The organism is Streptomyces sp. NPDC002851, assembly GCF_053591935.1.
Genome location: NZ_JBSFUT010000003.1, coordinates 112,814 through 170,484 on the forward strand (window position 1 = coordinate 112,814; position 57,671 = coordinate 170,484).

Annotated in this window: 58 protein-coding genes and 1 pseudogene (2 of these 59 running past the window's edge); 9 read left to right on the plus strand and 50 right to left on the minus strand. The window is 66.6% G+C overall.

From position 1 onward, the window contains the following. On the minus strand, nt 1-96 hold the 5' portion of the coding sequence (locus ACWD10_RS04070) for a hypothetical protein (RefSeq protein ID WP_451086742.1). It extends 240 nt beyond the left edge of the window; the window shows 96 of its 336 coding nt (coding positions 1-96); its start codon is at nt 94-96; its stop codon lies beyond the left edge, outside the window. A gap of 160 nt (nt 97-256) precedes the next feature. Next, complete coding sequence (locus ACWD10_RS04075) at nt 257-823, minus strand: hypothetical protein (protein ID WP_451086744.1); 567 nt, start codon at nt 821-823, stop codon at nt 257-259. Between the two features lie 298 nt (nt 824-1,121). Between ACWD10_RS04075 and ACWD10_RS04080 the strand changes: the two genes are divergently transcribed. Beyond that, the gene (locus tag ACWD10_RS04080) at nt 1,122-2,006 is read left to right on the plus strand and encodes a GNAT family N-acetyltransferase (RefSeq protein WP_451086745.1); all 885 of its coding nucleotides are present in this window, start codon (nt 1,122-1,124) and stop codon (nt 2,004-2,006) included. Nucleotides 2,007-2,114: 108 nt separating this feature from the next. Here the strand turns inward: ACWD10_RS04080 and ACWD10_RS04085 are convergent, their stop codons facing one another. The 6 genes from ACWD10_RS04085 to ACWD10_RS04110 all read right to left on the minus strand — a co-directional run bounded on the left by ACWD10_RS04085 (nt 2,115) and on the right by ACWD10_RS04110 (nt 6,395). Further along, the gene (locus tag ACWD10_RS04085) at nt 2,115-2,675 is read right to left on the minus strand and encodes an ATP-binding protein (protein ID WP_451086747.1); all 561 of its coding nucleotides are present in this window, start codon (nt 2,673-2,675) and stop codon (nt 2,115-2,117) included. A 313-nt stretch (nt 2,676-2,988) separates the two neighbouring features. After that, nucleotides 2,989-3,300, minus strand: coding sequence for a hypothetical protein (locus ACWD10_RS04090; RefSeq protein ID WP_451086749.1), 312 nt, complete (start codon nt 3,298-3,300; stop codon nt 2,989-2,991). Continuing rightward, the gene (locus ACWD10_RS04095; protein ID WP_451086751.1) at nt 3,297-3,845 is read right to left on the minus strand and encodes an NUDIX domain-containing protein; all 549 of its coding nucleotides are present in this window, start codon (nt 3,843-3,845) and stop codon (nt 3,297-3,299) included. The genes ACWD10_RS04090 and ACWD10_RS04095 overlap by 4 nt, the downstream gene beginning before the upstream one ends. Before the next feature lie 851 nt (nt 3,846-4,696). Then, nucleotides 4,697-4,912 (minus strand): hypothetical protein, encoded by a 216-nt coding sequence (locus ACWD10_RS04100; RefSeq protein ID WP_451086753.1) that lies wholly within the window; start codon nt 4,910-4,912, stop codon nt 4,697-4,699. A gap of 4 nt (nt 4,913-4,916) precedes the next feature. Further along, nucleotides 4,917-5,972, minus strand: coding sequence for an N-acetylmuramoyl-L-alanine amidase (locus ACWD10_RS04105; RefSeq protein ID WP_451086755.1), 1,056 nt, complete (start codon nt 5,970-5,972; stop codon nt 4,917-4,919). Between the two features lie 63 nt (nt 5,973-6,035). Further along, on the minus strand, nt 6,036-6,395 hold the full coding sequence (locus ACWD10_RS04110) for a hypothetical protein (RefSeq protein ID WP_451086757.1): 360 nt from the start codon (nt 6,393-6,395) through the stop codon (nt 6,036-6,038). Nucleotides 6,396-7,010: 615 nt separating this feature from the next. Here ACWD10_RS04110 and ACWD10_RS04115 point away from each other — a divergent pair. Then, entirely contained in the window at nt 7,011-7,250 is a 240-nt protein-coding gene (locus tag ACWD10_RS04115) for a DUF397 domain-containing protein (protein ID WP_451086759.1), read from the plus strand. A gap of 86 nt (nt 7,251-7,336) precedes the next feature. Then, nucleotides 7,337-8,257 carry a helix-turn-helix domain-containing protein gene (locus ACWD10_RS04120; RefSeq protein WP_451086761.1) on the plus strand — a complete coding sequence of 307 codons (921 nt, stop codon included), beginning with the start codon at nt 7,337-7,339 and terminating at the stop codon, nt 8,255-8,257. 15 nt (nt 8,258-8,272) lie between these two features. Here ACWD10_RS04120 and ACWD10_RS04125 read toward each other — a convergent pair whose 3' ends face one another. From ACWD10_RS04125 to ACWD10_RS04185, 13 genes are all read right to left on the minus strand, one after another. Next, a complete protein-coding gene (locus ACWD10_RS04125; protein ID WP_451086763.1) occupies nt 8,273-9,082 on the minus strand; it encodes an SAM-dependent methyltransferase in 810 nt (269 codons plus the stop codon). 208 nt (nt 9,083-9,290) lie between these two features. After that, nucleotides 9,291-9,836 carry a hypothetical protein gene (locus tag ACWD10_RS04130; protein ID WP_451086765.1) on the minus strand — a complete coding sequence of 182 codons (546 nt, stop codon included), beginning with the start codon at nt 9,834-9,836 and terminating at the stop codon, nt 9,291-9,293. A gap of 987 nt (nt 9,837-10,823) precedes the next feature. Next, nucleotides 10,824-12,245 carry a DUF6177 family protein gene (locus tag ACWD10_RS04135; RefSeq protein ID WP_451086767.1) on the minus strand — a complete coding sequence of 474 codons (1,422 nt, stop codon included), beginning with the start codon at nt 12,243-12,245 and terminating at the stop codon, nt 10,824-10,826. Beyond that, nucleotides 12,242-16,261, minus strand: coding sequence for a type VII secretion protein EccCb (eccCb, locus tag ACWD10_RS04140; RefSeq protein ID WP_451086769.1), 4,020 nt, complete (start codon nt 16,259-16,261; stop codon nt 12,242-12,244). Before eccCb ends, ACWD10_RS04135 begins: the two co-directional genes overlap by 4 nt. Before the next feature lie 7 nt (nt 16,262-16,268). Next, the gene (locus ACWD10_RS04145; RefSeq protein WP_451086771.1) at nt 16,269-17,057 is read right to left on the minus strand and encodes a type VII secretion protein; all 789 of its coding nucleotides are present in this window, start codon (nt 17,055-17,057) and stop codon (nt 16,269-16,271) included. A gap of 587 nt (nt 17,058-17,644) precedes the next feature. Further along, nucleotides 17,645-19,006: a type VII secretion integral membrane protein EccD gene (eccD, locus tag ACWD10_RS04150; protein WP_451087199.1), complete on the minus strand. Its 1,362-nt coding sequence runs from the start codon at nt 19,004-19,006 to the stop codon at nt 17,645-17,647. A gap of 329 nt (nt 19,007-19,335) precedes the next feature. Beyond that, nucleotides 19,336-20,196 carry an immunity 49 family protein gene (locus ACWD10_RS04155; protein WP_451086773.1) on the minus strand — a complete coding sequence of 287 codons (861 nt, stop codon included), beginning with the start codon at nt 20,194-20,196 and terminating at the stop codon, nt 19,336-19,338. Continuing rightward, nucleotides 20,193-22,673 carry a hypothetical protein gene (locus ACWD10_RS04160; RefSeq protein WP_451086775.1) on the minus strand — a complete coding sequence of 827 codons (2,481 nt, stop codon included), beginning with the start codon at nt 22,671-22,673 and terminating at the stop codon, nt 20,193-20,195. Before ACWD10_RS04160 ends, ACWD10_RS04155 begins: the two co-directional genes overlap by 4 nt. Next, on the minus strand, nt 22,673-23,116 hold the full coding sequence (locus ACWD10_RS04165; protein ID WP_451086777.1) for a DUF6507 family protein: 444 nt from the start codon (nt 23,114-23,116) through the stop codon (nt 22,673-22,675). The genes ACWD10_RS04160 and ACWD10_RS04165 overlap by 1 nt, the downstream gene beginning before the upstream one ends. Before the next feature lie 58 nt (nt 23,117-23,174). Then, nucleotides 23,175-23,483 carry a pore-forming ESAT-6 family protein gene (locus tag ACWD10_RS04170; RefSeq protein WP_451086779.1) on the minus strand — a complete coding sequence of 103 codons (309 nt, stop codon included), beginning with the start codon at nt 23,481-23,483 and terminating at the stop codon, nt 23,175-23,177. Between the two features lie 19 nt (nt 23,484-23,502). Next, nucleotides 23,503-23,835, minus strand: coding sequence for a hypothetical protein (locus ACWD10_RS04175; protein ID WP_451086781.1), 333 nt, complete (start codon nt 23,833-23,835; stop codon nt 23,503-23,505). A 509-nt stretch (nt 23,836-24,344) separates the two neighbouring features. After that, nucleotides 24,345-24,908: a class IV adenylate cyclase gene (locus ACWD10_RS04180; protein WP_451086783.1), complete on the minus strand. Its 564-nt coding sequence runs from the start codon at nt 24,906-24,908 to the stop codon at nt 24,345-24,347. Then, nucleotides 24,905-25,093, minus strand: a complete 189-nt coding sequence (locus ACWD10_RS04185; protein ID WP_451086785.1) for a hypothetical protein — start codon at nt 25,091-25,093, stop codon at nt 24,905-24,907. Before ACWD10_RS04185 ends, ACWD10_RS04180 begins: the two co-directional genes overlap by 4 nt. A gap of 409 nt (nt 25,094-25,502) precedes the next feature. Between ACWD10_RS04185 and ACWD10_RS04190 the strand changes: the two genes are divergently transcribed. Next, nucleotides 25,503-26,162 (plus strand): HNH endonuclease family protein, encoded by a 660-nt coding sequence (locus ACWD10_RS04190; RefSeq protein ID WP_451086787.1) that lies wholly within the window; start codon nt 25,503-25,505, stop codon nt 26,160-26,162. Between the two features lie 152 nt (nt 26,163-26,314). On the opposite strand, the gene ACWD10_RS04195 is transcribed toward ACWD10_RS04190, so the two are convergent. Then, a complete protein-coding gene (locus ACWD10_RS04195; RefSeq protein ID WP_451086789.1) occupies nt 26,315-26,689 on the minus strand; it encodes a hypothetical protein in 375 nt (124 codons plus the stop codon). A 36-nt stretch (nt 26,690-26,725) separates the two neighbouring features. Between ACWD10_RS04195 and ACWD10_RS04200 the strand changes: the two genes are divergently transcribed. Further along, nucleotides 26,726-26,887, plus strand: a complete 162-nt coding sequence (locus ACWD10_RS04200) for a hypothetical protein (protein ID WP_451087235.1) — start codon at nt 26,726-26,728, stop codon at nt 26,885-26,887. Between the two features lie 250 nt (nt 26,888-27,137). On the opposite strand, the gene ACWD10_RS04205 is transcribed toward ACWD10_RS04200, so the two are convergent. From ACWD10_RS04205 to ACWD10_RS04270, 14 genes and pseudogenes are all read right to left on the minus strand, one after another. Next, nucleotides 27,138-27,740 (minus strand): hypothetical protein, encoded by a 603-nt coding sequence (locus tag ACWD10_RS04205; RefSeq protein WP_451086791.1) that lies wholly within the window; start codon nt 27,738-27,740, stop codon nt 27,138-27,140. A 287-nt stretch (nt 27,741-28,027) separates the two neighbouring features. Further along, nucleotides 28,028-28,264, minus strand: a complete 237-nt coding sequence (locus ACWD10_RS04210) for a hypothetical protein (RefSeq protein WP_451086793.1) — start codon at nt 28,262-28,264, stop codon at nt 28,028-28,030. 55 nt (nt 28,265-28,319) lie between these two features. Then, the gene (locus ACWD10_RS04215; protein ID WP_451086795.1) at nt 28,320-29,141 is read right to left on the minus strand and encodes a hypothetical protein; all 822 of its coding nucleotides are present in this window, start codon (nt 29,139-29,141) and stop codon (nt 28,320-28,322) included. A 594-nt stretch (nt 29,142-29,735) separates the two neighbouring features. Continuing rightward, a pseudogene (locus ACWD10_RS04220) lies at nt 29,736-29,954 on the minus strand (transposase); the annotation flags it as partial. Between the two features lie 390 nt (nt 29,955-30,344). Further along, nucleotides 30,345-31,487 (minus strand): hypothetical protein, encoded by a 1,143-nt coding sequence (locus ACWD10_RS04225; protein WP_451086797.1) that lies wholly within the window; start codon nt 31,485-31,487, stop codon nt 30,345-30,347. Beyond that, on the minus strand, nt 31,475-32,749 hold the full coding sequence (locus ACWD10_RS04230; RefSeq protein ID WP_451086799.1) for a hypothetical protein: 1,275 nt from the start codon (nt 32,747-32,749) through the stop codon (nt 31,475-31,477). Before ACWD10_RS04230 ends, ACWD10_RS04225 begins: the two co-directional genes overlap by 13 nt. Nucleotides 32,750-33,141: 392 nt before the next feature. Continuing rightward, nucleotides 33,142-34,419, minus strand: coding sequence for a hypothetical protein (locus tag ACWD10_RS04235; RefSeq protein WP_451086800.1), 1,278 nt, complete (start codon nt 34,417-34,419; stop codon nt 33,142-33,144). 22 nt (nt 34,420-34,441) lie between these two features. Beyond that, nucleotides 34,442-35,533, minus strand: a complete 1,092-nt coding sequence (locus ACWD10_RS04240; RefSeq protein WP_451086801.1) for a hypothetical protein — start codon at nt 35,531-35,533, stop codon at nt 34,442-34,444. 3 nt (nt 35,534-35,536) lie between these two features. Next, entirely contained in the window at nt 35,537-36,469 is a 933-nt protein-coding gene (locus tag ACWD10_RS04245; RefSeq protein ID WP_451086803.1) for a hypothetical protein, read from the minus strand. Further along, complete coding sequence (locus tag ACWD10_RS04250) at nt 36,466-37,380, minus strand: phage distal tail protein (protein ID WP_451086805.1); 915 nt, start codon at nt 37,378-37,380, stop codon at nt 36,466-36,468. The genes ACWD10_RS04245 and ACWD10_RS04250 overlap by 4 nt, the downstream gene beginning before the upstream one ends. Next, nucleotides 37,377-42,329 (minus strand): phage tail tape measure protein, encoded by a 4,953-nt coding sequence (locus tag ACWD10_RS04255; RefSeq protein ID WP_451086807.1) that lies wholly within the window; start codon nt 42,327-42,329, stop codon nt 37,377-37,379. Before ACWD10_RS04255 ends, ACWD10_RS04250 begins: the two co-directional genes overlap by 4 nt. A 62-nt stretch (nt 42,330-42,391) precedes the next feature. Next, the gene (locus tag ACWD10_RS04260; protein ID WP_451086809.1) at nt 42,392-42,709 is read right to left on the minus strand and encodes a hypothetical protein; all 318 of its coding nucleotides are present in this window, start codon (nt 42,707-42,709) and stop codon (nt 42,392-42,394) included. Nucleotides 42,710-42,717: 8 nt separating this feature from the next. Then, nucleotides 42,718-43,305, minus strand: a complete 588-nt coding sequence (locus ACWD10_RS04265; protein WP_451086811.1) for a hypothetical protein — start codon at nt 43,303-43,305, stop codon at nt 42,718-42,720. 5 nt (nt 43,306-43,310) lie between these two features. Beyond that, nucleotides 43,311-43,946 (minus strand): phage tail tube protein, encoded by a 636-nt coding sequence (locus ACWD10_RS04270; protein ID WP_451086812.1) that lies wholly within the window; start codon nt 43,944-43,946, stop codon nt 43,311-43,313. Between the two features lie 304 nt (nt 43,947-44,250). Here ACWD10_RS04270 and ACWD10_RS04275 point away from each other — a divergent pair, with 304 nt between their 5' ends. Together ACWD10_RS04275 and ACWD10_RS04280 are read left to right on the plus strand one after the other, a co-directional pair. Continuing rightward, nucleotides 44,251-44,586: a histone-like nucleoid-structuring protein Lsr2 gene (locus ACWD10_RS04275; RefSeq protein WP_451086814.1), complete on the plus strand. Its 336-nt coding sequence runs from the start codon at nt 44,251-44,253 to the stop codon at nt 44,584-44,586. A 174-nt stretch (nt 44,587-44,760) separates the two neighbouring features. Beyond that, nucleotides 44,761-45,321: a hypothetical protein gene (locus ACWD10_RS04280; protein ID WP_451086816.1), complete on the plus strand. Its 561-nt coding sequence runs from the start codon at nt 44,761-44,763 to the stop codon at nt 45,319-45,321. Between the two features lie 94 nt (nt 45,322-45,415). Here ACWD10_RS04280 and ACWD10_RS04285 read toward each other — a convergent pair whose 3' ends face one another. Genes ACWD10_RS04285 through ACWD10_RS04305 form a run of 5 tightly spaced genes read right to left on the minus strand, consistent with a single transcriptional unit; the run spans nt 45,416 to nt 47,267 of the window. Continuing rightward, a complete protein-coding gene (locus ACWD10_RS04285) occupies nt 45,416-45,847 on the minus strand; it encodes a hypothetical protein (protein ID WP_451086818.1) in 432 nt (143 codons plus the stop codon). Further along, nucleotides 45,844-46,077: a hypothetical protein gene (locus tag ACWD10_RS04290; RefSeq protein WP_451086820.1), complete on the minus strand. Its 234-nt coding sequence runs from the start codon at nt 46,075-46,077 to the stop codon at nt 45,844-45,846. The genes ACWD10_RS04285 and ACWD10_RS04290 overlap by 4 nt, the downstream gene beginning before the upstream one ends. Before the next feature lie 5 nt (nt 46,078-46,082). Next, nucleotides 46,083-46,484 carry an HK97 gp10 family phage protein gene (locus ACWD10_RS04295; RefSeq protein ID WP_451086822.1) on the minus strand — a complete coding sequence of 134 codons (402 nt, stop codon included), beginning with the start codon at nt 46,482-46,484 and terminating at the stop codon, nt 46,083-46,085. Next, nucleotides 46,481-46,903 carry a DUF6093 family protein gene (locus ACWD10_RS04300; protein ID WP_451086824.1) on the minus strand — a complete coding sequence of 141 codons (423 nt, stop codon included), beginning with the start codon at nt 46,901-46,903 and terminating at the stop codon, nt 46,481-46,483. Before ACWD10_RS04300 ends, ACWD10_RS04295 begins: the two co-directional genes overlap by 4 nt. Next, nucleotides 46,896-47,267, minus strand: coding sequence for a hypothetical protein (locus tag ACWD10_RS04305; protein ID WP_451086826.1), 372 nt, complete (start codon nt 47,265-47,267; stop codon nt 46,896-46,898). The genes ACWD10_RS04300 and ACWD10_RS04305 overlap by 8 nt, the downstream gene beginning before the upstream one ends. A 294-nt stretch (nt 47,268-47,561) precedes the next feature. On the opposite strand from ACWD10_RS04305, the gene ACWD10_RS04310 reads away from it, so the two are divergent. Then, nucleotides 47,562-47,738 (plus strand): hypothetical protein, encoded by a 177-nt coding sequence (locus ACWD10_RS04310; protein WP_451086828.1) that lies wholly within the window; start codon nt 47,562-47,564, stop codon nt 47,736-47,738. 44 nt (nt 47,739-47,782) lie between these two features. Here ACWD10_RS04310 and ACWD10_RS04315 read toward each other — a convergent pair whose 3' ends face one another. The 6 genes from ACWD10_RS04315 to ACWD10_RS04340 all read right to left on the minus strand — a co-directional run bounded on the left by ACWD10_RS04315 (nt 47,783) and on the right by ACWD10_RS04340 (nt 53,336). Continuing rightward, entirely contained in the window at nt 47,783-48,505 is a 723-nt protein-coding gene (locus tag ACWD10_RS04315; protein ID WP_451086830.1) for a hypothetical protein, read from the minus strand. 9 nt (nt 48,506-48,514) lie between these two features. After that, on the minus strand, nt 48,515-48,715 hold the full coding sequence (locus ACWD10_RS04320; RefSeq protein ID WP_451086832.1) for a hypothetical protein: 201 nt from the start codon (nt 48,713-48,715) through the stop codon (nt 48,515-48,517). Between the two features lie 103 nt (nt 48,716-48,818). After that, nucleotides 48,819-49,808, minus strand: a complete 990-nt coding sequence (locus ACWD10_RS04325) for a hypothetical protein (protein ID WP_451086834.1) — start codon at nt 49,806-49,808, stop codon at nt 48,819-48,821. A gap of 160 nt (nt 49,809-49,968) precedes the next feature. Beyond that, the gene (locus tag ACWD10_RS04330; RefSeq protein WP_451086836.1) at nt 49,969-51,078 is read right to left on the minus strand and encodes a glycosyltransferase family 4 protein; all 1,110 of its coding nucleotides are present in this window, start codon (nt 51,076-51,078) and stop codon (nt 49,969-49,971) included. Between the two features lie 30 nt (nt 51,079-51,108). Further along, complete coding sequence (locus ACWD10_RS04335; RefSeq protein ID WP_451086838.1) at nt 51,109-51,234, minus strand: hypothetical protein; 126 nt, start codon at nt 51,232-51,234, stop codon at nt 51,109-51,111. Nucleotides 51,235-52,517: 1,283 nt separating this feature from the next. Continuing rightward, entirely contained in the window at nt 52,518-53,336 is an 819-nt protein-coding gene (locus tag ACWD10_RS04340; RefSeq protein ID WP_451086840.1) for a serine protease, read from the minus strand. 861 nt (nt 53,337-54,197) lie between these two features. Between ACWD10_RS04340 and ACWD10_RS04345 the strand changes: the two genes are divergently transcribed. Next, nucleotides 54,198-54,824 (plus strand): 2'-5' RNA ligase family protein, encoded by a 627-nt coding sequence (locus tag ACWD10_RS04345; protein ID WP_451086842.1) that lies wholly within the window; start codon nt 54,198-54,200, stop codon nt 54,822-54,824. Here ACWD10_RS04345 and ACWD10_RS04350 read toward each other — a convergent pair. The 3 genes from ACWD10_RS04350 to ACWD10_RS04360 form a co-directional block, all read right to left on the minus strand. Next, nucleotides 54,781-56,229, minus strand: a complete 1,449-nt coding sequence (locus ACWD10_RS04350; RefSeq protein ID WP_451086844.1) for a hypothetical protein — start codon at nt 56,227-56,229, stop codon at nt 54,781-54,783. The two genes, ACWD10_RS04345 and ACWD10_RS04350, sit on opposite strands and share 44 nt — an antisense overlap. Nucleotides 56,230-57,236: 1,007 nt before the next feature. Beyond that, a complete protein-coding gene (locus ACWD10_RS04355) occupies nt 57,237-57,587 on the minus strand; it encodes a helix-turn-helix domain-containing protein (protein WP_451086845.1) in 351 nt (116 codons plus the stop codon). A gap of 26 nt (nt 57,588-57,613) precedes the next feature. Then, nucleotides 57,614-57,671: the final stretch of a tyrosine-type recombinase/integrase gene (locus tag ACWD10_RS04360; protein WP_451086847.1), read on the minus strand. Its footprint extends 1,034 nt past the window's final position; only the last 58 of its 1,092 coding nucleotides appear in the window; its start codon lies off the right edge, out of view; it ends in the stop codon at nt 57,614-57,616.

Sequence of the window (57,671 nt, forward strand, 5' to 3'; positions counted from 1 at the left end):
CTGGTGGAACGCTTCGAAGCGTTCCTGGATGGTCAGCTCCTCGCCTGAAGTTTCCGGATGTCGCATAGGCGCGATCGGCAGTTCCAGCTGCATCATCACTACCCCTCCCAGTAGATGTGTACCGGCCTATTGTGCGACATGGTTGAGGGCGGCCTGTGGCCGCCCTCACCGCTAGAACTATTCTACTAACTGGGGCGCGGGGGTCAACTACGACGCCCAGGCGAACACTCGACGTGCGCTACCCCGTTTGGTGCACTCAACCGCCAGCCGTGCCGTAATTGCCGCGCTTCGCGATCGAAGAACCAGGCCCCTCGTACCGGCCATCCCGCAACGTGGCCGCCACGTCCTCGCGCAGCTGCCACGTGCCCTTACGAGAGCGCGCCATGGTCTCATCGGCCGCATCGAGGACTGTGTCCAACAGCCACAACGGGGAACTGGACAGCACATAGTCCTCCGGAGCCACCATGCCGAGACCCCGACGTCGAGCCAGCGCGACCTGCTGCTGCGTGACACCAAAAAGCTCGCCGTACTCCTGGAGACCCACGAGCGCCGGCAATTCGCCCTTCGACTTCGGGCGGAACGTCGCCCGCTGCTCCTTCACCAACTCGCGCAGCACGTCCTCGTCCAGCTGCCGGTCCTTGCCACCGGGCGGATTCGCGAAGGCCACCGCCAGACCACCCGGCCAGAACGGCTTACCCGAGACGATCGCAGCGTCGTCGTACGACAGGTCCCCCCTGAACACCCAGCCGTTACTGACCGTCGTGACGCCCACCCGGTACATCTTCGCGAACTCATGACGACCAACGATCAATGGCTTGGCCACGACAGCCTCCTTTCTCTCAACGACGCTCGGGTGAGCAGAATACTTCCACTGGCTGTGGATATCGCACCCGGAGTCGGTCTCGCGGCCCTGTTACGCTCGCGGGGCACATCGCAAGAGGTGCAGCAAGGCCCCCGTACCCAAGAAATCGCCAGATGCCGGTGCACGGGGGCCTCGCCACGCGGCCTCGCGTGCCTCACCAGGTGACCGGATGCAGCCCCGACGAAGCGGCAGTCCCTTCGACGGCAACGGCTGACGAACCTGGCCGCATCGCGGCAGGCCGAGATGGGCAGGAAGCCCTGTGCACACCACACCCGTCAACGACGCTCCACACGGTGCTAACCTGATCCGCCCCTACCGACCGGCCGACGCCCACGCCGTCCGATCACGCGTCAACGCCGACCGTCCCCCAGGGCAACCGACCTGCACAGCGCAGTCACTCGATCAGGCGCTGCACGGACGGTCCACCCGCGATGCGGCGTGCTGGCAAGAACTCGAAACACCCCGAACCGACGTGCTCGTAGACGACAGGGGCTTCGTGGCAGGGGTCGTCTCGTACGCGGTCCGCCCCCGCGACGATGCCGTGGTGGTGCTATGGATGCACTGCCGCGAAGACACCGTGACGACCAGACAACTGGTCGACCACGTCCTCGAGCAGTCCCGGCACCGCACCGTCCATGCCTTCGAGTTCGCCTCGTCCTTCTCCAGCCTGGAGGGTCTCCCGGCGCAGCACCGCGCCGCCACGCGAAGGATCCTCACGGCCGCCGGATTCGCCGAGCGGGACTTGTGGCGCTACCTGCGCGCCGACCTTCCCATCGCCGGACTGAAGCGCCTGGCCCACTACTCGACGCGCCCCACCGGCGACCAGCCCGGCAGGCACCTTGTAGTGCGCGACGCAGGCAGACTGGTCGCTGAGGCCGTCATCAGCGATCCGGTCGACGGCATCGGTGTACTTCGCTGGGTGCACGTCGAACCAGGCGCGCGCCGACAAGGGCTGGGGACAGCGGTTCTCGCTTCTGCCCTGGACCTGCTGGCCGGTCTCGGCGCTCGGGAGGTCGTTGCCTTCGTCGACGACGATGCACTGGGCGAACTCGAACGTGACCGCCGAGCAGCCAACGCTCTCTATGACTCCGTTGGGTTCACAGAGGTGGACCGCCTGTTTTCCTTCACCCGCGAACTTCGATGAGGTGTGCCTCGCCGCCGGAGGGATCTGCTTGGCGGCGAGGCACCCTCAGCCTGAGGTCACGACCGACCGGACTGGGAACCACGAGGTCGTCCGGCCAGGCCATCACCGTCAGGCCGCGTGGTGGCCTGACCCGCTGCCGCGCACGGCCAAGTCCAGGGCCGAACCTGTCACCTGTGCACCAGCAGTTCGGTGGGTGCGTCCGTGCTCCACTGGATCACCGGTCTTCGTCGGCAGGGTGCGGGTGGGGCTCTCCGACTCCGGTGGAGTGGAAGACAGAGCCACTTCGAACCAGACGGTCTTTCCTGCCGGGTTGGGCTGTGTGCCCCAGGCTGCGGCGAGTGCCTGCACGAGGAGGAGACCGCGGCCGCCCTCATCATCCGACGCTGCACTGACCGGACTCGGAAGGCGAGCATCAACGTCCGTGACCTCCACACGAATCCTCTGGCCCATTCGCCGTACGTAGACGACGCAGGCTTCCTCGGCGTGAGTGATGGCGTTGGTGACCACCTCGCCGGCCATCAACTCAAGGTCACGCTTGGCTTCGTCGCTGAGTGACACGCCCAAGTCCTGGGCGATCTCGACGACTCGCCGCCGCGCAGGCGGCACCGCCTCCACGCAGCCTGCGACCCTGAATCCGTGCGGCAGATACTGGAGTTTGCGGCGCACCATGACGGCAACCTCACTTGATAGCGGCGCTGGACGTGAAGAAACCATTCCAGTCTTCGCGCCGCGCACGCGGACAGATTGTCCACAGGAACTACACGCTCACACTCTTGACGCCGCGGGGGTCTGTGGAGCTGCGCCCTCTCAAGGGGCGGAGTTGCTGCTCCGCCTTGAGCAGCGCAATCAACGCGAGGACGCCAACGCGCTCACCGTCACCCCCGAGGCCCTCGACGACTTCTTCGCCCGCTTCGAGCTCCCGGCCCCCGACGAAGACGCGATCGTCTACACCGGCGACGTGAGTCCTGCGGCCCTACGCTGCCTAGCGATCAAGCGGCCTGCCCTGGCCGACGCGGTGATGGGCTGCGTGCGCGGGACACACCATGGCCGCGTGACCGTCCGCAGTCGGCATGTCCTCCGCGTACCCCCAGCCGTCCGGTAGGCGCCATGTGCCGTCCAGCCGCCGTACGGGGCGATGGGTGCGGAAGTGCGCGTGACACCGGCGGACGTCGTCGGTGATGTCGACATGGTGGCAGGCCCCGATCAGGGAAGTGTCCGGCCAGCGGCGCACGATCAGCACGTAGACGCCGAGCAGGAGTGCGGCGATGACGAGTGGGACGATGATGTGGCTCACCTGGCCCTCCGGTGCTTGTCGGAATTGTGGGCTTGGGCCAGGAGGAGCGCCGCCACGCTCCCCGCCTCGGTGATCGCACCGGCGCGCACGGCCTCGACTGCCTCGGACAGCGGCCTTCGCTGCATGGTCATGCCGACCTCAGTGTCATCCCGGCCCAGCAAGCCTGGCCGCAGGCCACGGGCAAGGACCAGATGCGTGCGCGCGGCCGTAGTCGCCGGCAACGGGTCGATGACACCGAGAGGGCTCAACTCGTCGGCGACCAGGCCCGTCTCCTCCTCCAACTCGCGGCGGGCCGCGGCCAGAGGGCCCTGACCGCCGCAGCCTCCACCTGGTAGGTGCACGACCCGGCGACGCTGGAGATAGAAGTTGTCCTCCACCAGAAGCACCTGGCCGTCATCGTCGAGCGCGACCACCCGCACCCCGTCGTCGACCGTAACGTGCTCGTACGTGCCTTCATGGCCGTCCGGACGCACCACCCGGTCCCGCCGCAGTGACAAGAACGGCCCTCGATGCAGTTCCTCGCTCCCCAGCCTTCGCCAGCCCATGATTCCGATTTAAGCCGATCAGGCTTCGGTGACGGAAGAGCAAGGGGCCACACGCAACAGGCACTCCGGCGGCTCCTGACCGCGGCCCCCGACCTCGTCCGGGTCAGGCACGTTAACCTGCACCGCCTCTACTCGCCAGTGGCGCCTGCCAACGCGCAGCACCACGCCGACCGCCGGGAGATGCGGTAGGTAGATGGCGCCGCTCGTGTTGATTGCAGCACTTCGCCGGAACCCAACGTGAACTCGAAGAACGAACTGACAAACCTGACGCCACACGTGCGGCGAACCGTGAGTTGCCCCGACCCCTGAACCGCAGGCCCGGCAATGGTCGATGATGATAGCTACGGCGGACGGATAGCTTCTCGCACGTGCAGCCGCTGGTCATCCGCCCGAGCGCCCGGGGCGTGGCCTGGCGGAGCCAAGAGAGGGGAAGACGAGGTGGATGAGCCAGAAGTGTGTACTGGTGACCAGGGTGAGCAGCACCTCGCCTTTAGTTCGATCATGCTGCAGGAGGAAGTGGGCTGCTTCAGCGCCAGGGCCATGATCGACGATATGCAGGCGGCGCTGAGCCGGGAGGCGATGGCCGCCCGACTGCGAGAGCGGGGATACGGCGGGGTCGGGTAACGATGCTCCCGTACGCAGGACTTGAGAACACTCGATCCACCGGACGGACGCGGCCTGTCCTGTCGAGCCCATCACAGCGTGCGAACGGGGCTCACGGCCTAGCTGCGCGGTGCCGGGTAGGCGAGAGGACGAGGGCGAGTGCTGAACTCGTCCTCGTCCTCAGCGTCATGTGCTGATCACCTACTAGCCAAACCACCAGGCCGACACAGCAGAATCCCCTGAGGTTGTCACAGCCGTGGCGAGGCAGGCGGCTGCTGACAGAGTGCGTTGGCGGTCTTTCGGTCCTCCACGCGCTGCACGGCTTCGCCGGTGCCGAGGACTGCGGCGACCAGGGCGAGGATCAGCCCGGTCGGTAGCCCGTCGACGTAGTAGGCGATCAAGGAGAGCGCCGCGGCGGCGATGGCGTAAAGGCGTGTGCTGTGGGCATGGATGAAGTCGATCAAGGTGTCAGTTCCCGTAGGCGAGTCGGTGCAGGAGGTCCCAGCCGCGGCGGCCGATCGCCGGGTCGTTGGGGCGGCCAGTGGTGAAGAGGTTGTGCTTGCGGTTGAACCCGGCCACGGCCTTCTGCGTCTGAGGGCCGTAGTTGTCGGCGAGTGGTACTGACCGGTCGAGCCAGCCGGTGTCCTTCAGGGCCTTTTGAAGGCCCTTCGCAGACGGTGACGAACTGCCCGGAGCAAGACCGTTCGGAAACGGAGGCGGCGTGTAGGAGCCCCCGCCTGAGTTCCGGGGAACGGCGAGCCTCTGCCCGGGCTTGATCACGTACGGGTGCTTGATCTTGTTGGCGTGCGCGATCTGCGCCCAGGGGATACCGAGCTTCTTCCCGATGCCGGAGAGCGTGTCTCCACTCTTGACGACGTACGTCGAGCCGCTCCCGCCCATCGACGCGGCGCTCGAACTGCCTCCGGATGGCCTGGACTTCAACCGGGCGGCAACCCGCTCGCGCAGCCAGCCCATGGTGAATCCCTTGGGGTCGATCTTGCCGGGCTGCCACTCCTTGTGCCCGATCACGCTCGCGGTACTCCAGCCGTGCACGCGGCACAGCGCCGTGGCTGCGCGCTCGATCGCATCGAGCTGGGCGGGCGGCCACGGGTCGCGGCCGTCACCAAGGTTCTCGCACTCGAAGCCGTAGAAGTGCGTGTTTCCATCGGTGTTGGCCTCGTTTGCCTTCGGCAGTGCGCGCTCCGCGATGACGGCCCGCAGCACGTCGTCGTCGCCGCGGCCGGCATGGTTGGCGCGGCCGTGCCCGATCAGGTGCACGGTGCCGTCCTTGGCGATCATGCCGTGGCACAGCGGGCCCGGCAGGCCCTCGTAGCCGCGCTCAACGATGCCCACGGTGCTGCTCGTGCCGGAAGTCACGGTGTGGTGGATCATCACGCCGTTCACCGGACCGAACGGCCCCTTGTGGTTCCGGTTGTGGGTTCTCCACCCCGGCCGCTCCACCACACGCACGCCCTCGGCGCGCAGCGCGGCAACGAGACGGTCGGCACTGATAGGTGTCGCCACGTTCGGTGCTCACTGTTCTCCCCGCGCCCGAACTGAAACTCAACTACCCCTGGATAAGCCGGGTTACGGGGAGGTGCCGCGGGATGCGAGCCACAACTGCAGCGCCATCAACAACACCGGTGACACAAACGAGCTGAACACCAGCCGACGCGTCGCCAGGGCCTGCGCCTGGTCCTCGCGACGCTGCTGCTCTGTACGCTCCGTCGCCTGATCATGCTCGCCGCGCAGCCCGGACAGCCCGGACTCGATCTGGCTGATGCGCTGTTCAACGGCCCGCCGATCGGCCCTGTACACATCCACGGTTACCACTTGGTCCAGGCGGGCGGCGAGCTGGGCGAGATCACCGCGGAGATCCTCACGCAGCTGTGAAACGGCGCGGTGCAGCTCCCACAGGGTGGGCTCGGCGCTCGGCGACACCGACATCGTGATCACTCCTGGCGCCCGCGCCCCAATTTGATCGTACGTGTCCCAACGAAGACGCAGCAGGTCTCGCACTGGACCACTGGGCTCGCGTTCCTTTGCGGAGACATGCTCCTCGGTTCATCTGGACCGGGGCAACGAGAAGAAGCATTGAGACCATGAAGGAGTCGCCGACAGAGCGCAACAACAGGTTCAGCTGACTGCCGACTTTGACAACTCCTCCTGAGCGCAACCTGACGTCAACAACATGATGTCACTCGTTCGAATGAATCTCGGGCTGTGTGCCCTGTATTGCTCGGCCGGATGAGCGTCGAAGCGATCCCGTGCCGCGTGACGTGATGCTGCTGCGGTCGCACCGTGACTGTCCATGAATGCCCGGCTGCGGACACGTCGTTGATCATCATCTGCGTATCCCGACGCCGTCGCATGGGCGTAAGCGGGATTCCCACTCGACTGGGGGACGGCACTGTTCGATTCCAAGCGGATAGCATCCCTTCATCGCCCAGCCGTGAATTTGCAGCATGGGATTGCATGCGCCTGCTGCCTGCAGGTTCATGGCGCGTGGAGACGGGTGAAGAGGTAAGTCTGGTAATCGAACATAGAGGCAGGAGGTGGCGTGTGAGCCAGCATTGGAACGGCATGTCAGCGAGTTCGCTCGATGTGTCGTGGATCAAGAGCCGAAAGAGCGCAGCCAACGGACAGTGCGTCGAATTGGCCGCCCTCCCGGCGGGTAAGGTGGCGATGCGTAACTCGACCGACCCGGCCGGACCGGCTCTGGTGTTCTCGGCGTTGGAACTGGAATCCTTCCTCGACGGAGCACGCAACGGTGAGTTCGACTACGTGGTGACGGCGAACTAGCGGGCCAGGAAAGGAGATTCGAGAGACACGAGGAGTTTCGGTGTGCCATCATGAGGCATATTCACTCATGAACGGAGCCGAAGTTCGTGTCCCCGGACTCAATCCCACTCTTTCGTCCGGCCCGGCCAAAGGTCGGGCCGGACACCAGCCCCACGGCCGCCCTCATTGTTGTTGGAACGACCCTCCGTGATCTGCGGGGCGACCTCAAGCAAGGGCAGGCCGCCAAGCTGATCAACGTGTCCGGATCGACGATTTCCCGAATGGAGCGCGCGGAAATCCCCGCGGACGTACGCAACATCCGGGACCTCGCGCGAGCGTATAAGGCTCCCCAAGGGCGCCGTGATGAACTAGACCTTCTCGCCAATCGCGCACTGGAACCTGAGTGGTACGTGCATCGACTCAACGATTGCACCCCCTCCTATGCCCGGCGCTTGTTCGGGCTGGAGAGTCAGGCGATCTTCCTGATGTCGTACGAGTCGACGGTCGTGCCGGGCCTGCTGCAGACACCTGCCTATGCGCGGCATGTCTTCAGCACCGGTCTGCGTCTAGACGAGGAAGAGGAACTCCGCCTGCGTGTCGAGCTCCGGCAGGAGCGCCAACAGCGGGTGTTCGGCCAGGAGCAGCCGCCCCAGGCGATCTTCCTCATCGATGAGTCCGTTCTGTATCGTCGAGCAGGCTCCGACGAAGTGATGGTAGAGCAGATGCGCAGGCTCCTTGAACTATCCGACGGGCACGGCATCACTATCCGATTCGTCAAGCTCGACAGCGCGATCGCCTCCAACGCAGCTGGCGCCGGCACCGGCTCAATGACCCACCTCCAGTTCGGGCGCGGCGGTCTGCCCGATCTCGTCTATCTGGAGGGATACGACGAAGCGAGCTACCGGACCAAGGAGGACGATCTGGAGCGGCACGTGGCGCTGCTCCTTCGGCTGAGCGATGAGGCGTGCGCGACAAGGGCCGAGAGCCGCGAGATGCTGGCAAAGGCCATCAAGCGGTTCTCGGCCTAGTGTTCCTGGGTTCGGTCAGTCAGGAACAGGCACCTGCGCCAGTCCGCCGTACTCCGTCCACTCGATACTGCGCTGGCGCTGCTGTAGCTCGGAGTCGGGCCTCCAGTCCGTGACATCGACGAGGCCTGGCTCCTGGATATTCAGCCCTCTGAAGTACCTGTCGACGTCACGCTTCTCTCGGACACGACCCCAGTTGCCGTGGGTCTGTTGCAGCATCAGCTCAGTGACGCTTCCTCGCACAGCGGGGTCGTCGCTCACGAGCTGGCAGAGCACCAGAAAGCTTCCAGGCTCCAACTGTTCGACGACACGCTGCACCAGGCCCTCGGGGCATGCACTGTCTGGAAGGCAGTGGAGGACCGAGACGAACAGGGCAGCGGCAGGCTCATCAAAGCTGATGAGACGCTTGAACTCGGGGTGCGCGAAGATGCGGTCGGTGTCCCTCATGTCAGCATCGATCACCGCAGTCCGGTCGTTTGCGTCCAGGATCGACTTGGCATAGGCAAGCACCACAGGGTCATTGTCGACGTACACAACCCGGGCTTCCGGGGCCACTCTCTGAGCGATCTGATGCACGTTGTCCTGTGTCGGGAGGCCTGCCCCGAAGTCGATGAACTGACGGATGCCGTGTTCTTGCACCAGCGTCCGCACAACTCGCTGGAGAAACCGCCTGTTGTTGCGAGCCAACTCACGGGTGGTCGGCGCTGATTTCAGCAGTAGCCGACAAGCTACCCGGTCAGACTCAAAGTTGTTACTCCCACCCAGTAGCCAATCATACATTCTGGCCGCACTCGGAACAGATAGGTCAACGCGCCTCTTGTCCGCCAACGAGCAGTCCCCTCACGTGCGTTCGCTTCGATACGAGACGAAAACGCTCATCGTAGAAGGGCAGCACTCAACGCACCACCGCCAGGAAGGGTGACGGCGGCGTGCAGGGAGGCACAGGTCCACTTTGTCGGATGCGCTGACCTCGCAGCACGCAAAGAGCAAATGTGCTGTTGGAATATTCAGTGAGGTGGCAGAATCCCCTTCCTGCTCATGTCAACACCCGGCAGCAGGAGCTCCGGCGTTCCGCCAGCCTTAAGCACACCTCCACTTCGGACCCCTCCACGCCCATCACATCGGCAGCACGCCGCGCGTCCAGCCCCAACCTTCGGCACAGGACCACGCAGTCGGCACTCTTTCCCGGCAGGCCGCCGTACAGCCTTCGCAGATCCGGATCCCCCAGCGTTGGGGTCGTCAGGTCGTTGACCTGGTCACGCAATTGGCACCAGATCTCTGCTGCAGGACTCGGCTGGCCAAGCAACCACCGCCAACGGCCGGCCGCCAAGTCGAATGTGCGCTCCACCGCGGTGACCGTCGCCTGAGCATCACGCAGACGTGCGCTCGCGTAAGCGTGATACCAGACATGCTGGAGCTGAACGAAAGCAGCAAAACCCACCTCTGTCACAGTGGTTCGCAGCTTCGAAGTACGCATAGCGCCAGCGCGGTCCTCGCCGCTGAACTCCAGTTCGCCCGAGGACTCAGCAGAGCTTCTCGACAGCGTCGCGCCGATTGGACCGCCATCATGAACAAGGGACACGAGCCCCCCAGCCTCTCCCCGTAGACGGTATGTGCCCAGGACGTCACGGGCCCAGCAACTCGGTGCAGGGCCCGTGACGGCCTTCTAACTACGGTGAGACCAACGGAGCTGAATCCCCGCATGCCAGGACAAGCCGATCATCGTGAGGAGGAAGGCGGACTTCGCAGAGTCAACCTCGACGTCGGCGGTGAGTACCCACAAGGTGACCGCGGCGGACAGCACAGCACTCAGCCGAACCACTACGTGCCCAGACCGGGATCCGCGGACATCTTCTGGCGCGAAATTGAAACTGGTACGGTGAATTTGCCCGGAGGGAGCCGATGGCAGCCCTCGGTGAAGTCGGTCGAGCATTCTGACGTTCCTCTCGATTGAGTTCGCGCCCTGGGGTAGTGGTGCCCCCCACTTCCCCAGGCGGGCCCCTTCATCGGGACTGCAGCGAACCTACATCCCGCCGAACCCGGAACCTTGCGCTCCGCCCCCTCCTGCAAAGTCAGATTGCGCGGACGTCGCACCACGAAAATGACTGATCATATCTGGCCATCTCCGGTCGAATCTGAACGCCGGTGAAACGCTCAGGGGTACCCCGTTGGCCCGGATCCGAGACGAACCAAACGAGGGTCGTGGCGCTATTTGGCGTTACGGCCAAAATCCTGGTTGAAAGTCGACCGAGTCTGGGGCCTCGTCGACTGATCTGCGGTGGCTTTGCCCTCGATCGCCCGCTGGGACGGGGCCACCCGCACCGGCCTCGGCCTCGCCCGCGACACGGTCCGCCGCGGGCTGCGCTGGGCTCGTTCTGGCCGGGCCCTCACAGCTTCACCGGGCGATCGTCCAGGACCGCTCGCAGCCTGTTCTCGGGGCGGGAAGGCTCGGCCAAGAGACCGCAGATGTCACCGGCCTTGGCTACTGAGAGAACGTGTGGGTCTGGATGGGATCGAGGCGGGGGCAGGGCGATTCAGACCCTCGTCTGCAGAGCTCCGTGCCCTTCGCTCAGCCGTTCTTGAGGTGCGTCATGAGGGTCTGGAGGTCGGTCCAGGTGCTGGCCGTGGTGCCGTCGCCGAGGGGGTAGTGCATGGCGGGGCGCTGCGCGGGGCCGAGGGGAACGGCCTGAATGGCCAGGGGTGGGCGTCCGGCGTGGGAGGCGCCGATCTGCTCGGTTTCCTTGGCGCCGATGGTGAAGCTGACCGGGATGGGCTGGGCCTCGCGGTGGGGCGGGACGGTCAGGTCACGGCGGGCGGCGCGGAGGCTGGTGACGAGGCTGGTCAGCCCGTATTCGGCGGCAAGCGCGGCCGCGAGGACTTCGATGGCGTCCAGCGGGGCTGCTTCGTCGGGGGAGTAGCCCAGGGCGAGGGTGATGTCCTCTTCGACGCCGGCTTGGGTGCGGGTGATGCGAAGGGTGGCGATAGCGGGGCGGTCTGGGTGGCCGACGGCGATCGCGAGGGTGGGTTGTGAGGCTTGGGCACGTGTGCGGGCCAGGTCGGTCAACTGGCGGGTGGACCAGGGCAGGTTGACAGGTTCGGCGGTGCTCCAACCGGCGGGCGGGGCGCCGGTGAGGTGCTGCCAGCAGGTTTCGAGGGCGCCGCCCAGGACGAGGCTGGCGTCGGGGGTGTGGCAGGTGTGCAGGGACAGGATGAGCTGGCGCTCGCCCGGGTCCGTGGCAGACTCGTCGGCGGTGAAGGCCGGGGACGTGGGAATGGTGCCGTCACCGGTGCGGGTGGGGGCGAAGCGACCCTCCTGCCAGTGCAGTTCGGCCCCGGTGAGGCCGTCGAAGTAGTCGCTAGTGTTGGGGTTGACGATCCAGCGGTGCGGGCTGCTGGCCAGGGCCGCGCGCATGGGCAGGGTCAGCCGGGTGTGCGGCGGGGTGACGATCTGCAGCGTGCGTCCGCTCGTCGTGGCCGTACGTAGTGCATCAGAGAGCCCGGTGGTCAGGGCGATGCGGGGACGTTCGGTGAGGATGACGGCGGCCCGGTCGGTGAGGACGTCGACGGCGGGCAGGGCGTCGTCCGGCTGGGGGATGGCGGTGGTGTCCGAGGCCAGGGGGACGACGTCGGTGGTTGCGGCCTCGGTCGGCCAGGTCGTGCCGTCGAGGATCTCGGCCAGGCGGCCCGCAATCGATCCGGCCAGGCGGCCTGCCTCGGGCACGGCGGTGGTGGCGCGGGCTTCGGTCCACCACACCGGGCCCTCGGGTACGGGTGTTTCGTCGCCGAGGAGGCGGGCTGCTTCGCCAGGGACTTGGACAAGAACGGGGGCGTCGACGGTGACCAGCGGGCTGCCGTCGGGCGTGCACAGGTGGACGGCGGCGCCGTCGTGGAGGGTTTCCACGCCGAGGTTGGGGCCGCCCGCGTAGAGCCCGGCCAGGAGAACTGGAATGTCGGGCGTCTTGGGGGTGAGGGCGATGACGTCCTTGGTCACGGTCGTGCTCCCGCTTTGTGCGCTGCGGCGGTGGGGTCGGTGAGGGCGGTCTGGATCAGCTGGTGGCGGCGTCCGCGGCGGGCCAGCATGCCGCGTCCGGGCGGCTGTTGGGAGGCGTACAGGCCGGGCAAGAGCGGGCCCTCGCCGCGATCACCCGTCATCACCAGCGCCGTCGACCCAGATTCCCGCAGAGTGGTGAGGAAGGGTTCGTACATGGCGCGGGAGGCGCCTGCGACGCGGCGGGCGAGCACGAAGTGCAGGCCGATGTCCTGGGCCGAGGGAATGTAAGGCAGGAAGGGTTCCAGGGGCTGCTGGCCCGCGGTGGTGAGGATGTCGTAGTCGTCGATGAGGATGACGATGCGCGGGCCGGAGAAGGTCGTGAGGCTGGTGAGGGTGTCGTGGTTGACGCCCTCGTCCGGCATGCGCTTGTCGAGCTCGGTGGCGATGCCGTTGGCCAGGGCGTTAGCGAGTTTGATGTTGTACGCGTAGCCGCCGCGGTACGGCTCGGGGACCAGGCCGCGCAGCCCGCGCCTCGGGTCGAACACGCCGAAGACAAGTTCCTCGTCGGTGTAGCGGGCGGTGAGCTGCTCGACGATCAGCTTCAGCAGGTTGGTCTTGCCGCACTCGTCGTCGCCGAGGATCAGCAGGTGCTGGTCGGAGCCGAACAGGTCGAGGGTGACCGGGGCGAGGGCCTCCTGGTCCACGCCAATCGGCACCTTCGTCGGCTCGATGGCGACCGTCGGCAACTTGGCGGCGGGGAGTTGGGTTGGCAGGACGCGGACGGGAGCGGCGAGGTCGCCGTGCCAGGCGGAGCGGATACGCAGGGCCGCGTCCTCCAGCGCGACGGCCAGGTCTCCGGTGGCGGTCGTGCCGTCGATGCGGGGCAGGGCGACGTGGGCGAAGAGCTTGCCGTCGGTCAGGACCCGGCCGGGCTCGTCCGCGCTGAGGGTCTCCGACAGCTTGCGGTCGATACCGGAGTCGGCCGGATCGTTCAGGCGCAGCTCCAGGCGGGTGCCGAACATCGACTGGGTGGCGATCCGCACATCGTTCCAGCGCAGCATCCCGGCGACCACGTGGATGCCGTAACCACCACCGCGCTTAAGGAGATCGTTGATGTCGTCCTCAAGATCGGTGAACTCGTCCCGCAGCGCGCCGAAGCCGTCGATCAGCAGCACGATGTCCGTGGACGCGAGCTCCGGTATCCGTCCCTGGGCGCGCAGGACGCGCAACTGGTCGATGGAGTCGATGCCGTGGGTACGGAAGAGCTCCTCGCGCTCATTCAGCATGGTCCGGACCTCGGCCACGGTGCGCGCTGCGCGTTCGTGGTCGGCGCGGCCCGCGATCCCGCCCACATGCGGCAGCTTCGCCAGCGCACTCAAACCGCCCCCGGCCAAGTCCAGGCCGTACAGGGCGACTTCAGGCGGAGTGTGGGTCAGGGCGAGGGACAGGGCCAGGGTTCGCAGCAAGGTCGTCTTGCCGGTCTGCGGCCCGCCAATCACCGCTGTATGCCCGCCAGAAACCGTCAGATCCAGGTACCAGCGTTCCTTGCGCTGTTTGGCCGGGTCATCGAGGAAGCCGAGCGGCGCGCACAGAGGTCGGCTGCGGTGCTGCAGATGCAGTCCACGTTCCGAAGCCTGCAAGGGGCCGACAGCGGCGTCGAGCGAGACGGCGTCGGGCAGGGGTGGCAGCCAGATGCGGCGCACCGGCTCAGCGGCCCGGACGAGTTGTTCGACCATCACCGACATGACGCTGGGCCCAGTCTCGCGCTCGCGCATCGCCGCCCCTTCCTCCGGGGCTTGTTCGGCGTCGGTGCGGGAGCTGAAGGCCAGATACGTTCGGGCGAGCGGCTCGTCGTCCTTCTTCTCCCGAAGGGCCGGTCCGCGGTAGCCGCCCGAGACGTATCCGGCCTTGAAGCGTTCGTACGTCGAGGTGTCGACCTTGAGGTAGCCGAAGCCCGGCAGCGGCGGCAGGTTGAAGGCGTCCGTGGTCTCCAGGACCGTACGCGACTCGTCCGCCGAAAACGTCCGCAGACCCAGACGGTAGGACAGATAGGTCTCCAGGCCCTTGAGCTTGCCCGCCTCGATCCGCTGACTGGACAGCAGCAGATGCACCCCGATCGAGCGCCCAATGCGGCCGATGGACAGGAACAGGTCGATGAAGTCCGGCTTGGCCGTGATGAGTTCGCCGAACTCGTCGATCACGACGAACAGATGCGGCAGCGGCTCCAGGCCCAGCTCTGGCTTCTCCGCGCGCAGGGCAGCGTAGTGGCCGATGTCGGCGACGTTCCCGGCGTCCTTGAGAACCTGCTGGCGGCGCTTGACCTCACCCGCGAGGCTGGTGTGCACCCGCTCCACCAGCCCGGCCTGGTTCTCCAGGTTCGTGATCACCCCGGCCACGTGTGGGAGTTGAGCGAACGGCGCGAAGGTCGCACCACCCTTGTAGTCCACCAGGACCAGCGCCAGATCCTCCGGCGAATGCGTCGCCGTCAGGGCCAGGACGAGGGTGCGCAGCAGCTCACTCTTGCCCGAGCCGGTCGCCCCCACACACAACCCGTGCGGCCCCATGCCCAGCTCCGACGACTCCTTCAAGTCCAGGAGCACCGGTCGGTGGTGGTCGTCGAGGCCGATCGGCACCCGCAGGAAGTCCCGCTCGCTGCGAGGCGCCCACAGTCGGCCGAGGTGCAGCGCGCCGGGATCGTCGATGCCGAGCAACCCCGGAAATTCCACCGGGCCGGAGACGGGGGTGCCTTCGGCTACCGACTCGGCCGAGAGCCGCAACGGTGCCAGCATCCGCGCTAGGCCCTCCGCGCCGGCCACCGGCACACTGTCGACCGCCCCGTGCACGGACACCGCGGCCTGGGGCACCCGCAGGTCCTCGACCGTGACTTGCCCGCCGTCCTTATCGACGGTGATCCGCACGGCGACATGATCGGGTTCGTGTACCTGCTGCTCGAGCAGGTGCACCACGGTCACACCCATGTCGGCGAGGGCGACGGCCGCATCCGGGCGGGGGAGTTCCGCGGCAGTGTCGCCGTACTCGTCACTGACGACCACGAGCCGGTCGGCGAGTTTGAGCGCGTTGCGGTCGGACAGGCCGCGCCGCACCTCGGCGGCGTACGAGGCCCGGCGCCGTAGATCGCTGCGCAGCAGGTCGGCCAGCTGATCCATGCGCGGGGCTATGCGCCGCGCGGCCACGGGCCCGTCCTGCTGGTCCGCGTTGAGGACGTGCGGCAGCCACTTCGCCCACTCCCAGTCCTCCAGACGCTCACCTGGAACGGCGAAGGCGAGCGGCACATCGTCCGGGGCGTGGAGGGCGGCGGTCTGGACGACCAGGGCCCGGGCCACCCTCAGTACGGCTTCCCGCTCGCCGACGATGCTGACATTGCCCGCCCTATCCAGCGGCACGGTTAGCGGAAGGTCGCTGCTCGTGGTGTAGCGGGCCTGCAGCGAGCGGGCCTCATTAAGCATGAACGGATCCGGCGGGGTCAGCACGCCGCCCTGGCTCTGCCCGATCGTAAGGTCCTGGACCGGAACCTCACCGGTCCCCAGGCGCACCCGCAGAAAGTCCGCGTCCTGACGGCGCCGCTCCCACAGCCGCGCTGGGTCCCGCACGATGTCGTACAACGCCTCCGGCGCCGGGTCGAGCACGCGGGCCTGGGCACGGCGATCACGTTCGACGGCGCCCAACTCCTGGCGGGTCTCCTCCAGATACTCCAGATACCGCTCCCGCTGCATGCGGCGCGTGCGCTGCGCTTTGCCGCGCTGCGACACGAACAAAGCCACCGCAGCGAGCAGTGCAAAGACCAGCACGATCGCGCCGATGGCGGCGAACTGGCTGGAGCGGATGACCGTCATCATCACAACCGAACCCATGACACCGGCCAGCGGCAGCAGCGAGGTTGCCGCATTCCCGATCTTGCCCTCGGGCAGACTCGGCGGAGCCTCGATGGTGCGCGCTTCCGCTGCCGTCAGAGGGCGCGTGGAGCGGGCGGGGCGGTGGACGATCTGCTGACTCATGTCATCCTCATCGCGTACTCGCCGCGAGCTGCAGCGCCTGGGCGGACAGGAGGGCGGCCGCAAGTCGGGTGGCGTGCCCCAGCATCCGGTTCTCGACCGGACCGCCGCCAGCAAGATGCCGGTCGTAGGGGACAACTACCACAGACACCCCGGCCTCGCGCAGATGCCCGGTGGCCGCCTTCACATCGAGCCGGGGGTGCGGGGACGTCTCAGTCAACGCCACCACCGTGGTGGCCAGAGCACCGTGCGGAAGCGAGCCGAGCCAGTCCAGAACCTGCCGGGTCCCGTTGACACCCTCCGCGGTCAGCGGCGCAACCACCACACGCCCATGCGCCGTATCCATCGCCGTACGCGCCACCGCGCCCGGCAGCGACTCGCAGTCCACCACCGTCACTCCGAAATAGCGGCGCAGCGCCAGCGTCACCGACCGGTAGCTCTGCACGTCCAGCGGCGCCCCGACCCGGCCCTGCCCGGCGGGCAGCAGCCAGCCGCCCTCGGCCACCGGCACCAGATATCCCGTGACATCGGTCAGCCGCATCGACGGCTCAAGGATATGCGCCAGGTCCCGGCACGACCAGCGCACCTCACGGGCCCCCAGACGCACCGGCAACGTGCCCAGCGCAGCATCCGCCTCCAGGCTCAACACCGGGTCGTGCCGGTAGTGGTTGTACGTACGGCTCATCAACGCCGACACCGTGGTCTTGCCCACACCGCCCCGGATCGATGTCACCGCGATGACCCGCCCGGTGGTCACCGGCTGCTGCAACTCCCGGCCCAGGCGCGTCTCCTCGGCCACCTCCTGCGCTGCCGAGCTGGTCAGCCGCCGCAACGACCTCGCGGTACGGCGTACGGCTGGGTCTCCCCGCTGTGTACGGCCGAGCGCCCTCGAGAGCCGCGGGTCAACGGTCGGCACCGACTCCGGAGTCGGCGCCGGAACACGGGGATCCACGGCGCCCCGCTGAACAGGAGACGTCCTCGACACAGCGGCGGGCAACGGGGGAGGGGCAGCGTCCCCTGCTGGTGACGGTCCTGCAGCGTCGGTGCGGTATGGGGCAGGCGGAGGCAGCGATCCGGCCCGCGGGTCACGCGGTGCCTGAGCAGTATCCGAAGCGGGCGCATGATCGGAGGCGGGAGCCGCTTGGCCCTTGGGGACGTGCCGGCCCGGAGCGGACACGGGCGCCGCGGACGACGGCGTCTCGGTCGACGTGTTGCCGCGGTGGAGCTGCACGGTGGCCGTCGGCTCGACCGGTTCGGCGCCCCGATTGATCTCGTCCTGCTCCAGGTCGCGCAGCACATCACGCTGCCAGTCCCCACCAGCCATCACGACCTCCCCTCACCGCTGCTGCATCCGACTCTGCCGCACACCACTGACAATCCGACAGGTCAGAACGTGTCGAGCAACCGCCCGTACACCCCGAACACACCCAGCATCAGCGGCAGCAGCACGATCACACCCACCGTCTCCAGCACATCGCCAAGCCGCCGCAGCCGCACCCGCACATGCTCGGCGGGCTCCACCGCGAGCACGACCAGCGGCACGACGATGAGCATGGCCAGGACAGCGAACGGACCGACCACACCAGGCCGTTCCAGCCAGGCGACGAGCAGCGCGAGCGCGACCAGGCCCCCGCCCAGCAGCAACACCGCGACCTCGGCAACCAGCGGGAAAGCGCGTGCCCGCAGCCACAGCACCACGGCCACAATCACGGCCAGCGGCACGCTCCACACACTGGGTTCACGCAGCACGAACACCCCGGCGGCAGCCGCAGAGCCGGTCACCGCGACCGTGGCGAGCACAAGCCCCCGATGAGTCGCCGTCAACGCGTCACCCACCTCGTGCCGGGTCACCGACGCCCCGCCTGTGCGCCGGTCATCAAGCCCCGACAACCCGGACGCCATCAACGCGAACCGCGGCAACACCCCCAGCGCAACCACCGAGACCACCGCCACCACGGCACCGACCCGCGCCTGCTCATCAGCAGCCCGGGCCCCATCCTGCAGCGCGACGATTACACCCCAACAGGCTGCAACGGTCACTACCGCACCGGAACCGATCAATGCGCCCCGCCCGAACGGGGAGAACCACCCCAGCAGGGCGAGCGAGACGACAACCGGCACGGTGACCATGGCCAATCGGCCGAGCCCGGACGAGGCGTGCGCATCGGCCAGCGTCCACGCCCCCAGCACGCCAAGCGCCCCGCCGGCACCGATCAACGTCGTGGCCAGCCCACGACGCCCCATCCGCCCCAGCACAGCACCACTCAAGGCCGCCACCGCGGCCACCATCAACAGACCACCGGCAATGGACGACAGCGCGAACTCACCCCGGGCCAGTACACCGGCAGCAAGCCCCCACAGGACAACCGCTACCCCGGCGGTCACCCGCCGCACGGCAGGCCGCCAACGCCACGTCCTCAGATCGAGATCCTCGGCCACCTCATCAGGGACGTCATGCACAACCGGCGCAGACGGCGCATCCTGCGCCCGCACGAGCCGCAACACCGCACCATCGGCCACCCCGGCCGACTCCAAAGTTCCGTCCTGCGGAAGAACCGCCCCGTCGGCAGCCACCAAATGCCGCAACGCAGGCCGCTCCCCGACACGGTCATCAAGCAGCCGCAAAACCTCAGGAATCAACCGGCCCACAGGCTCATCGGACGGCAACACCAAATCCACACGCCGCCGCTCACCGACCAGCGTGACCCGACTCAATGCCACCCGCCCCGACCGGCTCACCGCCCCCATACTCACCACGCCGCCGAACCTACCACCGGGCAGAAGACGCAGCGGAAGGCCCGGGAGTCGGCTGCACTGGAGAACCGTACGGCGACTTCCCGATCAACCGATCCGAAATGAACGACCAGCCCACACAACCGGCACACAGAATCGCCGCAATCACAATCCCGGCAACTACCTTGCCCAGCCGCTCATCCACCGACCGTCGGCCACGCTCATCTCCGAACAGGAACGCATCCCGCAACCGCCGCCGCCGAACCGACACCGACTCCAGCAGCTGACTGTCGTACTCCTGCGCTGCCATACCTACCGGCTGCCTTCCTTGTTCTGCTCATTCGTCACGTATCGAACTCGCCCAGCCAGCTGCGCTGGAGGAGGTGCTTGGGGAGATACTCAGATTCAACCTCGATCGGCATGTTCGCGTCGTACGCGAGGCAAGCCATGGCGAGAGGCCCGAGCGCGACCAAGCCTGAACTTTCGATCGCCAGGTCTTCGTCATGGGTCCAGTAAGACTTGTGCCATCGCAGAGCGTCGGCGAGAGCCTCGTTGAACTGGCCAGGCTCACGTGTGACGTACAGGAAGAACAGGTTGATGGGCGGGTACCAGATCTTCTGGACCAGGTCTGGATCGGCGATGCTTACCGCTGAGGGTTCAGAGCCGTTCATGGCCGCTGTCAGCAGGGGGCCGAGGTCCCCTCCCTGTCGCCAGGCGGTTTGCAGGGCCTCGATCCAGGAGTAAACGAAGTCGTCGTACGCCGCCCCAGAGGCGCGCAACAGAGACAGAGGGACGTTCATTAGCTGCGTCATGCGGTCCTGCTCACGGCAAATGACGGCCAGCCAAAACGCCGTGAGCCAATTCTCCGCATCGGTATAGTGCTGTGGGCCAGTGGCAGGGATGGAACGAACCTTATCCGCAATCCGGCACTGAGCCGAAGCCTCTTGAGTCACCGCTGCTGCGAACATCGCAGAACCGACCTGCATGGAGGTGACCCAGGCTTCCCAGGTCGGAAGCTGCGCCGCGCGGGGGTCGTACGCGCAATGCGTCTTTGCTGCGAGAAGCGACGTGCCAAGGGCGAGGTTGAAAGCATCCGGCCTGTGTTCCAGGGATTCGATCTCGCTGTGGGCGCTCTCTGTGAGTTTATTGGCACGCATTTCCGCAGTAGCAACCGAGAAAGCGTGGCGGGTCACACTTGTGTTCATGATTGACGCCCTCTGCCGATGTCGAAATGCCGAAGCTTGTAACCATTGTACTTGTCTCCGGCAGGGTTCGCCTTTACCTCTACATAGTCGAGGTTCCCATTGGCCAATGCCTTTTCTAGCTGATCGGCTAGATCGATTTCGCCTCTGCCTTTCATCTTGAGAAGTGTCGCTTCGAAGTATTCGATCGTGCCCTGCTGATAGTCCTTGGCCTTGCCAAGGTTGCGCTTTCCTAGCTCAGTTGTTAGTGATCCCTTCGCCTCGACAACGACGTAACGCCCATCCTTCGTAACCCAGATCTGATCGAACCGGAACCGTCCCCTTGCGGCGTCATCTAGTCGCGTGGCGTTTCCGTAATGGTCTGGGATGGCGTGCAGTTCTGCCGCGTTCTCGCCGAGATCTTCGCTCGCGTCCCGTGCGGCAGTGTGAGTCGACTTGTATTCATTTATCGCCTCCTCCCGGATCAATTCGTTCTCGGGAGTCGGGTTGTTCTTGTAGTCCTCTGCTGCGGCTTGCTTGTTCCTCTCGGCGGCCATGTCGTAGTCGATCATCTGGCGTCGGTGAGCTGCGTCCGCATGAAGGCCATCTATGTACTGAGGAGCGACCGTCGCCGGATTGCCGATCTCTGCTCCTGGATGGTAGGTCGCCCGGACGAGGCCCTTCTCCGCCGTCCATGGCCTTGCCGGGTCCCCCGTTGCCTTGAGCTGAGGTAGATCGCGTCCGAACTGATCGGTGCCTTCGACCGAGTGGCGCCGACCGTTGGAGTAGTAGTGCTCCTTGCGCCAATCCGGATCGGTGTTAGCCCAGTGAACCTGCTCGCGGAGGACTTCCTCGTCAGACATCCCTACGCGACGTGCTACTTCATCCGGGTCGTTGCCAGAGGGAGCGATATCGTCGCGGCCGCTCGCACCAGCCGCGCCGCCGCCTGCTCCGCCAGACCCACTGTGTCCACCCGTACCCCGGCCTGTAGGCACAGGTTCAGCACTGGTGCCGGTATCACCGTGACCCGAGGGGGCATGGCCTGGGCCGGATCCCGAAGAGTGCTGTGAGGCGTTGCCCGCAGGCGGAGCCTGATGGTCACCGTTATGGGATGGGCTGTCGCCAACGTTGGCAGAGGCTTCATGCCTCCGTGCCCCGGCCCCGACGAGCTCACGAGCCGACGGCGTCTCCGCACGGTCAGCGAGCTCAGCAGCCGACGGTTCCCGGGGAGCGGGATTCGTGTTGAGAGTTCGGTCGGGGTTGAGTGGTATTAGTTCCCCATCCCTCAGGACGGCGTATTCGCCGTTGACCTCCAGGACGCTTTCCGAAATCCGTGGTGACTCCGCAATCGCGTCGAGGGTGTTGCGGGTCCCCGCCGTCACCTCGGAGATCTTGGGGAGCGAGCGAACTGCGGCACCGGCAGTCTTGGCTGCGGCGCCGAGTGGGTCGAGGACCTCGCCCACCTTGGCGGCTGCACCCGCGGCGCGGGCGCCAGCACCCGCCTTGCCTGCCGTGCCGCCCTTGGCTACGGCGCCGAGCGGGCCCGCGCCCAAGGTAAGGACGTTGAAGAAGACGGTGGAACTGGCACGTGCCGGATTGGTTTCCCACTGGTCCCAGGCGACCAGGGATTTGCCGAACTCCTTGGCGTAGTCCCGGCTTTCCTGTCGTATCTCTTCGGGCAGGACACCCTGTGTGTGACCGTCGTTGTGTGGGTCGAGGAGCCGGTCGATGCCACCCATGATGGACATCACCAGGCCCTTTCGGGTCTGGTCGCCTTCCTCGCCCGGGCTGAACAGGTTGATCAGCCCTTCCACGGACCCGACGATGTTGTCTTCCCAGAGTCCGGTGAGGAACTCGCCGATCTGGGCGTCGAATCCGAAGGGAAGAGCGGTCTGGTGTGCGGGCTTGCCCCACGGCAGTTGGTCCGCCTCGTTCAGCGTCTCCTCGCTGGCGCCGTAGGCGTTCTTCTGCCTGCCGCTGCCGTCGTTGAGGACCCACTGGGTGCCGCCGACCAAGCTCGTGATCTTGTTGGCGGCCTCGATCTCGGCCCGATGGAAGGCGTCCACGGCCGCGTTCACACCGTTAAAGATCTCCTGGTGTTCCTCGACCTTCTCCCGGTCCTTGGTCCATCCGGTCAGGAACTCGGTGCCTTCGTCGGCCTTCACCGCGGCGACGAAGGCCACGGCCCGCTGGCGGAGGATTTCCAGCCTCTCCACCAGCGGCCGGACCTCAGCCGCGAAGCCGGACAGGGCCTCGGCCACCGACTCCAGGTCGGATGCGAAAGAGAAAGACTTGTCGGACACGGACTGGGTGGTGAGGATCAGCTGCCCGGCCTCGGGTGCCTTGTAGAAGGCTCCGATGCCCTTGAAGCGGGTGTCGACGTCGCCACCGTGGTCGCGGATTCCGGTAGCGGCACGGCGCAGTTCGGCGATCTGGAGTTCCAGTGCCTGGAGGTTGCCGGTGTAGTGGGGAATGCGGGACGGGTCGAGCATGGCGTCCACTACTCGCCACCCCGCTTCCCGTTCATGCCGGGCATGTCGTTCAGATCCGGAGCCAGGGTGGCCTGGCGCTGGGCGTTCCACGCCTGCTCCAGTTGCCCGTTGGCGTACGCCACGGTCGCCTCGACTGTGCCGGCGATCGTGCGCTGCGGCCGTGCGATCAGGAACCGGACATCCCGGTCGGACTCCTTGGCGAACTCGGCCAGCGCCGCAGCCACAAGCCCGCCTCCCGCCTGACCGCCTCCGCTGTTACCTTCGCCGCCTATGGGGCTGAGGTGCGTGGGCGGCGCGGCCGCCGGGTCGTCGCTGAGCGTGCCGACCGACCCCGCTGCGCCGTCCATGCAGGTCGCGTACAACCTGAGGCTCTCGTTCAAGCCGTCTGCGGCGACGCCGACTCTGCCGAGTACCGAGTCCACGCCGCTGGAGGCGATATCCCACCCCGTCATGTCAACCCCCGCTGTCTCCTGCGATGTTGCGTCACGTGCCGCCGCCCCGGCAGGCGGGTCAGCCGATGTTGTCGACCGCGGCCTTCGCCTTCGACAGCGTCGACTGCGCCGTGGAGTCGTTCTGCTCCATCGTCGAGCGCACCAGCCGGATGATCTCCCGCACCTCGTGGGCCGCCTTGTTCCAGCGCACTTCCTTGCCGTGGTACTCGTCCGAGACTCCGTCGGCCTGGAACTCGGCCATCGCCGCCTTCACCGCCGCATCCCGGTCGGAAAGGACGCGCTCCAGGCGGCCGATGATCGCGAACAGGTTGCCCTGCACCTCGGTCGAGGCACTGATGTCGTACGAATTACGGTCCGCGTTAGGCATGATCAATCCCCTGTCCCGATCAACGCCCGCCGAAGCGGGCCCCCTCGAAGTTGGCCGCGCTCAGGTTCTGGTGGGCGTTGTCGACCTGCTCCTGCATACCCGTGGTGAAGGCCGTTTCCATGCCCGCCTGGCCACCCAGAATCCCGCGCAGGGACCCGTTCAGGGCTGCCGTGATCTCGTCCGCGTTGTCCTTGAACGCATCGAACACCGCCCGGCCGGCACCGTTGAACTTGCCCTCCAGCGGCGCCGCGGCAGCGATCAGCTGCTGGATCAGCGCCCCGAGGTCGTCCGTCGATCCCGTCGTCCGCTTGCCGAGGTCCGACAGCGTCGACGTCCCCATGTCGAACTTCATGAATCCACCCCCCGTGGTGTCGTAGACCACATTGCTCACGGATCACAGAATGCGCATGCACCGCATCTGCGATGATCCGACCCTTTGTATCAACGAGGCGTTGCACCAGCAACGTTGGGAGACTCGGATCGTTATAGATTCGCCCAACCCGACCATCCGCCCGTGCAGTTCGTCGATCCGGAAGTACGCCATGGCAGCGGACCGGACTCAAGGGCCGTTTCAGCACGCAACGCACCCTCATGGTTGGTTGCTCACCTGGTACTTACGACCGTATCCGAGGGCACTGACAACCAGCCGTGCACGCTGGCGTCACTGGCCGAGCCGCATCGTCTCAGGTCGCGCCCCCGCAGCACCATGCAGTCCGGCAGTCAGTGTGTTACTCCAGGGCACAGCCCCATGCGAGGGCGCAGTGGCACCTGCCAGCCGCTGACCTATGTGGTCCTCACCAGCCCACGTTTGGCTGGATCCTGACCATCTGGCAGACACGCCCCCCCCCGCACTTGTCTCGGCTACTGGTTGTCGTTGGTCTGAGGGGGGAACAGCAGCGTGGGTTCGGTGAGAATGTCGCGGCCGAGTTCAGACTTGTAAATCTCGTCCACGCTGCCGAAACAGGCTGTGTCGTAGTCGAGGCTGAGCTGGTCTGCAGCCCGTCGTACGGCGGACTCATCCGGCCCTTCGATCTCCAGCAGAGTGGGCAGGTCCGGCCAGGTGTCGAAGTCGAACAGGACGTCGCCGAGCCGCCATTCTTCGCGGTAGCTCTCCTGATATCGCACCTGTCGTAGTCCGAGGGTGCGCAGCAGTTCGGCTGTGGTGTGGAAGTCGCTGACTTCAGTTTCGATCTCGGTGGTGCCGTCGATGCTGTTCGTGTCGGTGACCTGCTTGAGGGTGAGCGTGGTGCGATCGCCCTCGTCGCGCAGGCGCAGCCACTGGTTGCCGTTGGCTGCGTCGTTTTCGAAGATCAGACGCGAGAGCAGCGTCCGGGGCTTGGTGCACTGGGCTCCGAGCTGATCGAGGCGGCGGCCCAGGGCTTCGGCATCGATGTGGAGGAAGGTGGCTTCGTACTCGTTCTTCACTGCTTGACTCCGGTGACGGCCAGTGGACTGCAGAGGGTGGCGAGGAGCAGGCCCATGCGGTGTTGGTGATCGTAGGGCTGTCCGATGTGGGGCTGCTCGGTGAATTCACCGGTCCGTAGGGTCAGTAGGACGTGCCTGGGGGCTGCGAAGTGGTGAGCGAGCTTCTCCGGCATGCCCGTCTTCACCGGGCCCTCCTACTACACCGCCGAGATCCGCGCACATCACCACCTCGCTGGCACCGGCATCCCCAACTCCCTGCCTCGTCGACCACGGCATCCTCGACGAGGAGCCATAAGTCGCTTTATTCCGAGGGCCGATGAAAACGGCGCACCACCGAAGCCGAGCCGATGCCAGTCCGTTCGTCGAGGAACCTCAAGGCTCGTCTTCCCCTAGGACATGCCTCTTCCCTTACCCACGCCAAGGTGACCGGAGCTGCGCCTCGGCAACAGAAAGGTAGCTGGCAACGCCAGCACCAAGACCCCGCCGCCTTCAGGCGGGGGCGTTTCGTTTCTCCGGTATGACCATTCCACCCACACGGGCGGGGCACGGGAAGACCGCTGATCACGCCCCCTGGAGCGCAGCTATCAACGACACGTGATCAAACCTGTACTGCGCGGCCTCGCTGCTGCCGCCCTCGCCGTCCTGCCGGCCACCGTCTCCACCCCTGCCCACGCCGCGGAGACTCTGCCCCTCGCCGAAGCAGTCGCCAACCTGCCCGTGGCCACCGAGTCCCGCGACGGCTACAGCCGCGACAAGTTCCGCCACTGGAACACCGGCGACGACCCGTCCGACGGCTGCAACACGCGCGCGGAGGTCCTCATCCACGAAGCGGTCACCCCACCCACCGTCGGGCCCGGCTGCCGTCTGACCGGCGGGACCTGGTGGTCGTACTACGACGCCACCGTCGTGACATCCGCGTCCGGTCTCGACATCGACCACATGGTGCCCCTCGCCGAAGCCTGGGACAGCGGCGCATCCGCCTGGACCGCGCAGCGCCGCGAGGCGTACGCCAACGACCAGGGCGTCGAACAGTCGCTCGTCGCCGTCACCGCGCGCTCCAACCGGAGCAAGGCCGACAAGGACCCGGCCGAATGGCTACCGCCCGCCGCTGAGGTGCACTGCCGGTATGTCGCTGAGTGGGTGGGAACAAAGCTCCGCTGGAGCCTGTCCATCGACGAAGCCGAGCTGGACGCTTTGGAGGGCGTGGCCACGGGCTGCCCGGACCAGACGGTGACATACGAACCCGCCCCCTGAGCGTTCCAGCAGCCCCCGTCGTCCACCTCGTGCGGGCGGCGGGAGCTCAGCGCCGGTGCGTGCCCGACGATTGCGGGCCTACACCAAGGCGGGCCGAAGTGCCTTAACGGGCGAAACAGCCGGAGGCGACGTGCAGGTGCACGACCCGCCGCTCACCGCAGAGGCGGCGACCGGCGCCGTTTGGGCCGGGACGGGGGCCCGTAGGCGAGAACGAGGGCGTTGCGAACGGCGAGTCGTCCGGCGTGGCGAAACGACCCAGCGCGGGAGTCGACCTCGTGGACGCCCACGGCACGCAGCACGACGGCCACCGCCACTGGCGTCTGAGCCTCCAGGGTGGTCAGCTCCTCGCGGATGCCGGTAGCGACAGCGGCCTGGTACTGGGCCAACTCCTCCGGGGTGATGCAGCCGTGTGAGTCGAGGCCGGTGTGCACTTCGAACGCGACGCCCTCTTCCCAGGGTTCGAAGTCCACGGTGATGTCCGCAAAGTCCGCCGGACAGCTGGTCTGGCGCGCATACACGGCACGCACGCCCCGGAGCGGGCAGGGCGGGAAACTTCCCTCGTCATGCACAGAGCCACGCTAGTCGGTGTCCGTCGCCGCCAGCACCGCGATCCGGCGGCGGTCGGCGGACAGTCCAGGGCAGTGGCCACTCGCTACGACAAACGCGGTTACGTCTTCCTCGGCACCACCACAGCGGCAGCCATCGTCATCGGGCTCCGCATATGATCGCCCGGACAAGTCCTAATGCACTTCAACTATGGGCATTCCGGGCGCTTAACATCCCTACAGCGCCGGAGCGTTGACTAACCCTAATTGCCACCATCGCACGCTAGGCCATCCGGGGGCCGGGAGCGGCCGACCCCGACCAACGAGTGCCGTGCTCGCCCGAGTTGTGGAGCATTTCTGGTGTTCTATATCAAATGTCAGGCGGTAGGGCCGGTCGGCCCGCCAAGACCGACCGGCGAGTCGGCCACTCTCAGTCGTCCTTGCCCTCTGCCCGGCGCCGCGTCTGCTCGAACAGGCCGTCCACTTGCTCCTGTGATACACCTGCCTTGCGGATCAGGGGGTCCAGAACGGCCGTGTTGAGGATTTCGTTCGTCTTATCGAACATGATCCGGTCGCTTTCAAGTTCGTCGATCAGCTTGTCGCGGCCGGTGACGCTGTACATATCTTCTATGCGGTCGTGCCAGAAGTCGTGGGCCAGGTGGTTTCGGCGCTTCAGGGCCTGGTCGAGGTCGGCCGTGAGACCGGGATCACCGATCAGGTTCTTGCCCTTCACCGCGGTGAGGACGGAGCCCATGGTCATCTTCTTCTGCCGCATCCGGTCCCACGGGTCGACTATGCGCTGGCCCGCTTCCTTCGCCGCGATCACTTCCGCCGTCCCGAGCACGTTCATGAGGCCGACTTCCAGGACGTTGGCGAAGTACACCGCCGCGCCGTAGGTCGCGTAGGCCAGCTTCGCGTGCTCATTCGCGTCTATCTGATCGGCCTTCACGTGCCCGACGCCGATCAGTTCGTGCCGCACCACATACAGTTCACTCATCCGGACAGTATGGGTAACGTCCGGGCCAACCTGCATACGAAATACGCCTGTTGATGATCAGGGTCGCGCGGTTCACCGGCCGGGTGGCGTCGGCCCGGTCATCGCTCCGCGCCGCGAGCGTCGTGGGGCACACCGCCGGCGAGGGCGTCGGCCGACACAGGGTGGGGCCGAATGTCTCCTCGGGCGACTTGCGCAAACTCCCCGGCATGCTGTTCCAGTGGAGCACGTACTCGGAATACCTCTCCGTTCAGTCGACCCGTAGTGAATGGGGTAGGCCGGGAAAGACCCGGCCTACCCCATTCGCCCGCGTCCGGGGCGGCAGCTTAGCGGCGCCTCAAGAAGAGCCAGGCCAGAGTCAGGAACGTGATTCCTGCACCAGGGATCAGCAGACGGCCTTCCTTGACCAGGCGGTCGATCACGAAATCAGTCCCATTGGGCAGCATAACGAGACAAACCACCGCGACTGCAACGAGCCCGCCAAGCGCCAGTACCCCACAGATCGTGGCAACGGTGTACCGACCGGTTGCGCCGGATCTCTCATTGCTGCTCTGGTGCGCCACGGCGGGATACACCTTCCAATCGGCTTTTTTAGCAGGGTAGTTCGTCCTGGCCTAGTCAGGGAGCGGCGGGCTTCAACTCTACTTCCACACCAATCTCCTTGGCGCCGTCAGCACCCCTCGTCACAGTGGTCGTGCGGCCGTCAGCCGAATCAGACCTGCCGGTACCGGACGGAGGCTCAACGAAAGGTACCGTAATGGGGCTTCCCTGCTCGTCGACGACGGGCTTCCCGTCAGGTCCCGCTACCTTGACCCGGTCAGGGACCTTACTGGGGTCCACCGTGCCGTCCTCGTTGACCCAGGGCAGTTCTGGCGGTTCGGGCTGCGCCGCCTTCGACTCCGTGGCGGGCAGCAGATGCTTCCCCGAGGCCACCTGAGCCTGCCAGCCATGCCATTCACCGCCGTAATTCACGGATGCGAAACTGACGGTGTTGTACCACTCGGGTTTATAGCCGCACCATGTGATGTCAACGGGAGCGTGTGAATAGATGAAGAACCTCGATGCGTCTTCCGGGCTGTAGATCCAAGGGCTATCCATGCACTTGATCCATTCCCCCTTTCCTTCATCATCCACGGACCATTTGAATACCGTCAGCCTGGAGCCCAGGTCCCCTTTCGGGCGAGTCCAGGGGGCAGTGCAGTCGGCAGGCCAGAGTTCCGCATCCTTCGATGCCGTAGCGTCAGCGCGCACGTATCCTGTGTTGTTCTTTCCGTGCGAGACCTCGGCCCGGTTGTAGAGACACTTACTGCTGTCGGTGTTGGACCATGATTCGTCCGAGCGGTAGACGACGTGCGCACTTGCCGTGCCAGCCGAGGCAAGCACGAGCCCAAGGCTCGACGCGACGACGGCAAGTCTCCGCGCGGATCTGATGGAGATCATGAACGTTTCCCCCTTGCGTGGTGGCGATCACGGTGGGCGCGAAAAGGGAAGGCCCGGCGGCCCGCAGGCAACATCTCCGTCTGCTGGCCTCGGGGGACGAGAGCGCAGACTGCAACCCTGGCAACTGGCCGCCAACCCTCCCCTGTTCGCGCCTGCGCCCAACAGGCACCAGACCGGGGAGGGGGCGGGCTAGGGCCCCCTGTTGGCCCGTACCTGTGGTCGCAGCGGTCACAGTAGGTGACATGTGTCGGATGTGTGTGCGAAAAACCTGACGCCTGTCGAGGAGTTGGCCGGAACCGCGTGGTGGTGCGGAGTGGGGAGGTGGACCGTGGGGTCTGCCGCTTCTGTGTGGTGGCGGTTAAGCGGAGGAGGGAATGGGGCATTCCGTCATGAAGCGGAAGGGCTGGTTCTGCCCCGCCCCGCGGGATACGCAAGGCCCGGGGGCACACCCGCCCCGGGCCTTGCGTCCTACCTGCCTCGGGTCTCGGGCCCGGGGGCAGGCCGTTCAGCGGCGGCGGCCCTGTCCCCCCGGCGCTTCTTGGTGCGTCCGTCGTCCACGGTGAGCGCGTCGACCTGCTGAAGCAGTTGCTCCTATGTTCCATCGGCTGACCACAGCCGATGGCGTTCATAGACCGTCTTCCACTGCCCGAACCGCTCAGGCAGGTCCCGCCATTGGCCCCCGGTCCGCACCCGGTGCAGAATCCCGTCGATCACCTGACGGTGATCCCGCCACCGGCCACAACGCGCGTTGCTGACCGTCAGGAACGGGCGCAGCCGTTCCCACTCCGCATCGCTCAGATCACCCCGCCCCATGCCCGGAACAACGACCCGGGCACGAGGCAGTCACATGATCGCCCGGACAAGTCCTAGTCGGCAGATGTCGTTGTTGAACCACTTCGCATCGGCCCGGAGTGGAACCAGGTGGCCGGCTGGGCCTGACACTCCACCTCGTCCGCGTTCGCGCCCGTTGGAGTGCCGCTGAGCCCCGCCAACGAGCGCCAGCCCACAGTCATCTGTAGGCGCCGTGGGACCCGAGTTGTACGTGCCGCCGATCGACTGAGCGAATAGGGGGATCGCCCGCTTGCAGCGAGGGTGGCACACCACATTCCCGCGCATCAGGCGAGCTGGCACCGCGATAAGAACCGGCAAACTATTGTGCTTTGTTGGGGTCCCGGTGCGGATGGCAAGTGGGCGTGGGCCGATTTATGGGATTGCTGGTGCCTTGCAGTCGTGGGCGGCCGCCGAGCGTTCGGCGAAGGTTTCCAGGATGGCCTGTTCATGGGGTGAGGCGGCTTGGCGGTCTCGTGTGTCGGATCCGCGCGGAACGAGGGTGAAGAACGCGCGCTCTCGGTTGTCGGGGCAGGTGGCCGAGGTCCACAGGCCGCCGTTGTCGAGTTGCCCCTTGCGTGCGCCGGGTGGGGGGACGTCGTCGCGGGCCCATGCGTTGCGTTCGAAGCGGAGGAAGCGTGCGTCCTCCGCATAGGGGCCGTAGTTCGCGGTGAGCTCGTAGAGTGCGTGGCCTTCGGCGTCGCCTAGCACGCATTCCTCGTACGGAACGGTGTCGGATTTGCTCTCCCAGGCCGTGGCCACCTGGGTGCCGCCGCGAGGGATGCCCGCGCAGGTGCCCTGGGCCGCGGCCAAGGGGATGTGTTCGTCCTCGTTGACCGGTAGCGGAATGCTGGTGAGTTGCCGCCCGAGTTCTGCACCGCACTCCCAGTGCCGATTGGCGTTGGCGGCTGCTGCGGTGGCTATGCGCGCGTAGGAGAGGCGGGTCTTGGGGTTGTCGAGCGAGACGTCCTCCTGCTCCACCGTCGCGGTGACCAGAAGATCGCTGCGCTTGTCGTGGCAGTCAAGAAGCACGGAGGTGACGGCCTTCGCATCGCCATAATCCTCATGCACGGCCAGAGTTCCGTTCCAGCCCTGTCCCAGCGGAGCGGGAGGCAGCTCCGCGTCCGGCGCGGGATACAGGCCGTATGCGTCGCCGCGCTCCTCGTGATCGGTGGTGGGAGTGCCGTCGACGGTGACCCTGACCGTGCCGTTGTGCAAGTACCACGGCTCGCCGTCGCGACCGGCCCGTTCGATGTCGCACTCCACCCTCAGGGATGTCTTCTTGTCGTCGAGGTTCCCCTCCACGTGATCGGGTTCCCCGCCGTCCTTGAGGTGCCGGTCGCCGAGGACCGCCCGGATGTCCTCGGCGGGCAGGATGCCGTCGCACGCGTTGCTGAGCAGGCGTCCGGAACGCCATCGGTCGTAGCCTCCGCTGAGCAAGAAGACGCCGACCCCGACCAGCACGAGGACCAGAACCAGGGCGGTGACCTTGCCCGCGTGATGCTTCAGCCGCGCCATTGCTCGACCTCTCCCAGGATCTTTGTGCCGCTGCAATGAGACCGCTGCGGCCAGGCGCCCTCGGTGGTCAGATAGCGGTCGAGCGTGGCCCGCGCGTCAGCGGAGATCTTCTTGCGCTCGGCGCGGGTCAGTGTCAGCTCCTTGTCGTCCCAGAACTCCAGGTCCGGGGTGATGGTGATCCGGTGGTAGCTCTTGCCGCCATCGCACTGCGACTGGGCCCACAGGGCCAGCTTCGGCTCCGTCTCTTCGTCGTTCTTGATGGTCACAGTCCCGCGGGGCGACGCTGGCGTTGGCTCGCGCCCGCTGGGCGCGAGCCCGGCATCGCGGTATCGCTCATAGGCGCCGCGGGCGAATGGCCCGGACCAGCTGTGCGACTGGGCACGCTCTATGGGGTGTTCCCCCGTGCCGGAGCCGATGTAGGCCTCGCCCGCGCAGGAGCCGGCGCGAGCGTCGTAAGCACGGTCCCCTGTATAGAGCCAGCCATAGTTGTCGGTCTTGACGTTCATGCCGCTGTCGGGGTCGTCGTCGACGGTCCCCTCGGCGAACTCCAGCTCTTCAGGGTTGAGCCAGGAGCACAGGTCGGTAGGAGCGGCGGCTTCCTTGCCCTCCGGCTTGGTCCGGGTGCTGAGCGAGGCAGCATCGCAGCCCTGCCGTTTCGCCACATGATTAGCGACCTTCGCCGCGGTACGGGCTGCCAGCTCCTCGTCTGCGTACGGGATGTCCGACTCGTCTTCCGCATTCGACGGCACGACCGCCTCCACCCGCAGCGCCGACGCGGGAACAGCCCGCCCGTTCAGCCCTTTGGGGCAGGCCATGCGTACCGTCGCGGATGCCTCGCTGCCCTCGATCGTCGATTCGCTGCCATTCCGGCCGGTCACCCCGGCAGGCAGCGGCAGAGGGAAGCTTTCGTCGGGCTCGACGAGGCCTTGCTCCTCGTCGCCTTCATCGCTCTCTTCGTCGGCTTCCCTCTGGATCTGAGCGGGGAGCAGTGCTTCAGCCCGGACCTGCACTCGTGCGTCGGGCTCCCACTTGCCGCTGCCCCACGACAGCGTGCAATCCAACAGCGACCGGCTCTCCTGACTGGGGTCCAACAGGGTGCCGAATTCCTCGAGCACCCCCGGCTCGTCGTCAGGAAGAAAGTCAAGGAGCTGGTCGGCGGGCAGAAGGCCGGAGCAGGCCTGCCTCAACTGTGCTTCATTCTCGGCGCGTTGGCCGTTCCGCACAGCCGTACACGAAACGGCTACGCCCGCCATGAGGGCCATCGCGGCAACCGTGGCCCCTCCGTACCTCAGCCATTTGCGCTTGCGCGCACTGGACATCGAGTCCCCCGTTCTCGACCATCTGCCGCCCCCGGCATTCGACCGGGGAGGCTATCAGAGGGGGCCGAGTGGCTCTGTGGGCCCGGTTCGGCTCGCCTCACGTCTGGAGCGGGAACTTCCCGGACAGCGTTCACCCCGTACTCTCTCGCAACCCGGAGGTACTCGCCGGTTGGAGATCGGTGATGTCCTGACCGCACTGCATACACACTCCGCGGTAAATAGGCGGCTCCGGGTTGGCGTGGAAAGGGGCAGTGAATGACCGTCCTTCCACAGGGCATCCCGGTGTGCGGCAGGTCGCGGTCATGGTGACCGGCGTCGCGTCATCCATACGTTGCTCAGTCCTCTCCCATGATCATCCAGTTCACCAGGGTTTTCGTCGAGTTGGTGCGGTGGAGCCAGATCGTCAGCCCGCTCGAGGAGACGCCAGTGACACCAACTCCCTGGACCTCCTTGCCGGGAACCGACGTGACCGGAGTGACGAAGGCGCGATGGTGGGTGCCCTTGATGTGGCCGCCGGTGAGTGTGACCGATGTGGGCTTGTTGGGAATGGGCGTGATCGTGGTGGTGCCGAGCGAGATGTTGTCGGCCTTCAGGACGCCGGCCGCGCGGATCGTGGGCGCAGCCACCGTCGCTGTCTTCTCGGTGAGGGAAACGCGCGCGCCGTCGGACCGGGCTTGGAGATGCGCGGAGTCCTTGCTGAGGAAGAGACGCCCACCAACAGGATTGCCGCCCTTGGTAGTGACGCGTTCGGCGGTGAAGAAGTCGTTGCCGAAGAACGTGCGCCACCGGTAACGGCCATCGTCATCCGGGTCGGTGAAGGCACCGGAGTTGAGGCCGATATTGGCGTCAGAATCGCGGCCACTGACGTTGATGAACGCGCGGTTCGTTCCGTCGACAGAGGACCAATAGATGAACGGATAGGTGTCGTTAGGCTCCATTCCGATGCTGGAGCCGTTGGTGCCGATCGCCCGCAGACTGGAGGAGTTGAGGACGATACGGGGCCCGGTGGCGGCTGTCTGAATCGTGGCGCCCGTGATGGTCTTGCCGTTGATCGCGTCGGCGTCGAGCTTCTCGGCAGTGATCGCACCCGCCGCAAGGTCGCTGGAGACAGCGCGGCGGGCTGTGGCCTGTGTCGCTTCTGAAGCTGTGCTCGGTGTTCCGGAGGTGTTCACGGCGACCAGCCGTACCCACACCGGCCCATAGTGGTTGACCGCGACCGTCACCGATGCCCCCGAGGCCGCCTCGATCGTTGTCGTTGGCCACCGCGGATCCGGCTGCGCGTTCTCCGACGCCAGTACGTGCACCTGCACCCGCGACAGGTCCATCGGCGCCGGCTCGCCGTCGGCGAAACTGCCGTTCCAGGTGATGTGCAGAGCGCCCAAAACCGGCTCGACCTCGGGCTTCGAGGGGGTGGGAGGCCGCGGGCCATTGACTGCGGTGACGCCGCTAGTGCCATCGGGCTGTTGGCCGATGATCGTGCGCAGGGAGCCGTTTTCGTCGTACACGTCGACGGAGCCGTTCTCGAGGCTGGCGTTCGCCAGCTTCGGAGCCCGGATCGCTGTGCGCAGCAGCTTCTCCAGGCGGGCGAGACGCGTACCTATATCGGTGGGCAAGACAGGGTTCCTTAAGGGTGGTTCAGGCGGCGGTGGCGTACTGGTGGGCGCCGGACGGTTCGAGTTGGAGGGTGGCGGTCTCACCGGCGTCGGTGTCGGGGCGAATGGTGTAGCCGGTGATGCGGCACCAGCCGGACCAGTTCGCCCACTGGTCGCGGACGGCGACCTGGACGTCGTCGCCGATCTGCCACGACCCGATCGGCGCCGCGGGATGGTCGCGGACGGTGATCTCCTCGACGTGGACGAGGTTCTGCCTCCACGCCCGCTCGGCACGCGCCCGATGGGCCAGGACGTCGCGGCCGCGCACGTCGGGCAGTTCGAGGACGTGCTCCAAGCGCAGCCGCTTGTTGCGTACGGCATCGATGGCGCGCTGCTGGGCGCGGCCTTCACCTGCTCCGGTGGCGATGACGACCTGCGCGTACTCGTCGGCGCTGTAGGTGACGGGCGTGGAGCCGATGATGTTGGTGTCCGATGTGAAAGCGATGTCCGTACGGCGTGCCCCCAGCCGCGGGTAGCCGATCCGGATGCGGCGGACGGGACGCTTGTCGGCGTTCCACCAGGTGGTGCACGTGTAGTCGGGGGAGTCCGGGGCCTTCACCAGATCATCGAAGAGATCGCCGAGTACCGGCGACTCCCACCAGTGCGAATGCCACGGTTCCGCAGGAGTGCCCACGGTCGCCTTGGAGTTGGTGCCGTCCACGGTGATGCCCAGGCTGCCATCCGGCACTGACTGCGCGTACGTCACGATGTCGCGCATCACCCGGCACGGGTCCGTGTTCACGTAAGGGCCGCGGCCACCGAGCTCACCATCCAGGTCGTGCCGGAACTGCAGGTACGAAGACCAGCCCGCGGCCTCGATCCTCATGGTGTTGCCCTCGGGCTCGGCCTGCCAGACGATGCCGCCCCACCGCAGCAGCCCGTCCCGCTCCACGTACAGCAAGGTGTTGCCCGGGTCGGTGAGCTCGGGATGCGACCATGCCAGCCGAGGCGTCAGCGAGCCCCGCAGTTCCCCGGGCCCGTTCAGCTCCGGCCCGAACTCCACCCCCTTCAAAGGGAGATCGTGGGACAGCCACTGCCCGGTCAGGGCGTGCTGGGTCAGGTACCGGTAGGCCACGTGTCACACCGGGCCTTCGGTGAACTCAACGTCGGCGACGATCGACGTACCGCCGTCGACGCTCAGATCGCCCTTCCAGTCCTCCGCCATCTTCGCCTGCATGTACAGCACCTGTGTGGTGCCCCGGTATGAGGGACGCAGCGTCATCGTGTCCGCGACCACGGCTGTGGAGCGGCGCACCACCTTGCCCTGGTTGTCGTCGACGACAGTGTCTTGGCCGTGAAGGTTACCGAACACCAACTGCAGCCTGCCGTACAGGGAGTCGTAGTCCATGCGCAGACCGGCCAGGGTGATCGTGATGATCAGCTTCGTTGCCCATTCCGGCACCGGGATGTGCCAGCGCGCATCGGGCGGCCAGTTGTGCCACTTGTTGTCGTCCCGCCACGCCTTGGTCAGCTTGGTCGGGTACGCCGTGTACAGAGTGCGCTCCCTGCGCGGGTTGGCCACCTTCCGCAAGTCACGGATCATCCCGGCGGTGACCGTCCCGGTGTTCGCCGGCAGGTCGACTCGGGCGAGCGCCACCCCTGTCAGGTCCTTCGGCGCGGCGCTGGCCGTCGAGGACACATTGGGAATGACGTCGAAGAAGTTGATCGCATCCTTCGCAGGGTCCAGGCCGCCCTCGAACTCCGGGTCCTGCACCCGCAACACGATCAGGTCCGAGCGCGGGGTGGCTCCGGTCGGCGCGATATCCACGGTGGCGGTACCGATGTTGTACGCCGTGTACGAGCCCTGCCACGCCGACGCTTTCCCGCGGATCACAGCGGACCCGTCCCCGATCTGAACGCCACCACCGGGTACCGGCAGCGGCGTCACCTTCAGATCCGTGCCCTCGGTGACTCCTTCGGAGCCGCGGGACAAGTCCTTGATCATCTGTCGGAACGTTTGGGCGGAGTGGGTGGCGCCGTTCACGAGCAGCGGGGCCTGAGCAAGAGTCATCGGACGGTGGTCTCCTTCGGGGTCACGAGGGTCTTGAAGGCGTCGCGCCATGCCATGGTCAGGCGTGCGGACGCGGTCGGGTCGGAGGCGATCCAGCGGATCTCACTGCGCCCCGGGGGCAGCTTGAAGTCGCCCAGGGGTGAGGTCGTTGCCACGGTGCCGCCGCCTTGGCGGGTGATGGTGCGCTGACCGGGGCGGGTGTCGATCGTGACGTGCTCACCCGCGGGGACCGTGATGCCCAGCGCGATCTTTCGGCCGGTCTCCACATGGGTGATGACCGGATTCGTGCACGGCCCGTACACGGTGATGACCGGGTAGGCGTCGGTGTTGCCGCCGTTGAAGAGCCAGCCGGGCCGGTTCTGTCCAGACACGTCGCCGTCGCTCACCCGGATCGGTGCCTGCACAGGTGCGGTGAACCCGCCACCGGACAACCAGCCCAGCCGAAGTTGCACCGCCTGTTCGGTGTCCGCGTAGAAGCGCGTGTCCGGGGCGGTGAATTCGATGTCGAGCGGTACCCATCCGAACGCCGCTTCCTCCCAGGAGGCTTCGGCCTTGCGAAGGCGGCCGAACAGGACACGGACCGGGGCGCCAGGCCACTTGATGCGCAGCGGCATGACCGCCCCGCCCACCGTCCGCACCCGCGGATCGTCGGCAGCTTCCTCGATCTGTGCCACAATGCGGGCCGCCGCAGCCGGGTCACCGGGTGTCTTCACGCCGCAGTCGATGCGCAGCGTGCGGGCCTCGTACCAGTCCGGGCTCAGCCACGCGCCGTCCGCGTTGGGCTGCTCCACGATCTCGCCCCGCACCCCGGGGCGGGCCAGGCCCTCGATCCCGGCGATCGGAATGCTCGTGCCATGGCCGATGCGGATCCCGCTGAACTCCATCTGAAAGTCCTTGAGTTCATCGCTCACCGGAGAACACCTCCGCGACGGGCCCGGCGCATCTGGTACGAAACAGCGGAGGCAATGTCGTTCGCGGTCGCCCCGGCACGGGTGACGTGGATGGTCTGCTGTCCGATCGTCGGCGCCTGGTGCACCACCACAACCTGGGAACGCCCCTGCGCGGCGTCGACGAGCCGCCGCGGGGCGAGTCCATATCCGAACCGGTCCGCCGTCTCGGCCAGGACGCTTGTGGCCCGGCCGCGTTTCGACAGGGCGTGGGGGATGTAGGACTCGCCGCGTGTCTCGGCTTCCGCGAACTTGATCAGTCCGCGCGGCGAGGAGTAGACGCCCGGCTGCCACATACCGCCGTCCGCGTACGCCCGTCCGGCGTTCGCCTTCACGAGGTCGGCAAGGAACCGGTCGGCCTTGCCCGTTTTCTTTATCTGACTCTTTGACCGGTTGGCGATCTCGATGAGCCGGTCCTCTGCGAGACCGGTGGCGTCGGCGACGGCGTGGATGCCCTTGTTCTTCGCCAGCGCCCCGACCAGCTTCACGAGATCGGCGAGCTGATCACTGTCGAGCGTGTTCGCCGTCTTCTTTGCCGCCGAGTTGGCCTGCTGCGCCTTCTTCCGGTCCCGCACAGCTTGTGCCGCCAGGGCTTCGGCATTCTCGTCACCCTGCTCGGCCAGCCGACCAGCGAGTGCGCTGTAGCCGCGTGAGGCGAGCGTGGCCAGGTTGTTCTGGAACGCGCTGTTGTTCTTGACCGCGTTGTTCAGCTGTCCGGTGTAGTCGGTCAGCGTGGAGCGGGCGGTGCCGGCGAGCTTGGTCAGTTGGGCGGCCATGTCGCGCACGTACCGGTTGGAGCCGCGCGCCATCTTCCGGGTGAGCGAGACGCCGTCCTCGCCCATCTCCTCCAGTGCCTTGGCAACATCAGTGCCCGCCCGTCGTGCCACGGTCGCCAGGTCGTTGCGCCAGCCCTGGGCGGTGCGCACCGAGCGGCGCAGGTTCTTCTCGAACAACCCGAGGCTGAAGTACTCCTTGCCGCCCCTGCCCTTGCGCTGCGACTTGGAGATCACGTCGGAGATCGTGAACCCGGAGCCACCCAGTGGCTGGTACGACCAGTCCGAGAGTCCACCGGACGCGTACCACTCAACGTCGCCGCCGAAGCGCCGGACGACCTCCTCCACGATCGCTTTGCTGCGCGGGCGTTTACTCAGGGCCATCGGCACGTACGCCTCGCCGTGCGTCTCGGGTTCCGCCCACACCCGCATCGCACCGGCCGGGGCGATCTGCGCGACATGGTTCTCGCGGACACCGCCCTTCGCATAGAACTCGAGCACCGAGCCACGCGCCTGCGGGGCCTGGACCATGTCCGGAATGCCGTTGGCATCCCGGTCCCAGCTCGTGGCCCTGAGCGACACACCAATCCCGATGGTCCGGCCGGTGATCCCGTTGATCGCGCCCTGAATCCGGCTCGCGGCCGCCGTCGCCCCGCCCGTCGGCACAGTCACGGTGACGTTCTTACTGCCCGGCACCTCGGCGATCTTGAAGCCGAGGGCTTCGAGTTGCTGGCGGGCCTCGCCGGTCGGCGCGTTCACGGTGACCGTCTTGCCGCCCGGCACACCGGCGATCTTCTGCCTGACTTCCTCCAGGCTGTTGACCGTCGCCTGTGTCGAGGCGGTGACGTTGACGTGCTTGCCGCCCGGGGTCTGCGCGATCTTCGAGATCAGCGCGTCCAGGTCCGTGCGCGCCAGGTCGGTCGGGGCGGTGACCTCCACGCGCCGGTCCTTGAGATCCTTGATCTTGAAGCCGAGCTTCTCCAGATCCTCGCGGGCCTCGTTCGACAGGGTGGAGATGGTGACAGTCTTCTTCTCCGGCGTGGCCTTCAACGCCTGCTGTACAGCGATGAGTTCGGCCATCGACTCGTCCATGCCGGCGGTCTGCAGCAGGATGGACACCTGCTCCGGCACCAGTCCCGCGTTGTCCGCGAGCTTCGCCGCCTGCTCGGCGGACAGGCCGAAGCCCTGGGCGGTAGAGATCGCCGAATCCCGGGCGGTGGCCATCTGCTCCTGCGCGGCCTTCAGCGCCTCCGGGACCGTCTTCCCGTTGGCCTCCGCGTACTGGTAGGCGGCCAGCGATGCCTCGGCGGCGTTCGTGGACAGCCCCTGCAGCAGGTCATACAGCTTCTGGCCGTTGCGGGTCACGGTGGACAGCGAACCGTCCATGTTCAGAAGGGACTTGCCGTAGCCCTGGGCATTGTCGACGCCGCCCTTCAGAGCCTCGGAGGCATCGGACACGGACCGGTTCAGCCGGGCTTCGGCCGCCGACAGATTCACCGACCCGCCTGCCAGGATGTCCAACGCGTCGTGCAGGGCCCGGGCCCGGGAGTCGGCATCTGCTGTGGTGTCGGACAGGCGGCGCATCGCGTCGGAGAACTTCCCGAACGGGCCCACCGCATCCGCGGCCGACCGGCCCCCAGAACCGGTGGCATCGGCGAGGTCCCGGGCGTCCTTCACCGCCTGGGACATTTCCCCCTTGACGGATCCGAGTGCCTCAGCTGCCTTGTGCGCACGCTCGCCCACATCGGTGTACATGACGCCACCGCCACGCACCGGCTCCATGTTGATCGCAGCGACGTCCTCCATGCGCTTCTGGAGGGCCCCGAGCCCGTTGTCCTGGCTGAGATAGGCGTCCGTGAGGTCCTTGACCGACACCCCAGCCCTCGACATGACATCGACCAGGCGCTCCTTGCCGTCGAGGACCTTGGTGTCCATCAACGTCTGCGCAGCCGCTCTGCGCACACCGTCATCGACAGCACCGTTCGACTCGCGCAAAGCTTGGGTGAGGCTGCTGATCCTCGACCGATGCTCAGCCGCAGCCTGCGCGGCCTTCTGCTGATGGTCGGCGAGCATCGACAACCCGACACCAGCACCGGCGAGCACCACGCCCCACGGGCCGCCAAGCACGCCCATCAGCCCGCGGGCCGCACCACCGACTCCGGCACCGATCGCACGGGCCACTCCGCTGATCGGGCCGGAGGCGTTCCGGAACGCGGAGGCCATCTGTCCCACCACCGGGATCCGCGTCTCAACTACGGCAAGGGCTTGGCCGATGCGGCCGATGGACTGCCCCTGTGCCGCGGCGAGCTTTTCCTGCAGCCGCATCTGGTCACCGAGGGACCGGTACGCGCCGACGACCGGGCCGGACACCGTCTGTCCGAGGCGCGCCATCACCGGCGCGACGCGGCGGGCCAGCAGCATCGCGACAATCGCCGTCTGGACCGGGCCCGGCAAAGCCCCGAACCCACGCACCAGGCCGGCCACGACGTGCCCGACCGGTATGAGCACCGTCGACACCCCGCCCGCTGCGGAAGAGACCAGGTTGAGTGCGGTGACGACGATATCGAGGGCCGTTCCCCCAGCATCAGCCTCGTCCGCCACATCGGCGATGGCGTCCGCGACCGGGGACACGGCGGAGCCCACGTTGCGGAGGATGTCGATGAGGGCGCGGCCGCCGTTGACGAGCACGTTGATCGCCGCGGCGGCGGTGTCGAAGGCGATGTCCTTCACCGGACCGCCTAGCCCGCCTAGTGCATCACCCACCTCGTCCAGCCCGGCCGAGACGGCCTTCGACACCGACGGCTTGGCCAGGGTGTACAGGTCCTGGACGTAGCCCAAGGCCGCGGTCATGCCCGGCGTGGCGGCCGCCATCCCGGAGGTCAGCAGCCGCGTGATCTTCTCCAGCCCGGGCGCGGCCGCCGTGTACAGGGCCTGCCCGGTGTTGCTGGCCTGGGTCTTGAGCTGGGTGACCGCACCCGCCAGGCCCTTGGTCTGCGAGGCGGCGATCTCGCCTGCGGCGCCGGTGCGGGCGATCGCCGTATGCATCTGGTCGAACGCTTCGACACCCTGATGCGCCAGCGCCGAAGCACCCGCCAGGGCGGGCTTGCCGACCACGTTCGCGAGGGAGCCCAGGAAGTCCTTCTGGGACATGCGGTGCTGGGCCTTCTCGAAGCCCTCGATCACCGTGCGCAGGCCCTTGAAGTTGCCCTGCGTATCCCACGCTTCGACGCCGAGCTCCGCCAAGCCCCGCTTCATCCGCGCGGTCGGCCGGGCCAGGTTCGTCAGCATGCCGCGCAGGGACGTTCCTGCTTTGGAGCCGAGGATGCCGGAGCGGGCCAGCATCGCCACCGCCGCTGAGGTGTCCTCGATCGAGATGCCCAACTGGGCGGCGACGGGGCCGGTGTAGGACATCGCGTAGTAGATGTCCTGCAGGCCACCGGACGCGGCGTTCGCCGACGCGGCCAGCACGTCGGCAGCACGTCCGGCGTTGTTGGAGCTCAGCCCGAACTGGTCCATGACGTCGCCCAAGTAGCGGGCGGCATCTGCGGCGGACAGGTTGTCGGCCGCGGCCAGCTGCATGGCTGCGCGGGCGTTCGCGATCGACGAGGTGGAGGTCTGGCCTGCCTTCGCGAGTTCCAGCATCGCGTCCGCGGCCTTGGCCGCCGAGGTGCCGGGCAGCTTGAGGTCGGCGCCGAGCTCGCGGGCCTTCGCCGCGGCCTGCACCATCTCCTGCCCGTTGGCGTCGGTGACCGCGCCCCACTTGTTGATGGCGCGCTGGTACTCGTTGCCTTCCTTCGCGATCTCCGCGAGGCCGGCGACGATGCCGCCGCCGACCAAGAGATTGCGCAGGTGGTGCAGCTCCTGGCGCGAGGAGGCGATGCCGTGGCGGAGCTGCCGCATCGACGCGTGCCCGTCCGCGCCGACACGGCGCAGACCGGCACGCGCACGATCCGCGTCCCGGCCGATCCCACGCAGCCCCGCGGCGGAGCCGCGGGCACCGGAGCCGATCTGGTGGAGCTGCCGGTTGAGGGCGTCGGTGTCGCGGCCGAGCCTGCGCATCGCGCGGGAGGCCTGCCGGATCTCCGACAGGAGGTTCGCGAAGTCCGCCCGCGCCTGAACGCTGAGCGTGTAGGACGACACCTGCCGGTGCCCTTACTCCCCACGCCCCTTCGCTCAGCCCCTCCCTCGACCACCCGCCCCGGCTAGGTGCGCGGCACCAAGCCGATACGCACGCCGTACCCGTCCGGGCCGTCGGGGACCTGGTCCTGCTCGTGCCCGATCAGCTCACAGCCCGGACAGCGCACCGTGGTGGTGACGTACGCGAACCGGTCACCGCCGTGCTCCTCGTCCCACTCCGCGAGCCGGGTCCCGCAGTGGTCACACACCGTCCGCTGGTATGCCGCGAAGGCGAGCGCCTTCGCCCGGTCGGTCTCCGTCCAGCGCCCGTCACCCGCGCCGAGGAACTGAGAGTGCGGGATACCCCATCGGTCGCACAGCTCCAACTCGGAGCGGAGCTGCACGTCCGTGATCAGCCTTTTCCCAACTCCACCGTCGACGTGCGTACGATCTGCTGCGTCTGCCACGCCGCCGCGAACAGCGCGTTGGACTCACCGACCGCCCACGAGTCCAGTAGCTCCTGCGCGTCCTGCTCACTCATGCCCTCGACCGCGTTGCCCTGATCGTCACGTTCAATGTGCGCGGCCGCGATCAGCGCCGAAGGGAACGTCTCCGGATTCCACGTGTCGCCGTCCTCAGCCTGCGTCTCGGTCGGAGGGAACCGCTTGATCAGCCCATCGAGGATCGGCCGGGGCAGCGCCTTGAACGTCAGCTCCACCGCGACGGCATCGAAGTCGATCTGCGCATCTTCGACTTCCTCCTCGGCACGCTGAGTCTCATCGCTGTGCTCACAGCCGTTCTCCGCATCGACCATCCGGCAGCGCGCCAGCTCCAACCGGGCGGCGTCGAGGCGCTTCTTCGCGTCCTGGTCGTCGCAGATCACCAGCGTGTGCTCGGGAAGCTGGCGAGCCCGAAGCCGCGCCATCTTCCTGGCCCAATGCGCGTCACGAGCCACAGCCGCAGCAGGCGGAGCAAGGGACTCCTTGGTTTCGACGGACACCGGCATCACTTCTCCGGCTTCGGCGCCAGGGCCGTGGGAACAGCGGCGTCCTGCGTCGGCTTCTCCGTGATCGAGAAGTTCACCGTGAACTTCGCGGCCTCGTTGTCCGTCGAGTAGTTCGGACTACGTGAGCCGATCCGCACGGGGAACACGTCCATGCTGCGTGAGCCGGGCACATCGCCCTTGCGGAGGAAGACGACCCAGCCGGTGTCGTCCTTCTTCAGCAGTTGCTCGACCTCGTCGGACACCTTGTCCTCGTAGAAGCCGAGGGACGAGTCGTCGGCCTGATCACTGCCGGGGATCTTCGACTCGAACGTCGAGCCCAGATCAGGGGTTTCGATGGCCTGGTTCGACAGCGTCCAGCCGTCGATCGCGGCGATCGCATCGGTCAGGTCGGTGCCGGCATTCAACTCGGCACGAGTGGGAACATGGCCCGAGTCAGAAACGCTCTTGAGCCACAGGAGGCGGGTCACCCCGCGCCGGGAGAACTTCTTTACCTGCAAGGTCTGCTGTCCGATTCCGGGACGGCAGCCACACACCACGGGAGGCCCCGTCCCTCGACGAAGAGTCGGGGAACCGGCCCAAACCAGTGGCTGGTTGGGCGTCCGCGCGGGGCCTCCGCGGTGAGGATGCAGGCACACTCACAGGGAGGGCTGCTACATGGTGATCACGATACTGTCGCCTACGCGACATTCGTCCGGTGTGGCGTCGGCAGCCCCCTCTGCGATGCCGGAGCCAGCCAGCCTGAAGATCGGAGATCAGGCGAGCTGCCATCGCCCGAGCCGTGCACAAAGGAACCCCCGCCGGGCGAGAGATGGCTCACCGGACGGGTCTGGCTCCTGATGCTCCACCTCGTTGTGGTGAGGACCGTCAGCAAGGCGGTCAGGCCGAAGGAATTCCTACCTCGTGCCAGTGTGTCGCCCGAACGGTCCTATAGTCGTCGTCATGGCCCAGAAGGTAGTAACGACATACGTGGATGACTTGACCGGCGAGGAGTCGGACAAGATCTCCACACACAGCATTCTCGTCGACGGAGCTGGGGTGGAGATCGACCTCATGGACGAGAACTACGACAAGCTCCTTGAACTCCTCAACCCGTACCTTCAGGCGAAGGGGGCCCGTCGCATTCGTGGCGGAGGTAAGGGGAATTCCAAGGCCACCTCGGTCAGCAAGGACGAATCGTCGGCGATCCGAGCCTGGGCGAAGGAGAACGGTTACGAGATCAGCGGCCGTGGGCGTGTCCCGGCCTCGATCCGCGAAGCGTACGCGAAGGCCAAATAGGCAAGACCGCTGCTGCCCCCGCACCGCCAGGTGTGGGGGCATCGTGTTGCTCCGCTTTGGGGCGCAGCATGCATCTATTGGTGCAGGGGCGCTCAGCTATTTTGCTCCGACTTGGATCCGCGGGCGTCGAATCATCGGCCGCCGAGCACTGCGTCGATCGGGCAGACTGGCAAGGTGGGAATACTCGTTCAGCAGTTGGAGACAGCAGCGCACATCCTGGAGGAAACGGGCGCCCTCGTTCCGGTCGATGTCGCCTGTGCGCTCGACCAGCCGTCACACATCCGGTTTTCCACTCGCCACCAGCTGACATTGGCGGACCAGCGTTCCGCGGTCGACCGCATCGCTGCCGTCCTCGGCGAAGTGCCCGCAATCCAGCCGGTCTTCACAGGAAGGCATGGTGCATCGGTGCGAGGCGAACACGAGGGTATGGCGATCATCGCTGTGACGGATGCCGCAGTGCCGCACACCCCGTTGCCTGAACGCATTACGACGACCGCCGGCACCATCGCCGTGCTGCGCGCCATCATGCCCTGGGCAGACAGCGTCGAAGAACACCTGCAAGAGCTGGTCGTATGCGACGCCTCCACCCAGCACAGCGTCCACGCCACGGTCGACACCGAGAAGGGCGCGAAGACGGTCCAGTTTGGGCTCGTGCCCGAGTACAACTCCGGGCGCCGCAGGCAAGCCCTTCTGCCTACCGGACACCCACTCGGGATCAGCGTGATCCGCGCATGACGTACGGCACCGCCGCAGAGCATGGCCCGCGCCCCAGCTCGACACATGGACGTCACTGCGGAACGGAAACCAGCTCCGTCCCCGTAGGCGACGATCAGTAGGCCGAAGCAGAGAGCGCGTATCGCTGCACAGCCGTCACGATCCCAGAATCTCCGTCAGCAAGATCCACACCATCGTCGACCAACAGTTCCCGGGCCCACACATCCACGCCCGGGATCTGCACCGCGCTCTGCCACTCGCCCGTAGCTGTGCGGCCCAACAGCACCTGCCTAACCCGGTCCGCGAGCCACTCGGCTTGATCCGTGCGCGCAGCCACCACCGTAACCTGATACACAAGGCGCGCGTCCTCCGACCGGTCCGCAAACGGTGCTCCATCAACCGGACCGCCCTGCGGGTACAGCACCATGTACGGCACCGCCGCGGGCCTCCCGTCGACGAGCGGAAGTCGTCCTCGGCCGCACGGCTTCCCGGTCGCTGCTGCCAGCAACGCCTGTACGGCTGTCGTGACGCGGGCCCGGTCGATCACAGCTCACCCGCCCCGGCGAAATAGGCGGCCGCGGGCCCTTCGATGCTGAGCACTCCGTACCGGCACAGGCCAAGCGCGTCCCACTCCATCACCCCAGGCGTGGTGAGGATCGACAGACTCCGCTCACCCTCCTCATCGAAGACCTCGGCCACGACAACAGCACGTGCGAGGAAGCCCCGCTCGTGCTCGGCGAGCACGCCAGCCAGAGCGTCCTCGAGGGAGTTGTTCATGTCATTCACAGTGCCTCCGAGACCGCCCGGCCGAGTTCGCGCACCAGCAGCGGACCGAACGTGCCAACGGCCGGACCCAGGTGAGGGAATGGACGCTGGGCATAGTGACGACCCAAGGAATCAACGCCCACGAAGCCGAACTCCAACCGGCGGCCCTGCGGCGCATTCGTACCGACCTCGGCAACGATCACCGGTCCGGCCCGGTGCACGTCGGCCTGCCACGACGCCCGATAGCGGCCGGTGATCACGCGAGGTCCGGGACGCCCGGACGCATTGCGCTGCACCTGAAACACCAACGCCTTCGCGCTGCGCCTCATCGCCGTCTCGGCCGCGGCCACCGCCGCCTTCCCGCTCCGCTCCAGAGCTGCCGCCAGCTGGGACGGGTGCTGGAAGCTGCCGCCGCTCACCGCGTCACCGGCTTCCGGTTGTGCTCCTCCAGCCACACCGTGCGCAGCACCGGAAATGACGACACCTCACCCTGAGCCGTCACCCGATACGTACGGCCCACGGCCTGCTCATCACGAGCCTCCATGACCAGCACCGTGTCGTTCTCCCATACCTCCGGAGCATCCAGAGGCATCAGCAGCCGGTAGCCGGCACGCACCTCCGCGACCCACGCGCCGTCCTTCCCCGATCCTCTGCTCCGGATCCGCTCCTGATGCGCGTGCAAACCGCCCTTGTCCTCATACACGGTCAGCGGAGGCACCGGCACAAGGTCGCCGGTCTCCGGGTCCAGCATGTCCTCGCCGCTACCTCGGGTGATCTTCACCCTGTCCGGCATCAGATGGCGCTCGGCAAACCGGGCAATCGCCGACTGATCAAGCACTCGCAGCCCACTCCCGCAGCTGCGCAAGCAGCCCTCGGGTCAGCTCGCCAGGCTTGCCGTTAAGGTCGTCGCGGTCCAGCACTGCCTCGTCGAGCTGCCGCCAGTCGACAGCATCCAGGAAACCGATCACCACATGCCGAACGTCGGCAGGCTCCACCACGACTTCGGCCAGCCCATCGAACTCCATGCCACGCCACCCCTGCTGTACGTACAGCGTGACCTCAGGACCCTCGTCGACGGTCTGCGTGATCCGGTACGCCTCGACCGCCGAGGCGACAGCATGACCATCGATCTCGATGATCGCGGCCTCGTCAGGAGAGGACGCGATGCGGACACGGCGAACGTCAGGGGGCGTGGTACTCATGCCTTCGACCCTAGGTGCGCGAAGCGCACCCCAGCTGCGTCGAATGAGCTGTACAGGGGCTCGCCCACGGGTGTGAGCTGGCTGCCGTAGCGTGAGCGGTGTTCTATCCAATCCGAGCTGCTGGCTGCTTACTCGGACTGCTCAAAAGCCCGCCCCGGCCGCCACGCTGGCCCTGGGGCGGGCTCAAATCGCCAGTTACCCGCCCTCTCCCGGGGCACACGCCGATCACGTCCGGCTCAAGATCGGGAAGCCTGTCCTGCCGACGTCCCGTGAGAGCTTCAACGGGCCTCGCCAGTGATCACCTTCGACACCGCCAACTCCGCACCTCTACGCGCTGGTGCCGTGGCGTACATCGTCAGCGACCGCACCTCCGGCCGGGCTCTGCGGCAGACGCTGGCGACCGAGGACCTCGTCAACGACTTCAAAGTGTTCCTCGATGACCTGACCCCAGGCGACGACGCCGTTCAGTAAGCAGAAGGACAGGAGGAGGGCCCGCGAAGCCTGCAGGCGGAAGGTCAGCGTACGAGCTCGTGATTCCAGCTGCGCTCGTCGGGAAGGGCGCTGGCGTGCACGACGGTGGTGAGATCGCGAAGCCGTGCTACCCCGTTGCTCTTTGACAGCGGGTCGCGATGTTCGTGAATCACGTTGTTGGCGGTCCGCAGAGCCAGGTAGGAGCAGTGAGCCCAGGTGCTTACGGCGCCCTGATCGGCGTTCTCCAACCGTTCCAGGTCGGTGGCTCGAAGGGCCGAGACCTGCTGCGTGCCCACGATCACGGCGGGTCGAACGTTCACCAGCTGCGCATTGCTGTGCCAGGGAACCATCCCGTCGCCGATGCCGGGGAACGTCAGCTCCTCGACCGCAGCAGCGTTCTGGGTGAACCGAGGGTGCGTCTCGTAGATCCACAGGGCGAGGAGCACCGTGCTCATATGCGCGGCAATAGGGTCTCCTCCGGCCGCCGGATGCAGTCCCGACCAGAGTTCGCCGTTGTGCGGCAGGGCTACGGCCATGACCCGACGGGCATACTGGAACGCCCGCGTTACCACAGGCCAGCCCTGGTCGACAGCATCGGAGACCTGCCAGTCCAGACCGGATCGCTGCTTGTGCCACATCCTGGCCTTTACCGGGCGGGTAGCCAGCGTGCGGTCATTGTCCGGGTCCGGGACGGTCAGAACGCTGACAGGGCCGACGGGCAGATACGCCGCCTGCCCCAAGAAGGCAAGGTGCTGGGCCTGCCGCACCGTGTGTGGTTAGACCTGGGCGTGGTGGAAGCGGTGCTCGTTGGGGCACTCGATGGAGACGGTCGTGCGATCGAGATGGAAAATACTGTGACGGTCGGCGCCACAGGACGGACACAACAGCGAAGGCAACTCGTCAAGGTCTACGCCGACGGGTTCACCGAACAAGAGGCCACTGCCCGACGTGAAGGTGATGGTGTCCGTCTGCTGCACGCTCAATCTCCCCTTATTCGCGTCCAGTCACGTGTCGATCGCCCGGAATGGCGGACCGCTGTGGCGTCGCCATGCTGTCTTAGGGCGTGGCAACGGTCTGGGACTATTCGGCGTCGACGTCCGGCCCGGCAATGCCACGAAGAAACTCGTCGACTTCGTGGACCAGGTCCTCGATCGCCACGGTCTGCTCCACCAGCGTGGGCGGCACATGCTCGGCCTCCCACGCGGGCAGAGGTAGCACGGTGTCGGACCACAACCGGTCGAGCTCGCCCACGCTCGGGATGAGATCTTGACAAGCGAAGGCACAGCCGCTGAGCACCATGGCGAGCGGCCGGCCGCCCGGACGGTGCGGCAGCGTGGCCTTCACGGCGTTGAGGGTGTCGGCGAGCGCGGTGAGGCGGTAGGCGCGCTGCAGCCACGACGGGTGGTGTTCCTCACCTGGTTGCGGGCTGGAGGGATAGTCGCAGGTGGGCCGGATCAGGGTGACGGCTCGGGCTGCGCGCCGGTCCGCGTCGTCGACGATCCAGTCCCCAGAGGCCCGCATGGTGGTGGACTTGCTGATGTAGTTGCGGACGATCGACACCGAGTCCGCCCAACCTCCGTACTCGCGCCCGCGGAGCGAGAAGCTTTGAGGTTCGGCCCGCATCTCTCGGATCACATACCCGAGTCGGCGCTTGGCCCGCCCCTCGTCCGTCGCGAAGGCGTTCAGGATGTGTCCCACCGAGGCCAGGACATCCGGACGCCGACGGGCGTCAGGCAGGTTCACGTCCCGCAATACCTGGCGTGAGGCCTCCAGAGCGTCGTTCAACTCGCCCACGCTGATGCGAGCTTGCGTCTTGGCAGCATCGGAAAGCGTGATGTCGTCGACTGTGCTGTCCCCACGGCGGGCTGCGAGACAGAGCACGGCGGTCAGGATCCGCTTCTGCCACGCCCACTGCCGCTCGATACCTGGGCGCGTGTGGACATAGTTGTGGTGGTCCTCATGATCGATACCGAGATGCCGGGCCTGGTGCCAGGCGAACAGCATTGAGGCATGCTCCGCGGCGCGTCGCCACGCCGCGTACTCGACCGCGTCCTCACCTACGTCGACCATGACAGCACCATATCCATGGCACGCCGCACGAATGCATCGATTGAGCCCGAAGGCTGCGTACGACGTCTTGCCGCGCTCGAGGGCCTCTCGCGCGTCCCTCGGCTCAGTGGTTGTGGTGGTGCGACGCGGTGTGCTGGGTAGCGTTGGGTGGACACCGTGGCTACGACTTCCGCCAGTTGGTCGCGGCGGCTGGGGGTGTGCCGCGAAGAACACCCGCCACGACTTCGGCTGGGTGACGCCACGAGAGCAAAGAAGGACGGCGCCTGCTGGCCGCGTCCCGGAGAGCATCTCGCAGGCCGGAGTCGGACAACCATGCGCGAAGAGTGCGGGCCAAGGCTGGGCTGTCTCCCGGCGGGATGAGGAGGCCCGGGAGGTCCCCATTAGGTGCCTGTCCCAACGCTTCGGGTACTCCGCCGACCAGCGAGGCGACGACGGGCAGACCGCGCGCGAGGGCTTCGGATACAGCTATGCAGTAGGACTCGGAGGGAGAGGCGAGTACCTTCAGGTCGGCCTCCGCGTACGCGGTGTTGAGCGCGTCGCCGACCAGCGGGCCGTCGATAGTGATTCGGCCGTCGAGGCCGTACCTGGCGATCCGGTTGCGGATGCGGACAACATGGCCCGGATCCTGTGCGACGCCGCCGACGAAGCGGCATTTCCAGGGCATATCTGCGACGGCCGCGAGCGCGTCCACGAGGAGGAGGTGATCTTTGGTCTCGGTGAGCGATGCGACACATAGCAGTTGCGAGACGCCGTCGGTGCCGTGGGCCTTCGGAAACGGGTGGACCCCGGGCAAAGCGACGAACACCGCCTCGGGCGGCAGAGCGTGCTGGGACGCGACGCGGCGGGCCGTGTGTGCACTGGTGGTGATGACCGCGGAGGCGCAGTGGAGCACCCGGCGTTCGCTGGCGTCGAGTGCCGCTGCCACGTCCGCAGGCAGCCCTCCCTCGTCCGCGAGCGGCATGTGTACGAGGACGACGATGCGCAGCCGATTTCTCTCCGCCTCCAGGACGTCGGGAAGGTTGCAGGCAACGAGTCCGTCGAGCAGCACGACGGACTGGTCGGGCAGGTCGGCAAGCATGCGGGCCAGCGCACGCTGGTCGGCCTCATCGGGGCGTGGCCAAGTCCCCGCGGCAGGGAGCATGCGTACGTCCCAGCCCACGTCTGGGAGTTGCCGGGCAAGCTCAATGTCGAAAACGTTGCCGCCGCTGGGCTTGCGTGGATCACGCAAACCGTCCGGGACAACGAAGTACAGGTTCGATGATGTGGTCATACGGGAGTCCCCTCTGAGGCGGTGTTCCGGTCAGTGGCCGGTCGTGATGTCCTTCTGCTGCAGAGGGATCTCGGCGACGGTTTCCCAGGACATCTGCCAGGCGAGACGGCCGTCGGTGAGTTTGTTGCGGTGGTAGGCGACGTCGAGCACATGCACGCGCGAGATCGTCCACGAGGCGTGGCGAGGTGTGATCTTGCGCAGGGTGCTTTGGAGGGGGTCGCTGTCCGCCGCGTCGAATGACGGTAGCGTCGGATATTGGAACCTTCCGAATGCCTCCCCCGGGTTGGGGTGCTGAAGGTGAGTACAGCAAGCGGTGGAGCCGTAGCTTGCTGCCAGCACCGACGCGTCAAGCATGCTGGTGCCAATGCCGGGGTACTCCTGCAGATCCCAGCGGGGAGCTCATCCCTGCGGCCACCAGGGCCGCCGAGGCAATCTGTCGGCAGCAATCGCGGTGCCCGCAGCGACTGAATCAAAGGAGCGTGTCGGCGGCCTTGTCGGCGACCTCTTACGGTCTACGGTTCAAGGATGGACTGGTGGACTCTGATCCTCGCCGCCATCGCCGCGGTTGCCTCTGCAGCTGTAGCCCGCTGGGAATGGATCGACCGTCCACGGCACGGATGGACGTTCGCAGGACGCAAGACATCGCTGAGGACGTGCCGACGACCGAAGATGGCAAGATCAGCTATAAACGACCTCGGGCGACGTTCGCGGTGCGGGCAGTGGGTACGGCAGTCGTCCATAACGTGGAGGTCAGGGTTCCTGGAGCCCTGAGCGTTATGCGGTCACGGACGGCAGGTGCTTCTTCGGTCTGTGCCCCGGCTCCTGCAAGTGTCAGTTTGTATCAGGCAACGATAGACGCTCGTACGGAGCCAATTGTCTTCGACGTGTACCTGCCGGACTCAGCAAACGCAGAGGTCTACATCGAGATCCTCTGGGCACGTCTCCGTCCTTACAGGACATTCGGAGAGCGATTTGAGGCAACATCCCTGGGAAAGGATCGACCCCCGGAATGGCAGAAGTGGCGGTGGTCGCGGTGAAGTCTTCGCCTACGTCCCAGGCCCGGAGGAAAGTGGTGGACAGCCCGTCTTGTACGCACGACAGGCGGCTGGGTGACCATAAGAGCCCAACAGCGCGCCGAGATCCCCGTGACGGATACTCCGGCCTGACATGCGGAGCCGGCTCACGTTGTCGAGGCTATACGGGTGAGGGATTCCGGCATGGTTAGTTGGACGGTAGCGTCGGATACTCGAAGTCCCTGATTTCCCCTCGGATGGCTGTGCTTGCAGTCTGCCGGGCTGTGGTCATTGTCGGCCCTGCGTGCTGAAGGGCACGAGATCCGGGATGCGGGCATCGCGCCGGCTCGACGTCAGCTGCCCGTCGTGCTGGGTTCCCGCACCGCAGCAGGCACGGGAACCTGATCAACACACCTTCAAAGGCTCTTACTTGAGTCCGCCCGTATACTTCTTGATCCAGTTGACGTAAGTGGAAACCCGGGTGTAGTAGTCGTTCTCTCCATTGTGTGCACACGTGCCGGCGACGGCGCTGGCGATCCCGACGAGTTCCCACCTGCCTCCGACTTGCTTGGCGGCAGGGCCACCACTATCTCCACTGCAGATGCCCTTGTTGTCTCCGACGTGCCCGCACAGGTGAATGCGTTCATTGAGGTTTTTGGAGCGGTAGCAGTTCTGACTTTGGCGTTCGGTGAATTCCTGCAAGGTATCGGATTGGGGGGCGTTATTTCCCAACTTGCCCCAGCCGGTCACAGTGAATGTCTCGTAGTCTTTGTGGACCGCCGTGCTGGTGGGCAGGCTGATGGGTTTGACGTACTGGCTCTTGCGAACGGGTTGGTTGAGTTCGATGAGCGCAATGTCGTTCCAAACCATGCCCCCCCTCTGGCCGTATCCTCCGTTGATGATGGACCGCTTGACAGTGTGGATGCGAGGGTCACTGCGTGGGTCACTGCGTGGGTCGTTGAGTACCTTCTTCCGGTCGACGCCTCCTAGGCGAACAACCATGCGCGCACGCGAACCGCGAACGATGCAGTGTGCGGCGGTCAGCACGTAGCGGCTGTTAATGAGGCTCCCACCGCAGTTGCTGATCGAACTTCCTTGGATTCCCTGTACTTGCACCATCCACGGATACTTAGCCGGGTCCAGCACGGGTGTGCCGCCGACGATCGCGTGTGCCGGTTGGGCGCTGGCGACCAGTGCGGCTGTTGCCAGGCCGGCAATGAGGCCCCGAGACGTCTTTCCTGCCATGCCATCACATCCTTGATGCCGAAGGTGTCGTGCTGTCCGGCGCCGAACTCGTCGGCGCCGAAGTTCGAAGGAGTTATGCGTCCTGCTGGTCAGCTGGATGAGTTTCAATGTTTCGCTGAAGCGTCATGGCGGGGTGTTGCTTGGGTTTGAAATCTGCTCCCAGATCCGCAGGACGCCGCCGACGAGTTGGTGGGCAGGCTGTAGCGGCCCAGGAGGTTGAGGTTCGCCTGACGCAGAGGTGGTAGCCGGACCTTGGGGCCAGCCCGTCGAGCCGGTGGCGCTGGGTACGGCACAGCGCGGTCAGGCCGCGGTCGACGTCGTCCAGGAGGAAGAACCGCTCCGACTCGGGCCGCGTAGACTCTTCCGGAGGCGCCGTTCGCCCTGGACCTGTGCTCTAGTCAGAAACTCCATCAGCATGTGCCGCACGGTAATGAGGCAGAGCAGTCTTCATAAGATCTTTCGCTGATCATCACACGATCGTGGGAGCGCGCACTCACTACTGACGTCCTCGGACGTTGAACACCCGGAAGAGCGCATGGGGTTGAACACGCGGGGGGATACGGTCGTGCCCATGAAGCCGTTCGTCTTCCAGCGGGCCCAGGAAATCTGGCCAGACGGGGCAACCCTGCTCCACGTCTCGGCCCCTCCAGGCGGGCCCCACGGCAGTGACCCGGCGGCGACGCGCACAGCTACCGGCCCGGTCGGACCGCAGCAGGGATTAACGGACTCATCATCGATCACCCAGCGCGACCGGGGCGACATGTGGTGACAGCGGCTTCGCCCTTGGGCATCAGCCACCGTCAGGACACAAAATCCGAATTCCGCGCCCTTCGCATGCCCCGGCCACTACGGTGAACCGCCATGCAGCCTTTCGTTTTCAAGCGTGCCGACGGCGACTGGCCGGAGGGCGAGACGCTCCTCCACGTCTACGCAACCGTGGACTTGGACCGTAACCGCGAGCTGGCCGCGTTGGTGAACGGTGGACGCGAGGTGCTCGGGGACTTTCCCTTGAGCCACGTCGAGGACCAGTGGCTCCACATCACGATCGACCAGATCACGGACCAGCCCGCCTCCGCGATCGGCCAGCCGGAGCGCGACGCCTTGACCACCGCCCTCACCGAGCGGCTGCAAGGCTTCTCTCCGATTGACCTGATGGTCGGCAGCCTGCTCTCCTCGCGCTATGGCGTGATCGCCGACCTGCATCCGGATGGCCCTGTCGTGGACCTGCACCAGCAGGTCAGGGACACGGTTCGCTCCCTGCGGGGCGACGATGCCGTCAAGTACCCCTGGTCCACCCAGCACCTCACACTCGCCTACGCCTACGACCACGCCGACTCCGACGAGGCCCAACGGCGGCTGCGCCGGGTGCGTCCCGGCCACGCACCCTTGCACGTCGATGCGGTGCACCTGGTCGACGTCACCGCGGACAGCACCGCGAAGACGATCACGTGGAAGCACCTCTCGCGGATTCCGCTCGCTCAGCCGTAGCGGCGATCGCCCGTGCAGCCGCGTTCCGGCCAGTGGCGACGTCTGCGGCGTACGCCGCCCAGTCCCCGCCGCTGGCCTGCTGCCACTGCACGGCGACCTGGCGGTGGATGCCCAGCATGCGTGCCAGGATCGCGGCCGGAACCTGAGAGGCCAGGGTGAACAGGGCCGTGGCTCGGTCCTGTCGCGGATTGACGCCCAATGCCCGGAGCCGGATGACGAGTTGGTCACTGCTGAGCGGTTGCCCGGGGAGCCGCCCGGGGAAGAGCCAGGTGCCTGGCGCATCTACAAGCGTCTGACCACGCCGACTGGCGATCAGTTCCTCCATCAGGGCATCGAGCGGCGCGGGCAGCACGATCGGGCGGTCCCCGAGCAGGATCTTCGGCTTGTCGCCATCACGCTGCACATGGTCCACGGTGAGGTGGCGAATGGTGTTGACGTGCTGGGCGTAGAGCAGCAGGAGCAGACCAGCGACGCGGTCGGCAGTCGGCGCGGCGTCTTCGTGCAGGAGCCGGCGCGCGGCCTCCCACCGCCGGTCCTCATCGTGCGGGCCGCTCGGGCCCGCCCAGCGAGTGGCGGGAGCAGTGAGGTTGTGGGCGTGGCGGTGAGCAACGGCCCAGCGCACGAAGTGCGCCGTGCGCGTGGGGTAGGTGGCGCGGTGGGCCAAGAAGTCGTCGACTTCGCTCTGGGTGCACGCGGTCAACTGCATGCCGCGGCCGGACAGGTCGTCGAGGAGCTGGATGGCGGCATTGATGTGGGTTCGGACGTTCTGGTCCTGGTCGACCGTCACCTGTTGTCCGCGCACCCGCTGTCGCAGTCGGCGCAGGTGGTGCCATATCGCGTATCCGTGCAGGACCCGCCGATCTCCGAGATCTGTGCGCACGGCCAGCTTCTCGTTGATCCAGCGTTCCAGGCTGGTGAGGCGCTGATCGCGGGCGGGGAGCGCGCCGGTGGCCATCAGGAGCCCGCGCAGGTAGTTCAGGGTCTTGTCCTCCGGCAGTTCGTCGAGCAGCGCGTGGGTCACCGGGCGTGGGTCCTTGCCCAGGGCCGTCAGCAGTGCGCGGACCTTCGGCTTGGCCATCCAGGCCATGGCGTGGTCGGGGCGCTCCACCGCCACCAACGCATACCGGAACGGCTCGAGTTCCTCGGCGATGCTGACCCCGTCTCCGAGCAGTTCTCGGAGTTTCTGGTCGACCCGGCACCGCTGGCAGGGTTCGGTGCCGAACTGCCACGTCGTCTCGCAGAGAGGGCAGCGGTCCCAGAAGTTCGGATCCGGGTTCAGGCACTGGGCGCACAGCGGAGCAGCGAGCGTTCCTCCCTTGAGCGGCGCCACCGTCCCGCAGGACGTGCACCGGATGTGGCGGACTCGGCAGTTGCGGCACCACGGCTCGCCGGTCGCCCGCGACATGGCGCACCAGGTGAGCTGTCCGCAAATGCTGCACTCCTGGTCCTCCCGCGGGCTGCACCTCTCACACCACGGCCCCTCGGCGGTACGGGCCTTGACCTTCCGGCGCCGTCGGCATCCTGTGCACGGTTCGCGATTCGCAGGATCGGTCCTCCAGCAATCGGTGCATACCGGTCGGCCTTCGTCGTCCCGGGAACTCACTTTGCGGCGATTGCCGCAGCGCGAGCAGTCCTCGGCCCGTGCCTCTTCTTCACAGCGCCAGCAGACCCGCTGGCCATCCTGCTTCGCGCGCAGACGCTCGGTCGCACCGCACCGGGCGCATCCCGGCGGCTGCACCACCGTGGCGCCGGCCTCCACGAGGGCGTTGACGAAGGGAAGCACGGACGGGGTGGGCGCCGAGTGCGCTGCCCCAGTGAGCAGTTCGCGCTGGTCGAGAACGGCCCAGGCGACCCGCCAACGAACGGCGCGCTGTTGTGAGCATCCCGCAAGGGCCTCGGTGACCGTGGCCGGGCTCAAGCCGGGATCAGTGCCGACCACCAGGTCGATCAGTTCCTTGGTCGGGTCCACGCCGTCGGGACACCGCTGGCACAGAGGCCGCCCCTTCCGGTCCCGGGTTCTGACATACCTCACGGTTCCGCAGCCGACGCATTCCTCCTTCGGCCGGACGCACCCGCTGCAGGTCCACAGCCCGCCCTTGCGGCTACACAGGGACAGGATCTCGCGGTCGCAGTCGCAGCAGCGCGGTCTCGCGAGTTGCCGTGCCCCCGACTTCGCCAACGCAGCCAGGAGCTTTCCCACGGACCAGATGGACGGAGAGCGGCCCGTGACCAGGACTTGTGGGTTGTCCCGCAGCTCTCGGGCGACTCGCCGCCTCGGAGTGGGACCGCGGAGGACGCCCTGCGTCACCTCCCGGATCTCGTCCGTAGACAGGCCGTGCTCCACGAGCGCGATCTGGTGGACAACGGCGCCGAGCGGGTCGTCCTGGATCAACTGATCAATGTCTATGGCCATCATTCAATTCCGGTGATGCGAGCCCGTTTAGGCCGCAAGGTCCCCAGCCCCGGCTCCGGTGCGCTGCCACCAGCCGCGGCGGCCTTCTTCTTCGGTCGGTTTGCCGCCCCCGCTGCGGCGACCGGTTCGATCAGGTCGTCCATCCGGCAGTCGAGGATGTCCAGCAGCGCCATCAGCACCTTCATGCTCAGCCGCTCCGGGCGATCGGTCACCAACCGGTAGACCTGGCTAGACGAGAGCGTGATGCCGCGCTCGGCGAGCAGCGGGATCAGATCGCTGGTGTTGAACATGCCGCGCTCGGCCATGACTTTGCGCAGGTGCCACTGGTAGTCGAGCTTCGCTGCGGGCATCGAGAAGTCCTTCCTCAGCAACGGTCTTAGGCGAAGGCCGGGGCCAGGGCCCGCTGCAGGGCCGAGTTCATGAAGTCGTCGCTG

Coding starts and splice junctions, on each gene's coding strand:
- ACWD10_RS04085 (WP_451086747.1), bottom strand. CDS start 2,675: ATGGTGCGCCGCAAACTCCAGTATCTGCCGCACGGATTCAGGGTCGCA.
- ACWD10_RS04095 (WP_451086751.1), bottom strand. CDS start 3,845: ATGGGCTGGCGAAGGCTGGGGAGCGAGGAACTGCATCGAGGGCCGTTC.
- ACWD10_RS04110 (WP_451086757.1), bottom strand. CDS start 6,395: ATGTCGGTGTCGCCGAGCGCCGAGCCCACCCTGTGGGAGCTGCACCGC.
- eccCb (WP_451086769.1), bottom strand. CDS start 16,261: ATGAGTCAGCAGATCGTCCACCGCCCCGCCCGCTCCACGCGCCCTCTG.
- eccD (WP_451087199.1), bottom strand. CDS start 19,006: ATGGGGGCGGTGAGCCGGTCGGGGCGGGTGGCATTGAGTCGGGTCACG.
- ACWD10_RS04155 (WP_451086773.1), bottom strand. CDS start 20,196: ATGAACACAAGTGTGACCCGCCACGCTTTCTCGGTTGCTACTGCGGAA.
- ACWD10_RS04165 (WP_451086777.1), bottom strand. CDS start 23,116: ATGACGGGGTGGGATATCGCCTCCAGCGGCGTGGACTCGGTACTCGGC.
- ACWD10_RS04170 (WP_451086779.1), bottom strand. CDS start 23,483: ATGCCTAACGCGGACCGTAATTCGTACGACATCAGTGCCTCGACCGAG.
- ACWD10_RS04175 (WP_451086781.1), bottom strand. CDS start 23,835: ATGAAGTTCGACATGGGGACGTCGACGCTGTCGGACCTCGGCAAGCGG.
- ACWD10_RS04200 (WP_451087235.1), top strand. CDS start 26,726: ATGCACAGAGCCACGCTAGTCGGTGTCCGTCGCCGCCAGCACCGCGAT.
- ACWD10_RS04205 (WP_451086791.1), bottom strand. CDS start 27,740: ATGCAGGTTGGCCCGGACGTTACCCATACTGTCCGGATGAGTGAACTG.
- ACWD10_RS04215 (WP_451086795.1), bottom strand. CDS start 29,141: ATGATCTCCATCAGATCCGCGCGGAGACTTGCCGTCGTCGCGTCGAGC.
- ACWD10_RS04225 (WP_451086797.1), bottom strand. CDS start 31,487: ATGGCGCGGCTGAAGCATCACGCGGGCAAGGTCACCGCCCTGGTTCTG.
- ACWD10_RS04230 (WP_451086799.1), bottom strand. CDS start 32,749: ATGGCCCTCATGGCGGGCGTAGCCGTTTCGTGTACGGCTGTGCGGAAC.
- ACWD10_RS04245 (WP_451086803.1), bottom strand. CDS start 36,469: ATGACTCTTGCTCAGGCCCCGCTGCTCGTGAACGGCGCCACCCACTCC.
- ACWD10_RS04275 (WP_451086814.1), top strand. CDS start 44,251: ATGGCCCAGAAGGTAGTAACGACATACGTGGATGACTTGACCGGCGAG.
- ACWD10_RS04290 (WP_451086820.1), bottom strand. CDS start 46,077: ATGAACAACTCCCTCGAGGACGCTCTGGCTGGCGTGCTCGCCGAGCAC.
- ACWD10_RS04305 (WP_451086826.1), bottom strand. CDS start 47,267: ATGAGTACCACGCCCCCTGACGTTCGCCGTGTCCGCATCGCGTCCTCT.
- ACWD10_RS04325 (WP_451086834.1), bottom strand. CDS start 49,808: ATGGTCGACGTAGGTGAGGACGCGGTCGAGTACGCGGCGTGGCGACGC.
- ACWD10_RS04330 (WP_451086836.1), bottom strand. CDS start 51,078: ATGACCACATCATCGAACCTGTACTTCGTTGTCCCGGACGGTTTGCGT.
- ACWD10_RS04340 (WP_451086840.1), bottom strand. CDS start 53,336: ATGGCAGGAAAGACGTCTCGGGGCCTCATTGCCGGCCTGGCAACAGCC.
- ACWD10_RS04345 (WP_451086842.1), top strand. CDS start 54,198: ATGCAGCCTTTCGTTTTCAAGCGTGCCGACGGCGACTGGCCGGAGGGC.
- ACWD10_RS04350 (WP_451086844.1), bottom strand. CDS start 56,229: ATGTCGCGGGCGACCGGCGAGCCGTGGTGCCGCAACTGCCGAGTCCGC.
- ACWD10_RS04355 (WP_451086845.1), bottom strand. CDS start 57,587: ATGCCCGCAGCGAAGCTCGACTACCAGTGGCACCTGCGCAAAGTCATG.